54 protein-coding genes and 1 pseudogene (1 of these 55 running past the window's edge) are annotated in these 57,671 nt (G+C 39.4%); 32 read left to right on the forward strand and 23 right to left on the reverse strand.

Translation table 11 applies throughout. The features are described from left to right. Nucleotides 1-87: 87 nt before the first annotated feature. The 7 genes from CW734_RS00005 to xerS all read left to right on the forward strand — a co-directional run bounded on the left by CW734_RS00005 (nucleotide 88) and on the right by xerS (nucleotide 5,393). Entirely contained in the window at nucleotides 88-549 is a 462-nt protein-coding gene (locus CW734_RS00005; RefSeq protein ID WP_157824087.1) for a hypothetical protein, read from the forward strand. 68 nt (nucleotides 550-617) lie between these two features. Then, nucleotides 618-1,139 carry a hypothetical protein gene (locus CW734_RS00010; protein ID WP_101188934.1) on the forward strand — a complete coding sequence of 174 codons (522 nt, stop codon included), beginning with the start codon at nucleotides 618-620 and terminating at the stop codon, nucleotides 1,137-1,139. A 5-nt stretch (nucleotides 1,140-1,144) separates the two neighbouring features. Continuing rightward, nucleotides 1,145-1,396 carry a hypothetical protein gene (locus tag CW734_RS00015; protein WP_101805022.1) on the forward strand — a complete coding sequence of 84 codons (252 nt, stop codon included), beginning with the start codon at nucleotides 1,145-1,147 and terminating at the stop codon, nucleotides 1,394-1,396. A 321-nt stretch (nucleotides 1,397-1,717) separates the two neighbouring features. After that, nucleotides 1,718-2,116 carry a DUF6037 family protein gene (locus CW734_RS00020; protein WP_269801444.1) on the forward strand — a complete coding sequence of 133 codons (399 nt, stop codon included), beginning with the start codon at nucleotides 1,718-1,720 and terminating at the stop codon, nucleotides 2,114-2,116. Nucleotides 2,117-2,129: 13 nt separating this feature from the next. Beyond that, nucleotides 2,130-2,957, forward strand: a complete 828-nt coding sequence (locus tag CW734_RS00025; protein ID WP_101188937.1) for a hypothetical protein — start codon at nucleotides 2,130-2,132, stop codon at nucleotides 2,955-2,957. 957 nt (nucleotides 2,958-3,914) lie between these two features. Then, the gene (locus CW734_RS00035; protein ID WP_101188939.1) at nucleotides 3,915-4,205 is read left to right on the forward strand and encodes a hypothetical protein; all 291 of its coding nucleotides are present in this window, start codon (nucleotides 3,915-3,917) and stop codon (nucleotides 4,203-4,205) included. Nucleotides 4,206-4,274: 69 nt separating this feature from the next. Next, nucleotides 4,275-5,393, forward strand: coding sequence for a tyrosine recombinase XerS (gene xerS, locus CW734_RS00040; RefSeq protein WP_101188940.1), 1,119 nt, complete (start codon nucleotides 4,275-4,277; stop codon nucleotides 5,391-5,393). Nucleotides 5,394-5,428: 35 nt separating this feature from the next. Here xerS and CW734_RS00045 read toward each other — a convergent pair whose 3' ends face one another. Further along, nucleotides 5,429-6,226 (reverse strand): EAL domain-containing protein, encoded by a 798-nt coding sequence (locus CW734_RS00045; RefSeq protein ID WP_145990578.1) that lies wholly within the window; start codon nucleotides 6,224-6,226, stop codon nucleotides 5,429-5,431. 204 nt (nucleotides 6,227-6,430) lie between these two features. Here CW734_RS00045 and CW734_RS00050 point away from each other — a divergent pair, with 204 nt between their 5' ends. Both CW734_RS00050 and CW734_RS00055 read left to right on the forward strand, forming a co-directional pair. Continuing rightward, entirely contained in the window at nucleotides 6,431-7,663 is a 1,233-nt protein-coding gene (locus CW734_RS00050; protein ID WP_101188942.1) for a hypothetical protein, read from the forward strand. Next, nucleotides 7,660-8,250, forward strand: a complete 591-nt coding sequence (locus CW734_RS00055; RefSeq protein ID WP_101188943.1) for a hypothetical protein — start codon at nucleotides 7,660-7,662, stop codon at nucleotides 8,248-8,250. Before CW734_RS00050 ends, CW734_RS00055 begins: the two co-directional genes overlap by 4 nt. 39 nt (nucleotides 8,251-8,289) lie before the next feature. Here the strand turns inward: CW734_RS00055 and CW734_RS00060 are convergent, their stop codons facing one another. The 11 genes from CW734_RS00060 to CW734_RS00110 all read right to left on the reverse strand — a co-directional run bounded on the left by CW734_RS00060 (nucleotide 8,290) and on the right by CW734_RS00110 (nucleotide 19,405). After that, a complete protein-coding gene (locus CW734_RS00060) occupies nucleotides 8,290-8,988 on the reverse strand; it encodes a hypothetical protein (protein ID WP_101188944.1) in 699 nt (232 codons plus the stop codon). A 184-nt stretch (nucleotides 8,989-9,172) separates the two neighbouring features. Further along, the gene (locus CW734_RS00065; RefSeq protein WP_198551084.1) at nucleotides 9,173-10,219 is read right to left on the reverse strand and encodes a peptidoglycan DD-metalloendopeptidase family protein; all 1,047 of its coding nucleotides are present in this window, start codon (nucleotides 10,217-10,219) and stop codon (nucleotides 9,173-9,175) included. Nucleotides 10,220-10,377: 158 nt separating this feature from the next. Beyond that, nucleotides 10,378-11,109: a hypothetical protein gene (locus tag CW734_RS00070; RefSeq protein ID WP_101188946.1), complete on the reverse strand. Its 732-nt coding sequence runs from the start codon at nucleotides 11,107-11,109 to the stop codon at nucleotides 10,378-10,380. A 7-nt stretch (nucleotides 11,110-11,116) separates the two neighbouring features. Continuing rightward, the gene (locus tag CW734_RS00075; protein WP_101188947.1) at nucleotides 11,117-12,886 is read right to left on the reverse strand and encodes a hypothetical protein; all 1,770 of its coding nucleotides are present in this window, start codon (nucleotides 12,884-12,886) and stop codon (nucleotides 11,117-11,119) included. 15 nt (nucleotides 12,887-12,901) lie between these two features. Further along, the gene (locus CW734_RS00080; protein WP_101188948.1) at nucleotides 12,902-14,596 is read right to left on the reverse strand and encodes a hypothetical protein; all 1,695 of its coding nucleotides are present in this window, start codon (nucleotides 14,594-14,596) and stop codon (nucleotides 12,902-12,904) included. Next, nucleotides 14,593-14,853 (reverse strand): hypothetical protein, encoded by a 261-nt coding sequence (locus CW734_RS00085; protein ID WP_157824088.1) that lies wholly within the window; start codon nucleotides 14,851-14,853, stop codon nucleotides 14,593-14,595. The genes CW734_RS00080 and CW734_RS00085 overlap by 4 nt, the downstream gene beginning before the upstream one ends. Before the next feature lie 72 nt (nucleotides 14,854-14,925). Then, nucleotides 14,926-15,612 (reverse strand): TrbL/VirB6 family protein, encoded by a 687-nt coding sequence (locus CW734_RS00090; RefSeq protein ID WP_101188950.1) that lies wholly within the window; start codon nucleotides 15,610-15,612, stop codon nucleotides 14,926-14,928. Between the two features lie 14 nt (nucleotides 15,613-15,626). Continuing rightward, entirely contained in the window at nucleotides 15,627-17,711 is a 2,085-nt protein-coding gene (locus CW734_RS00095) for a VirB4 family type IV secretion system protein (RefSeq protein WP_101188951.1), read from the reverse strand. Between the two features lie 123 nt (nucleotides 17,712-17,834). Further along, nucleotides 17,835-18,632 (reverse strand): hypothetical protein, encoded by a 798-nt coding sequence (locus tag CW734_RS00100; protein WP_232786986.1) that lies wholly within the window; start codon nucleotides 18,630-18,632, stop codon nucleotides 17,835-17,837. Then, a complete protein-coding gene (locus tag CW734_RS00105; RefSeq protein ID WP_101188952.1) occupies nucleotides 18,629-18,958 on the reverse strand; it encodes a PrgI family protein in 330 nt (109 codons plus the stop codon). The genes CW734_RS00100 and CW734_RS00105 overlap by 4 nt, the downstream gene beginning before the upstream one ends. An 84-nt stretch (nucleotides 18,959-19,042) precedes the next feature. Beyond that, on the reverse strand, nucleotides 19,043-19,405 hold the full coding sequence (locus CW734_RS00110; protein ID WP_101188953.1) for a pilin: 363 nt from the start codon (nucleotides 19,403-19,405) through the stop codon (nucleotides 19,043-19,045). Between the two features lie 555 nt (nucleotides 19,406-19,960). Here CW734_RS00110 and CW734_RS19795 point away from each other — a divergent pair. Both CW734_RS19795 and CW734_RS19800 read left to right on the forward strand, forming a co-directional pair. Next, on the forward strand, nucleotides 19,961-20,173 hold the full coding sequence (locus CW734_RS19795) for a hypothetical protein (protein WP_442956937.1): 213 nt from the start codon (nucleotides 19,961-19,963) through the stop codon (nucleotides 20,171-20,173). A 381-nt stretch (nucleotides 20,174-20,554) separates the two neighbouring features. Then, nucleotides 20,555-21,130: pseudogene (locus tag CW734_RS19800) on the forward strand (YobI family P-loop NTPase); the annotation flags it as partial. A 2,622-nt stretch (nucleotides 21,131-23,752) separates the two neighbouring features. Here CW734_RS19800 and CW734_RS00120 read toward each other — a convergent pair. From CW734_RS00120 to CW734_RS00130, 3 genes are all read right to left on the reverse strand, one after another. Beyond that, nucleotides 23,753-24,997 (reverse strand): DUF3854 domain-containing protein, encoded by a 1,245-nt coding sequence (locus CW734_RS00120; protein WP_101188955.1) that lies wholly within the window; start codon nucleotides 24,995-24,997, stop codon nucleotides 23,753-23,755. Between the two features lie 17 nt (nucleotides 24,998-25,014). Beyond that, complete coding sequence (locus CW734_RS00125) at nucleotides 25,015-25,314, reverse strand: hypothetical protein (protein WP_101188956.1); 300 nt, start codon at nucleotides 25,312-25,314, stop codon at nucleotides 25,015-25,017. A 187-nt stretch (nucleotides 25,315-25,501) separates the two neighbouring features. Next, nucleotides 25,502-27,013 carry a hypothetical protein gene (locus tag CW734_RS00130; RefSeq protein ID WP_101188957.1) on the reverse strand — a complete coding sequence of 504 codons (1,512 nt, stop codon included), beginning with the start codon at nucleotides 27,011-27,013 and terminating at the stop codon, nucleotides 25,502-25,504. Nucleotides 27,014-27,371: 358 nt separating this feature from the next. Here CW734_RS00130 and CW734_RS00135 point away from each other — a divergent pair, with 358 nt between their 5' ends. From CW734_RS00135 to CW734_RS00165, 7 genes are all read left to right on the forward strand, one after another. Further along, on the forward strand, nucleotides 27,372-28,373 hold the full coding sequence (locus CW734_RS00135; protein ID WP_101188958.1) for a Rad52/Rad22 family DNA repair protein: 1,002 nt from the start codon (nucleotides 27,372-27,374) through the stop codon (nucleotides 28,371-28,373). A gap of 113 nt (nucleotides 28,374-28,486) precedes the next feature. Then, nucleotides 28,487-29,590 carry a DNA polymerase III subunit beta gene (gene dnaN, locus CW734_RS00140; protein WP_101188959.1) on the forward strand — a complete coding sequence of 368 codons (1,104 nt, stop codon included), beginning with the start codon at nucleotides 28,487-28,489 and terminating at the stop codon, nucleotides 29,588-29,590. A 75-nt stretch (nucleotides 29,591-29,665) separates the two neighbouring features. Further along, a complete protein-coding gene (locus CW734_RS00145) occupies nucleotides 29,666-30,001 on the forward strand; it encodes a hypothetical protein (RefSeq protein WP_101188960.1) in 336 nt (111 codons plus the stop codon). A gap of 9 nt (nucleotides 30,002-30,010) precedes the next feature. After that, nucleotides 30,011-30,520 carry a hypothetical protein gene (locus tag CW734_RS00150; RefSeq protein ID WP_101188961.1) on the forward strand — a complete coding sequence of 170 codons (510 nt, stop codon included), beginning with the start codon at nucleotides 30,011-30,013 and terminating at the stop codon, nucleotides 30,518-30,520. After that, a complete protein-coding gene (locus CW734_RS00155) occupies nucleotides 30,517-31,236 on the forward strand; it encodes a hypothetical protein (protein ID WP_101188962.1) in 720 nt (239 codons plus the stop codon). The genes CW734_RS00150 and CW734_RS00155 overlap by 4 nt, the downstream gene beginning before the upstream one ends. A gap of 296 nt (nucleotides 31,237-31,532) precedes the next feature. Then, a complete protein-coding gene (locus CW734_RS00160) occupies nucleotides 31,533-32,258 on the forward strand; it encodes an MPN domain-containing protein (protein ID WP_101188963.1) in 726 nt (241 codons plus the stop codon). After that, nucleotides 32,255-33,130, forward strand: a complete 876-nt coding sequence (locus tag CW734_RS00165; protein ID WP_101188964.1) for a ThiF family adenylyltransferase — start codon at nucleotides 32,255-32,257, stop codon at nucleotides 33,128-33,130. The genes CW734_RS00160 and CW734_RS00165 overlap by 4 nt, the downstream gene beginning before the upstream one ends. A gap of 21 nt (nucleotides 33,131-33,151) precedes the next feature. On the opposite strand, the gene CW734_RS00170 is transcribed toward CW734_RS00165, so the two are convergent. The 8 genes from CW734_RS00170 to CW734_RS00210 form a co-directional block, all read right to left on the reverse strand. Further along, nucleotides 33,152-33,991, reverse strand: a complete 840-nt coding sequence (locus tag CW734_RS00170; protein ID WP_101188965.1) for a hypothetical protein — start codon at nucleotides 33,989-33,991, stop codon at nucleotides 33,152-33,154. Then, nucleotides 33,992-34,354: a hypothetical protein gene (locus CW734_RS00175; RefSeq protein ID WP_157824089.1), complete on the reverse strand. Its 363-nt coding sequence runs from the start codon at nucleotides 34,352-34,354 to the stop codon at nucleotides 33,992-33,994. It abuts the gene before it with no gap. A gap of 1,074 nt (nucleotides 34,355-35,428) precedes the next feature. Then, nucleotides 35,429-36,301, reverse strand: coding sequence for a phage integrase N-terminal SAM-like domain-containing protein (locus CW734_RS00185; protein WP_101188968.1), 873 nt, complete (start codon nucleotides 36,299-36,301; stop codon nucleotides 35,429-35,431). Nucleotides 36,302-36,817: 516 nt separating this feature from the next. After that, nucleotides 36,818-38,398 (reverse strand): hypothetical protein, encoded by a 1,581-nt coding sequence (locus tag CW734_RS00190; RefSeq protein WP_101188969.1) that lies wholly within the window; start codon nucleotides 38,396-38,398, stop codon nucleotides 36,818-36,820. A gap of 951 nt (nucleotides 38,399-39,349) precedes the next feature. Further along, entirely contained in the window at nucleotides 39,350-39,607 is a 258-nt protein-coding gene (locus CW734_RS00195; RefSeq protein WP_101188970.1) for a hypothetical protein, read from the reverse strand. A 415-nt stretch (nucleotides 39,608-40,022) separates the two neighbouring features. Then, nucleotides 40,023-40,328, reverse strand: coding sequence for a hypothetical protein (locus tag CW734_RS00200; RefSeq protein ID WP_101188971.1), 306 nt, complete (start codon nucleotides 40,326-40,328; stop codon nucleotides 40,023-40,025). 385 nt (nucleotides 40,329-40,713) lie between these two features. Beyond that, a complete protein-coding gene (locus CW734_RS00205; RefSeq protein ID WP_101188972.1) occupies nucleotides 40,714-42,024 on the reverse strand; it encodes an FtsZ/tubulin family protein in 1,311 nt (436 codons plus the stop codon). Nucleotides 42,025-42,041: 17 nt separating this feature from the next. Next, nucleotides 42,042-42,368: a hypothetical protein gene (locus CW734_RS00210; RefSeq protein ID WP_101188973.1), complete on the reverse strand. Its 327-nt coding sequence runs from the start codon at nucleotides 42,366-42,368 to the stop codon at nucleotides 42,042-42,044. A gap of 1,026 nt (nucleotides 42,369-43,394) precedes the next feature. Between CW734_RS00210 and CW734_RS00215 the strand changes: the two genes are divergently transcribed. The 14 genes from CW734_RS00215 to CW734_RS00265 all read left to right on the forward strand — a co-directional run. Further along, complete coding sequence (locus CW734_RS00215; protein ID WP_101188974.1) at nucleotides 43,395-44,738, forward strand: replication-relaxation family protein; 1,344 nt, start codon at nucleotides 43,395-43,397, stop codon at nucleotides 44,736-44,738. Beyond that, nucleotides 44,735-47,560 carry a type IV secretory system conjugative DNA transfer family protein gene (locus CW734_RS00220; protein ID WP_101188975.1) on the forward strand — a complete coding sequence of 942 codons (2,826 nt, stop codon included), beginning with the start codon at nucleotides 44,735-44,737 and terminating at the stop codon, nucleotides 47,558-47,560. Before CW734_RS00215 ends, CW734_RS00220 begins: the two co-directional genes overlap by 4 nt. 297 nt (nucleotides 47,561-47,857) lie before the next feature. Beyond that, entirely contained in the window at nucleotides 47,858-48,748 is an 891-nt protein-coding gene (locus tag CW734_RS00225; RefSeq protein WP_101188976.1) for a S1 RNA-binding domain-containing protein, read from the forward strand. An 8-nt stretch (nucleotides 48,749-48,756) separates the two neighbouring features. Then, the gene (locus tag CW734_RS00230; protein WP_101188977.1) at nucleotides 48,757-49,737 is read left to right on the forward strand and encodes a hypothetical protein; all 981 of its coding nucleotides are present in this window, start codon (nucleotides 48,757-48,759) and stop codon (nucleotides 49,735-49,737) included. 333 nt (nucleotides 49,738-50,070) lie between these two features. Continuing rightward, nucleotides 50,071-51,396 (forward strand): hypothetical protein, encoded by a 1,326-nt coding sequence (locus CW734_RS00235; protein WP_101188978.1) that lies wholly within the window; start codon nucleotides 50,071-50,073, stop codon nucleotides 51,394-51,396. A gap of 115 nt (nucleotides 51,397-51,511) precedes the next feature. Then, complete coding sequence (locus CW734_RS00240; protein WP_101188979.1) at nucleotides 51,512-52,426, forward strand: SAF domain-containing protein; 915 nt, start codon at nucleotides 51,512-51,514, stop codon at nucleotides 52,424-52,426. Further along, nucleotides 52,407-53,219: a P-loop NTPase family protein gene (locus tag CW734_RS00245; protein WP_101188980.1), complete on the forward strand. Its 813-nt coding sequence runs from the start codon at nucleotides 52,407-52,409 to the stop codon at nucleotides 53,217-53,219. The genes CW734_RS00240 and CW734_RS00245 overlap by 20 nt, the downstream gene beginning before the upstream one ends. A 29-nt stretch (nucleotides 53,220-53,248) precedes the next feature. Continuing rightward, nucleotides 53,249-54,760 carry an ATPase, T2SS/T4P/T4SS family gene (locus CW734_RS00250; RefSeq protein WP_101188981.1) on the forward strand — a complete coding sequence of 504 codons (1,512 nt, stop codon included), beginning with the start codon at nucleotides 53,249-53,251 and terminating at the stop codon, nucleotides 54,758-54,760. After that, nucleotides 54,757-55,710, forward strand: coding sequence for a hypothetical protein (locus CW734_RS00255; RefSeq protein ID WP_101188982.1), 954 nt, complete (start codon nucleotides 54,757-54,759; stop codon nucleotides 55,708-55,710). Before CW734_RS00250 ends, CW734_RS00255 begins: the two co-directional genes overlap by 4 nt. Nucleotides 55,711-55,740: 30 nt before the next feature. Continuing rightward, on the forward strand, nucleotides 55,741-56,598 hold the full coding sequence (locus tag CW734_RS00260; protein ID WP_101188983.1) for a hypothetical protein: 858 nt from the start codon (nucleotides 55,741-55,743) through the stop codon (nucleotides 56,596-56,598). 24 nt (nucleotides 56,599-56,622) lie between these two features. Continuing rightward, nucleotides 56,623-56,787, forward strand: a complete 165-nt coding sequence (locus tag CW734_RS18105; protein ID WP_157824090.1) for a hypothetical protein — start codon at nucleotides 56,623-56,625, stop codon at nucleotides 56,785-56,787. Between the two features lie 63 nt (nucleotides 56,788-56,850). Then, nucleotides 56,851-57,015 (forward strand): hypothetical protein, encoded by a 165-nt coding sequence (locus CW734_RS18110; protein ID WP_157824091.1) that lies wholly within the window; start codon nucleotides 56,851-56,853, stop codon nucleotides 57,013-57,015. A 58-nt stretch (nucleotides 57,016-57,073) separates the two neighbouring features. Beyond that, on the forward strand, nucleotides 57,074-57,238 hold the full coding sequence (locus CW734_RS18115) for a hypothetical protein (RefSeq protein ID WP_157824092.1): 165 nt from the start codon (nucleotides 57,074-57,076) through the stop codon (nucleotides 57,236-57,238). Between the two features lie 83 nt (nucleotides 57,239-57,321). After that, on the forward strand, nucleotides 57,322-57,671 hold the 5' portion of the coding sequence (locus tag CW734_RS00265; RefSeq protein ID WP_101188984.1) for a hypothetical protein. Its footprint extends 49 nt past the window's final position; 350 of the gene's 399 nt are visible here — the first part of the coding sequence; its start codon is at nucleotides 57,322-57,324; the stop codon falls past the right edge of the window.

The raw sequence follows: 57,671 nt of genomic DNA on the forward strand, positions 1-57,671 counted from the left end.
TAGATGAAGAAAGTAACGCTTTGCTTTAAACCGGTAAGTATTCAAACGTCTGGAAATTCAACTGAAGCTTTAATCGAGAATGCCAAAATGAAATTTATAGAGCAATTGGCTTCTAAAGATTTGCTTCAAGTAGATTCGTATAGCGTAAGCGTTGCGACACCTTTAAGTTACGACACTGTATCCGTTGGCCAAATTGTAGAAAGTCTTGATGGAACGCCAGGGATAATTTTTCAAGTAAACAAATCCACCATTGAGGTTTCTTTTGCTAGTGGATTGGTAGTTAGCGGATCTCCCGCTTTATTTAAACCTTCTGATTGTGCATTTAGAAAGGCGCGTAAATGCCGAACTTTTGAAGAAAAGCAGAACAATATTTGGGCTGCCGGTGTTACAGGTTATATAATGACGGATTTTGGCCCAGTCTCAGTGATTATCGGCAAGAAATCGCGAGATAAGGTTACTGCTCATATCATTGGTGAGAAGAAGACTGAAAAGCTCAGAGCAGATGAAGCAGAACGGTTCATTAAAGACGAGCCATATCACTTCACTTAAGGCTTAACCTTGCCCATGTCCCCTCTTTTAGAGCGAACCACAATGGCTGACAGTGAGAGGAGAATATTATGCCGATTTATCGAGTTACGATGAACAATACCAAATCCAGTGGAGATAAATACGATCCGAATTTCAAATATGGTATCAGTCACTACCATATAAACAGTGAGACTATGATGGATGCAATTTCACTAGCCGAAAGCCGCTTTGCAGGAAATTGCGAGGCGGTTATCAAGAGAGAGTTAACGGACAATTCTTATAGCGTAGATGATATGGTTTCCCAGGAAAATTATGAACTAATTACTACTGAAGGTAGCCCTAGTGATACAATAATATATAGAAAAGATGGGAATATCCTGCATGTTCTACTTCGAGGAAAAGACTTCAAAGAACGAGGTTCAGCATTTTGGTACGACCTATCTGTAGTCGATTTAATACGCGAGGCTGGCCTACAAGAAGAATCTCCTGTCCTAACGCTTAATGATCTGGAAGAGCTTAGTATTGAAATATATAAAATTGTAAAAGAGACCCAAATTCCCGCTATCTTTGATGGGAAAATGGGACGCAAAAATCCGGAAAGAAAGGAATGAGTATTATGGAAGAACCGGAAGATTATGAGATAAGTAGAGAAAAACTCAATGATTACGAAATAGCAAAGTTAAATGCAACCTTTAAAAAAATTAATCGTGAAAAAATTGCCTTTATTACTGGTGATATTGTTATCACCGAAGATAATAAGTCACATAAATTTGAAGAACCTCTGTCTGAGACAGAGACTTTGGATATAATTCAAAAATGGCGTATTAAATCACTCTATCCGGTTGAAAGTTCTTTCGACTTTAAATGAAATGGACTTTCTACACGCTCCCCCTACTTGTTTCGTAGAGGGAGTTTTTAATATATGTTTGTGGATGGTAATATAACGATAGATAGCTACTAAAAGTTTCTTATTAGCCTTTTACTATGTTGGAGGTAGTTAAATGTGATTTTACCAAATTTGAAATTATTACATTCGAATATGAAAGAACAACAAATTAAAAGCTAAATTTCAACCAAAATTAGCGGTATTGTTTTAATAATATTTTTATTGATTCTATTCCTTACAAACTGGCAATCGGAGTAAGAGACAAAACCTTATTTCGAAGTCCCAGTTAGTTCGGAGTTTACAATTCGTCCTTTTCTTGGAGATAAATATGGAGATATATGCAAAATACTTGGATTGAAATACGATAAGAATAATCCCTATAGTCCAAAAAAGTTCTTTGAGAGTATTAATGTAGGGATACCTTCGAAAGTCAGCCTAAAGGATGTGCCATTGCCTCATGAAATAGCACCGTACCGCAGCCATGTTGACCAACCAGAAAAGATTTATTTTAAAGGATGGTGGGATAACGACTTAAGAGGTGAGAAAGTCCAAGAGTCAAACTTAGAGAAAACACGTGCCCTATTAGATGAAGAAGCATATAAAATGTGTAAGAAGCACAATATGAGTTCTCAATGGTCTGATAAGAGTACCGACGAAAAAATGGTTACCTCATTCTGGAAAAATACTAAAAAGAAAACTTAAGGAGGAAACTTTATTGGACAATTCTTTTCAAAAAAGACACTTTGCCTCCCGATATAACTACATGAGTACATGGCTTACCTATTCTCAATTATTTGATCGCAAGGCTTCTAAGGACGAAATAATAGCTGATATACAGCGTTTCAAATTATCGGAAGCTTTGATTATTTTAGCTAAATTTTCTGTGCTGGATGAAAAAGGAAAAAGAAAATTAATGGAGTATTTAGGTCCTCAAATGAGAAGTCAATTTTTTGTACGCAATACAGAACCAGTCGTCTTAATTACTGTGTTATATAGCTTCAAATGGTTTCTCGCTTATGGAACTGAAAATCCGCATTATGCCTTCACTACTAGTCAATCAAAACTGGATAATCTGTTAACTACAATTTTAAAAATTGCTGATTTAATAGAGGACGAAACCGACAATACTAATGATATCAATATTGAAAATCAAGTTTTGAAAGCCTCTCTATTTAGTCTTCCCGGAGAAATGGATCAAGGAATAATTAGACAACATCTAATGTTCGAGGATATTGCTAGAAAAGCAGATGACTCCGATAGCTACATCGATATCCACTCTATTTTTGAAAGAGAGTATGGTTATTCTATGAAACAATACGTCAGCACTGTCTTTTCATTAGAGCAACTTGTAGTACAGGGAGTAACATTAGAAAACCTTACTAATTTTCGTCCGTGGGGTATAAAGCCTTCGATGTACTTTAATGAATCTCAAATGAAGGATATTGCTTTAAAAATAACAGAAGAACTATCTACAAACATTGATTTACTAAGAAATTGGGCGAAAAGACCCTCAATAATCCATACGATTATGAGCAATTATTGAAAACTCCTTTATTAAAGGTTAATGAATTTATAATTCCTATTTCGGATGCCTTTATCCAACAAGCCTTATTTGATGGACTTTATTTTAAGATAAATACGGCTTGCAAAATGAATCAAAAGGATTTCCCAATTCTTCGGTAAAATTTTCGAGAAATATGTTCAAAAGTTTTACAGTCATCTGTTGAAGAATCCGAAAACTGAACTATCAGTATATAAATGAATTTTACTCAAAGATAAAACAAATAATTGGTCGTCCGATGCTTTTGTTAAACTTGGAAAGGCTTTATTGATAGTAGAGTGCAAAAGCGGGAGAATACTAAAAGAAACAAAAGTATCCGCAGATCGGGAAAAGGAAATGATAAATTCAAAATATACGCTTTAGAAGCAATAAGACAAGCCAATAATGCATATGAAGCCGCACTTCAGCATAACTCAGGGAAGTTTAAGCAAGTAGAACAAGTCGCAATTATTTCAGTTTCGATGCAGTCCTTTCCTAAATTACCAACGTACAATCAAATGCTCGAACAGTTAAAACCTGAATTACACTCTCATGTTAAAATTATAGATTATATAGGTTTGTCGGACTTAGAGATCCTTGCTTCAGTAATAAGTCAGAATGATTCTTCTGTTTTAATTATATTGAGTCAAAAGGCTGATAACGAATACATCTCCTATTACGAATTTCATAACGAATTTCATAACGAATTTCACAAAATGAACTAACAAAATTTCTTAACGAAGTACTTAATACAGCGAACGCAGCTATTACAGAGACATTTTTGGTCCTTCTTAATATGCGCTAAAATTCTATTTAGCGTAATGTTTGACCATTTTGACCATTTCAAAGGGATTTTCATTAATTGCTTGAACATCTCGAAAGAATAATTAACATGCTCTCTCCTCACAGCGAACCACTATCATCAAGATTTTAAGAGTGTCCTGGAAAGGAAGTATTATAATGAACTTTATTTATAAAAAAGTAGAACCTAATATTATGTCGGGAATAGACGATGCCGGTTTACCCTTGTGGATTGCTAAAATTATTGGCAGTAATGACGATAAGGAATATATTCAGCTTGTAACTATAGAAGCTACTGGATGGGCCCTGGACAGAGAAATAATCTTCAATATCTCTTTTCGTTTTCCAGAAATGAAAGAACAACGCGGAATCAATAGGCTTATAGAAGAAGCTTCCTCTAAAATTAAGATAGAAGTGGAAAAATACTTTGATGAGGCATGGAGTAAATAATATGTAAAAGATTTAACCAATTATATTCAAACTTGATTAATACCTTATTAAAAGTTAGGAAGTGATCGCTTGCCCGCTCCAACTAGAAAGACCATCATTGCCGAACAACATATTGAGAAAGCCATCCAGCACATGCCTTTTTATGTCGTTGAGTACATCCGAGCTAAGAAGCGGGCCACCCTCTCCCCTCGCACGCTGAGCGGCTATTTACACGACTACAAGCGATTCTTCGACTGGTTAAGGCAAGAAGGCTTTACGACCGCTGAACGCAATGCTGATATCCCCTATACTGTCCTGGAAACCCTTAAAAAGACAGATGTTGAAATGTTCATCGAAATGCTGATGGAAGAAAAAATCCAAAAGCGAGAAGGTGTTTATGTTCAACGAACACTCGAAAGCACCACCCGTTTTATCCAGTCGTTAAAATCATTGTTTAACTATTTAACTCAAGAAAGCGAAGACGAAGACGGCGAATGTTATTTTTATCGAAACGTGATGTCGAAAATAAAATCTCCTAAAAAAATGGAGTCAGCTGCATCCCGCTCCAAGCGCATTAGTGCGAATATGCTAAATGGAAGTGAACCAGCCGATTTCATGAATTTCTTGCGTTATGACTATGTGAAAACTTTAACTTCTAGACAAGCGGCGCGCTTTGAGCACAATCGCCTTCGAGATATCGCTATTCTTTCCCTATTACTCGGTAGCGGGATTCGCGTAAATGAAGCTGCTGGATTGCTCACTACTGATTTAGATATGCTTCATGCAGATGTAAGAGTGCAGCGTAAAGGTAATAAATTAGATACCGTCAGTATTACGACCACCGCTATGCATGACATTCAAAACTACTTAGCTGTACGGGAACAATTATATAAACCGGATCCGAAGAATTTATACATGTTTCTTACGAAATACCGTGGAAAAGCAAATCCCATAAGCGTGGAATCCATTGAAAAAATTGTTAAAAAGTATACAGTGGCTTTCACAAAGGGAAGAGAAATGAGTCCTCATAAGATGCGTAATTCATTCGCAAAAAGCTTCCTGGATAGCGGCGGCTCACTGATAGCTCTCAGAGATCAGCTTGGCCACAATTCGATTGAAACCACTGCCTTGTATACAAACTTCACTCAAGAGGAACAGCGTGTTGTTCTGCGTGCTATGGATAGCGTTCAAACCACAGATAAAGAATAAAAAAGGAGCGGCTACAATAGCCCTCCTTTTTGCATTTAAGATGGAATGAAGAAAATGGATTCCCTCTCTATAATATCTTTTAAAAACAATGGTCTACTCAAATAGTAACCCTGTATATCGTCAACACCTATTTCCTTCAATAGCTGATATTGTTCTTTTGTCTCTACTCCTTCCGCCACTACGCGGATATGCAATTTACGAGCTAAGTATAGAACGGACTCAACAATTGCAATCTTTCTCGGGTTGTCAGTAAGTTTGCGAATCAACGCAACATCAAGCTTTAGAACGTTGAAGGAAGTTCCGATTAAATAGTCCAGCGAAGAAAAACCGGTACCAAAATCATCAATGGCAATTAGAAATCCTTTTTCATTACAGTCTTCTAAAAATTTGAAAGCACGTTCGTCAAGCATTGATGATTCCGTGATTTCCAAACAAATTTCAGAAAATGAAATATTGTGCTGTTTCAACTCACTCGTTAAATACGATAAAAATGGATCTTCCTCTTGGTAAATAAAGATGAATGGAGATATATTTAGAGAAAAGAACTTCACTTGTCTGAGCTCTCTTTTCAACTTCCAGAAGTCAGCAATTAGCTGATCAATAATTAGTTCCGTAAAGCTTGAAATTAATCTTTCTTTTTCTATTACAGGAATGAACAATACTGGCGAAATCCATTCACCTTTGTGCTGCCACCTTGCCAACATCTCCAAACCTATACCTCTGTTCTTTATGTTCACGATCGGTTGATACATAAATTGAAAATCCCGCTCCCTAATACTTTCTTCCAGCGTATCCTGTAAAGTTGGCGTGTCATCATTAAATATTACGGACAAAATCGCTTCCCCTTTCTCTTCTAAAAAAAAGACCCCGCAAGAAATCACACTCGATATGAGTGTAATCCATGCGGGGTGCTCCCGTTTAGTATTTATTTGTATAGTAAATTTTAACACATTTATTTTCTTTCCGGTGCGTTGACCAAAAAATAATAAGGTGTTACAATATAATTATATAACGTTATTAAATCGGAGGTGAGCGTCATGTTAAATGACCTACTATGGTACTTGGGAGCGAAGCAACAGTATGACGGACAAAAGAGTGCAGGACTTGCAGGGCTTCTTGCTCTTATACTAACTTTTATTACAGTATGGAAATGGCAAGACTGGGTTTATCCCATTGTAAATTGGAGCGGGTTAGTCAGCTTTGCAGATCGATTGGGGCTGATTTCAGAATCCTCTCATGTGACTATGTTCAATATTTCTTCAATGGTAATTCTTCTTATTTTCACATACGCAATTTTATGCTTTGCAACTGTATTTGTCGGTTTGCTGATTTCGTCTTTCATTTCATCCAAAGTAGGCATGGCCATAATCGGTTTCATTCTATTTCCAGTAATCATCGTACCCGCATTGATTTTCGGCTACTTCTGGAAAAAGAAACAAGACGCCCCTCAAAAGGAATCGAAGAGTGAACGTTTTAAACATGAATTGAAAATGCAGGAGAACGAACGCTATTCAAGATGGTTGGAAAGTTACAAGAATGCCCCTGATACAGCTGAAATTACTTCAGCAACAAAAGAAATGATGGGCTTTAGACGCTCTCTTTCCACTGGAACCTTATGTGGTCCGGAGGCTCGTGCTGATGAAGTCACGCACCACTTTCAATGGGGAGATTATGTTCGTAATATCGAACCTCAGTTAGATAAACAGCGCGATAACATCATCGTCTTTAACAGCGAAACAGGTAAGTTCTCTGTGGTTTTGCCAAATCCGCTTCCTGTTATGGTTTCGACATTATTCGACAAACCTTTTGAAGATGAAGAAGTTTTGCTCAATGCGCTGCACCTGTATAAAAGTGAATTTCCGGAAGCGGATTATCACGTCTTCCCTACCTTAGAATTAGAAGTCATTAATACTGTGAATTATTCTTATCTTTCACCAGTTAAACATGCTGTAATCACTCCGTTGGCTTTTGTTGATGGGGACAAGACATATAAAAAATTTCATTTGAAAGATCAATTGAATTTCTACCGCACAATCGAGGCATTAAATGAGCGTGAAGATATACAAGAGCTTTTGAATCGTGTTAACTTAAATGCACTTCTTCTAAATGAGATTGTCGAAGTACAAGGTATCGAGTCAAAATCCACGCAGGATCCATTCGCAAAGCCGTGGGGCAACTTAGCAACTTACAAAGACTTGTTCTCCGGTCAGATGTCTGCTGCTTTTCAGCACTTGAACAATAATGGGTATAAGTGGAGAGTGAGCAAATGAATAACGAAAGCGATAAAAGTACGGAGCAGGGCAAAAGAAGCAATGCCCAGCCAGAATTAACGCATTATATTGAGCTACTTCAAAACCATAAAGAATATTTAACCTCTGCTCGTGAATGGAATGAGTACCGAAAAGAAAACAACTTGCCACATTCACAAACGCTTATAAAAAAATTCGGTTCCTGGAATGCTGTAAAGGAATCTGTTGGAACTGAGCGCGTAAATGAGCGGCATAGGCCAGTCAAATATAATAAAGAAACGGTTATCAATATATTGAACGAACATGGTCGTCATTTAACTACAAAGTTAGATTGGGATAAGTATGCCAAAGAACATAAATTGCCCAATTACACGGTTCTTTTCAAACGGTTGTCTGACGAAGAAATATATGATCTTACGGGATATCGGAGAGTGTTTTCGAAGGAATTGCTCGTACAAATCATTAAAGATTACTATCCAACGACACCGCCTACAATCCGTGAGTGGAGAGAACTAGCCAAGAATGAAAAGTCTGCACCTTCTGCTAGTTTAATCATCGTTCATTTTGGTTCCTGGAAAGGCATGATCGAGTCTATTTACGACAAATGAAAAGACGCCCCTTTTGAGGGCGTCTTTTTTGTATGTTTATCAGTTGCTTCTAAGAGAAACGAATTCGCTTAAATCTATTTGTGTATTCTTTTGATCCCCTTCTCCCATCGTTACAAAGGAAAACGGAACTTCGGTTGTTGATTTATCAGCATACATAAAGATAATTGTTCCATTATCCGTGGTATGGTCGAACTTATCGACATTCAGTTTGTAATCCATAGAAGTTAAAGTCCCCGCTCCATTCAATTCTTTTAAGAAAGCAGCTATTTTTTTTTCACGAATTTCAAAATCCATCTCTTCTCCCCATATCTCCTGGAAGCTTTCGGGTGTTAAAGCTGTCGTTAAATAGGTACTGCTTTCGGTTGTAATCGCTCCATAGAACATTTCAAGAGCGGATAACTGTCGATCTTCCATTGAAACTTGTTCGTGTTCGTGATTGAAGGAATGCTCGAGCTCATTTTCTTCGTGACCCTCATGCCCCTCATCCCCATCTTCACTACTGGATAAATGGAATTTCAAAAACACATCAGAATCTGGTACTTTACTTAACACGAAGTCATTTGCTTTTTGAGTCGCTTCAACCGTGTTTTCGATTTCTTCAAGCGGTTCCTCTATCTTTACCGTTTTAACCTCTGTTTCTTTAGGAGCGGAAGAACCCAAGAACCAAATCACTAAAAGAAAAGTCATGACCACACAGCCTGAAATTATGAACCAATGTTTCATAGAGAGTTTTGTCATATATCACCTTCTTCATTAGCATTCTTCCGAATAGAAGCAAGAATTGTCATTGAAATGATGCCATTGCCAGCATAACTCCCATTCCCCCTATTACGATCGGAAGGGAGATTAGCGCCCATTGATTGATCGAAAGACTTCTCATACTGTCACCTCTTCCGTAGTTAGTTTTCAATACACGTATCTATCAATTCATAGGAATATAAAGAGCTGGATTTAAGACATTGCTATTGCCTGCTCTTGCTGGAGAATGCAATTCGAAGTGTAAGTGCATTCCGGTTGAACTACCGCTATTCCCCATGTTTCCAATCATCTGTCCTTGTTTCACTGTTTGGCCATTACTCACGGCAACTCTGGATAGATGACCATAAACCGCTTCGAAGGATCTACCACCCACATTAAACTTGACCCAAAGGTGATTGCCCCAACCGCCACCACATGTACTTCCTAACCTTCCGTTTGGTGGACAACCGGTGACAGAACGAGTTACTACCCCATCTGCAACTGCTACTACCGGTGGAGCGGTTGTGCTTGCGATGTCTATACCGTAATGGAAGCTTCTTGCTCCCAATGAACGCGGACCAAAGCCAGATGTATTTCTACCGACTGACGGACGCATGAAGGAGCCAGGCACCAATTTTGGAATCGCACCGTCAACAGGTTTTAAGGTCGCCTCTGATTTGAACTTGTTCGCATATTTATTGATTTTGTCGACATAGGCGTGACTCCGGTTGTAATTGAAGATCGCCGCATCTTTCCCTCGCTGCCAACCCATTGCATTCATATAACGAGCGGTTGCAAAGATAGCATCTTTTATTTCCCATGGACTAGCTTTTCCATTTTTATCGGCATCAATTCCGTAGCCACCGTATTTTTGAATGATAATCGGATTATTCATATCTTTCTCCGGTATTTGGAAGGACCCATTTCCTTTACAGCCTGGATATCCCCATCCAACCCACGTACAAGGAAGAAACTGCATATGGCCAACCGCCCCGGCTGACGAAATCATCGTGGGGTGTGTACTAAAAGCCGTCTCTACATAATGAAAAGCGGCTAAATAATACCATTCCACTTTATAAGCCTTTTCCGCAGCAAGATAGACTTCCATGAATTCTGTCGGAATGCTGCTTCCTGGAACGACCGTTCCGCTGAATCCGATAAAGGAATTACCCGACGCCCATTCCGAGTAACGAATATCGCCGCCAGTGGCCATGTAGATGGCTTCAACCATTTGAATGTCCGTTTGGCCATAATTGAAAGGTTCTCCGCGAAGAACCGTATCAAAATAGGAATAGTCCATCGTTTCTGCAGGAGTCGATACAAAGGTTTGTGAACGAACTTTCGTAGTGATCGTATAAGGAATCGGTTTCCACCAATACTCTCCAGGAACTATTTTTCCATCTTCATCTCGAACTGGAGTTTTTCATAATCAGTGCGATGAAGCACTGATTCTTGCCAATCATTAAAGTGAGCTGTATTGTCCATTTGCATCGTCCGGTCCCAAGCCTGTACAGAAGTAAATAAATTCATTTCAAAAGGTGTTTTAGTTTTTACTGTTTTACACTTTCCCTTTTTGCAGGTTTTTTGCTCTGATTCGATGAACCCCTCTTTCATTTCATAGTTAAACGTTGGTTTTAAAACTTCAACGAATAAATCGACAGCTTCTTTTGATGAAGCGCTCTTTTCGCTATTTGCTTCATAGATCTGCATTGCAGAAACAATTAATTCTGGAGGAACTTGATAAGGTCGTTGTTCGGGTTTTGATTGATCCACCGAGTTGTAAGATGCTTGTTGGATATATTCCTTCAATTCATAAGCATCCGATTCAAGATCAGTACTCTCTCCCCATGAAAATAGCATTGCTGTAGCGACAAGTACCAAGACAAGAAATAATAGCACGCCAATGATTGTAAGAATTAACGGAGCTCCTAACCCGATTAAGAAGGAAATGACTGCTTTTACAGCCGCAAGGCCGGCTTTGGCCGCAGCTTTTGCTGCGACTTTGCCGTACTTTTTCAATGCCTTCTTTCCAAGCTTCTTAGCCTGTTTCTTCGCAACGTTTTTGGCGCCTCGTTTCAGGGCGGATTCTTCTTGAGCTTTTTCTTCACCTGCTATTCTCATTCAGTCCTCACCCCAATATGCCTTGTTTTCTTCTTACAGAATCTAAGTTCGAGCGTTTTAGCTGAGTGCGGCGCACCCGCTCCATTTGTTTGTTAGGTATCATCTGTGAAAAATCGTTGTTCGGGAGCATTCCTCCCAGACTATTTGATGTGTAATAGTCTTCGGGAATATCATTTCCGCCTGCATAGGATTCAACTGCTACATTGGAGCCATTGGAAATATTCGGCTTGATTGTGTTATTGGTTATTTGCATAGGAATTGTTCGAGATTCGTTTGTTCCTAATCGACTATCACCTGCATAAACTTGCGACACTCGATAGGTTTTGCCTTCTTTTTGAGCAGTTACAAACTGACGATCCTTCTCTACAACCACTTGCACGTTTTCCATGCCAGCTTGAGCCATATCTTCAACATAGAAGCTTCCGGAATCTACATTTTGATTAAATAACGGAACGCTCTGTTTACTGATTGGTGTATGGCGTGAATTTGGTTGACCCGTTCCTAATAAGCTATTTGGATTTTGCTGAACAGCTACATTAGAAGGTATTTTCCCTCCACCACTATCCAATCGATAGCTACTGGTTTGTGACCCTTTAGGTTTGCTGACAACCAACGTATCATCTTGCATCTGTAGATCCTGATAGACAGTTTCACCTTTGCGTAGTCCAGGATGTCCTGCTCCTTTGCGAGAAACAACCCGATTCTCTCCACTATTAGTCTTAACTTCGATATACGACTCTTCCGGAGTAATGACCTGCCTTACAGCACCTGGAGCAATTTGTGTGTTTCCACGGTCGTCTGTCGTAGTTTGAGCCATTTGCATAACTTCGCTTGGTGAAGAGATAGATTCTTGAACAACCGCTTTATATGGCGACAATTTATTTGCCATACGCTTGCCGGCACGATAGCCGCCAGCACCGGCAATGATTGCAGCACCATATCCCAAATTGTTACTTACCGCTGCTTGGGCGTTTACCGCTCCACCGTTTGCGTCTGCTAAGGTTTGAATTGCTTCTGAATGTCCTGCCTTTAGAGAAGGACCAACTGCTTTGAATCCATTCACTAATTTGTTGCCATCTTCGTTGTAGATATTGCTTACCATATTGGTACCTACAGCCGTTGTTCCATTCACCGTGGCATCTTTTAAGTCGGTTACTCCTTTTGCAAATCCGCTAATTCCAGTTGCAGCCCCTGTAAATGCCACACCTTGCGAAATCTTACGACCTACTGACTGTCCAATGTTGCCCATCGGACCCGCAGCCTGACTTAGTGACTTCACATTACTAATGCCTGATAGGGAATCGTTATAGGTTTCAACTGCCTTTTGATAGGCCGGCATAGCATGATTGTTATCCCAATCGGAAGCGGCAGATGACGGCGTGACGCCTTGAGCAACTTGATCAGCAACATACGAGTTTTTCTGTTTTTTCACAGCTGCATTTGCCATGCCACTTGCAAGGTAAGGTATGTTCGGTTGTCCTTTTTGCGATGTCATTTGCATACCTGAAAGGTTATTTACCGCGTTTGTCATAGCGGCTTGATATTCGTTTCCGACACCCTCTATTTTTTGAATGTTCCCACTCAAATTCTTAGAGAATTCTGCTGGTGCTATGGCATTTTCTAAGTTAGCTTCGCCTCCTGCAGATTGAACAGCTGCGCCATAAAACGCCTTTTGCATAGAAGACTTCTTGGCTGCAAAAGCATTCGCACTTCTCTGTTGAAATGCAACGTTTGATTCGCCTGCTGTTTGAGGATTTTGAGTTGCATAGTCGTTCATGAAAGACTCTTTATTTTACTGTTCCCAATTTCCAGTAAGAGCGGTTGCAGAAGTATTCGCTAGATCCTTAGCGATTACTTTACCTCCATTTGCTCTTCCAGTAGGTATAGCGCCTTTAATCGCATCGGTGTAACTTGATTGTTGAGAAACGCCTTCCACTTTTTGAATATTAGAAGCTAGGCGTTCACTGAATGCTTTTGGCTCGATGCTTGTTTCTAATGCACCTTCACCGCCTGCTGAAGTAACTGCCGCTCCGTAAAATGCCTTTTGCATATCAGCCTTTTTCGAATTAAATGCTGTGTTTTTACGTGTTTGGTAGGCTGAATCACTTTCGTTTTCTTGTTGCGGGTTCGCTTGTTCGTAGTTACTCATAAATGCGCCCTGGTTCTGTTTCGCCCAATTGTTTGTTAAGGCTTCAGAAGATGCATTGGCTAAATCTTTTGCAGGAGCTTTTCCGTTACTCGCTTGCGTGGTTTTAATTGCCCCATTAATTGCATCCGAATAACCTGATTGTTGAGAAACGCCTTCTACTTTTTGAACATTGGAAGCCAGACGATCACTGAAAGCTTTTGGCTCAATTTTAGATTCGAGTGCACTCTCACCACCTGCAGACTCAACTGCCGCTCCGTAAAATGCCTTTTGCATATCAGCTTTTTTATCATTGAAAGCGGTATTCTTGCGTGATTGATAATCCGCTTCAGATTCATTCGATTGCTTTGGATTCGCTTTTTCGAAATCATTCATGAAGTTTTCTTTGTTTTGCTTCGCCCAATTGTTCGTTAAGGCTACAGAGGAAGCATTAGCTAAATCTTTAGCTGCGAACTTACCACTACTTGTTTGAGTATCTTCAATAGCGCCTCTAATTGCATTCGAATAGCCTTCTTGATGAGCAACACCCGCAAGTTCGCTTGCAGCCGGCGCAAGATTCTTCAAGAACGCTTCTTTAGACATTGGTTCATCCAGTCCTCTGCCTTCCAATGCTTTGATGCCCTCATCATGGAACTTCCCACGCATTTCAGCTTTTTTATCATTAAATGCATTCATTCTCCGTGCCTGGTAATTGCCTTTTGACTCTCCAGGCTTTTGAGGTTGCTCTCGGTCGTACTGATCGAAGAAGTCCTGTTGATTGTTCTCTCCCCATTTATCAGCAAGTGCAAGAGCGGAAGAGTTTGCGAGGTCTTTTCCAAGTGCGTCATTTTTTGCATTTGAGTTAGCTTCTTTGAAGTTAGCTTGCGCACCTTGATAGAACCCTGCCCTTTTCTCTTTCTGTATCCCATCAAACTTTTTATCCAGATCCGCAGGGCTTGCATTTGGAAAACGTTCTTTCAAATCTGCCATGATGGAATCCTTATTTTCTTTGGCCCAGTTCGCTGTCTCTGTTTCTGCTACAGCATCTGCAAATTCTTCTGAGCCTTCTTTCGGAACAGCATTGGCCGCTTCTTTCCCTTTGGCTAAACGAGATGCTGCTCCTTGAGCTAGTGCGGCGCCCGCTCGACCTGTAACGCCTCCAAGTGCTCCACCAGCTGCAAAGCCTGCCGTTGCACCAGCCATTGCACCAACTGGCCCTAATCCCATACCAGCAACAGAACCAGCCATACCCATGACGGCTTTTCCACCTTTAGAGAAAATGTCTCCGGTTTTAAGCATTTTTTCTGCTTTTGTATCAGAGCCCACATCACTGCCAGCGCTTGCGCCAAGAGTATTTTTCAAGTTATCTGCGCCACCATCCACATCGTCACCGGTTTTGCTTTTCCTTTCATAGCACCGGAACCGCCTTTGTAGGCTTCTTGAATCGCACCCATAACACTCTTATCTTGTAACGCACCTTTTATGGAACCTGCCATTCCTGCAAGTCCAGCCATCCCGAACATAGCACCAGTTTTCGCTAGTCCGCCCTGGACATCGCCACCAACGCTTAACAAGCGACGAATACTTTCTGTGATCGGGATGAACAGTACATACACCATGACCGTTCCGATAAAACTAGAATCGGCAGCCGATACAGTAGCAATTGTGAAGAAAACAAACGCGTGGACCGCTTAAACGAAAATAGAACCGGTTAATTCACGGAACCAGGCTCCAGTTAAGCTTTTAAATTGCGGCAATAGCCACATGACGACCATGAGTGGTCCAAGTGCCATGAGAATAATCAACGTGATTTTTCTCATTAAATAATATAGGTTTGCCCATAAAGTCAAACCTGTCAAAATCAAGAAGACGAAAATCAGTCCAAGCGTACCCATTCCGGACCCCGCAGCCGATTTCATATCTTCGAATGAGTTTGAGAACCTGGTTACTTCCTCGGTATCATATACAGAAGAAAAGAGATCTACGATATTCATATTTATAGCGAATAATAAATCGTATATCAGTGGAAGGTTCAATAAGACAATACCTACAAACAGTAGATCCTTTAGAAAGTCTGTAAGGACATTACGTGTTTGAGGGTTTCTGCCTGCTGAGCTTACCCTACCGCCATTTACAATGATGAGCGAGAGCAGCACAATCCCTGCTAATCCCATCACCGTATAATACACAGGCCCTAAAGCAAGAGATAATTCGTCCGGTCGAAACGTTCCCCATACCGAACTTAGTTCCTCGTCTCTTCCAAATATCAGAGTCGTGATCAATCGTAAATCAGCAAAAGGGGAAATAAAGCTTTCGAACATCCACAGGAGAGATTCTTCTAAAATCTGTATCAGCTTTTCACTTACCTGCTCGAACATTTAAAAATCCCCCCTCAGCTATAAAATGTTTCTTTACTAAATTCTTTTCGCTTCCGATGCTGCTCCACGTGAGCGGTGTTGCTTTCAATGAAGACAATTTCATCTTTGGAAGGATCAGTTTGAAGCCATACAGAGGAACGACCTGTTCTTAAAATCCCTTCACCTTTATCGGGATTTTGGAACAGTGTATCGAGTTCTCCTTGCGACAAATCAAAGTTTTCTGCAATTAATTTCAAATCAATTCGATTCTGCTTTAAGAAAAGAGTGGTATGAGAGTTTTGAATAACGGCTCGTGCTTTTGGAGATTCTAAGATCCGTTGCACATCCTGGGAAGCGACTCTAAGACCGGCATTACGTTTCCGCGCTCGACGAGCCACCTTTTCAGCAAATGAAACAGTTTGCTCGTTATCAACCATCGTCCAAAATTCATCAGCATAAATGATTTTCTTTTTTTCTTCATTGTCGACATTTTTCACGAAGTATTCCCAAATGTAATTTAGAATTACGTGGTAAGCGATTGGACGAAGAAATCCTTCTTCCATTTGAGAAATGTTAAAGCTGACAAGTCTTGCTCCATGTAAGTCAACGTCCTCTTCCCCCAAATATGTTTGTCCATCGAAAATCGGTTTTGAACCATCACGTAAGAATGGCCGAATTGCTGCTAGTAGGCGTTCGCAGTTTCCTTTATCCCCAAAATTATCAGTAAGGTATTTATAGACATCACTGATAGTCGGTTCTGGTTTTCTTACTTTGGATTGAATGATCATGCCATTTACTTCTTTCGGAACTTCTTCATATAAAGAGGAAGGGTGCGTGGAATAACCAAGCTGGTCATAGATAGATTTCAATGCTTCCTCAATATAGTTTTGTTCAAATACTGTAAGGCCGTCTTTTTCTTGATTCTTCCCTCGGCAAATGATGTCGAAGAAATCTAGACCTTCATTGATTTTTTCGCGGATAGGAACAAAGGAAATGTATTTCTTTCCGTTCTTTTCGATGACTTCTCGCTGATCCGCGTTTTCTAAAAGTTCCAGTTCTTCATCGTCTTGGCTGTCTTCAATCGGAACGTTGGATACGTTCATCGCCAATGGGTTGATGCGGGTCGTGCTTTCTTCTGATAAATTTACAACCGTACCGCCCAGGCGTTTTACAATTTTATTAAACTCACCCTCGACGTCGATTAGTCTTGAATAAACCGCCGCCCCAGTTGTTTCTCGCGACAATAGCAATTTCAGTCCGAGCGATTTACCGGAACCTGATATGCCAAAGATGCACATATTGTAATTTTCAGGACGGTTTTCTGGAGTGCCAAAAGCGTTGTAAAATTCTTTCTGACCGGTAATTCGATTTTTACCAAGCGGAACACCGCCATTAAACTTGCCGCTCCCACTAATGAAAGGCGCAAACGTTGCCAATGCTCTACGATCCAAGTTGCGATTCGCGTCATGAATTTCATTTAGTGCAATCGGTGATACACTCCGAAAGCCCTTTTTCACTCGCCCCCATGCAGAAGCTAACGTAAAGAATTTTGAGCTCATTTCATCTTCAATGTATTCACTGTACTTATTGAGCTCCCGCTCGCTATCTCCATATACTGTTCCTGTGATGGCCACGTTAAAAGCATCATTGTCACTGAACTGAATTTCTTCCATAAGCATTTCTGTATCAGCAATTTTTGTTCGGTTATCCATAACCGAGTCTTGATTTCCTCTCTTTAACTGAAACTGTAAGTTCGCCTTAATGATGGTGTTTTGCTTTTGCAACATTCGAATAGCTTCATTTTTGGCTACCTTATTAACATGAATCATTAAGTCGATTTCGCCGCTTGAGGTAAGAGCATACAGCCAATTGGTTTGCATTTTTCGTGGGAAGCCTTCTCTTGTTACATAGAATGGGCGGAAAAATGTTTGCGTTCCCAGCGACTGTTTAATGATGCCCATATCATCGGAGGTACGTTTAATTGATAATCCTTCAGGAGAAATGACATCCCAAATGTCTGGGACTTGATTGATCGGAAGCTTACTCTCGTCAATAGGTGTTTCTTGCAGCAAATCGGCTTCATTCTGTTTGTTTTTCTGCCGAAACTTTTTTCTTTTCATAACAGGGAACTCCTTCTCAAAATAGATTTAACTAACTTTTTTCTTTCACCAATTCATCAGCCTCTTCAGCCTTCTCTATCTCGCCTTTTACTGCTAAGATTTTAGAGTCGCTTTGAAATTTTGTTACATATAGAGATAATTTCTCTTTCTCTTCGAAGTTTTATACCGATTCTTTAATGCCTTTCTTCTATTGAATTGGTAGTACATCACTTCTGAAATTCCGTCAGTCGTAAGTAGTTGCACTTCAATATTCGCCTTTCTTAATTGCATTTGAGCAGCAGTCACTCGACGATGCAGCTCACTAAAGGCTTTTTCAATAATCTTTTCTTCCAATTCTTCCTGTGTTTCGGCTCTAATATCTTTTTCGTCAATCGTATAATCGAAGATCATGAATCGCTTTGTTTCATAACGCGGAGTAGAAGTCTGCCAATCTTGCAAATCTCGAATTAAGTTTTCTCCATACTCGCGAGCCAACGGATTTAAGTCGTCCTCTTCTTTCATCGTTCTTTGGATTTCTTCTATCGGATCCGTCAGATCAACGAAGCGGTTTTGCAAGTACCAGCGAACGCTATTCACTTGAGCCAACCAAGTTTCAAAAACAGCATCGACGCCTTCTTGCTCTTCCGGATTCATGAGAAAGTAATTTACCGGTTGAACTTCGGCCATAATTGAAAATACATTTCCGTGTTGAACGATCATATGATTTTCAATTCCTACTAAGTTTGGGAAAAAGTCTTTAAACGGATTGGCTTCGACTTCGTCCTCATCCTCGTTTTTCTGTTTTTTCTTATTCACTTTGCCTTTGTATTTTTGATTGCCTTTTTTCGCTTCCTTCCAAGGCAAGATTGGTTCCTTCATTGCTATCTTTGCGATGATGTACATTACAAGCCCTAGGATGACTAAGAATAGAAGATCTCTCATTCCTCTGAACGCCCCTTTCTCCAACTTCCGTATTGAGTTTTTCTTTGCAACACGATCCAGTAATAAGCATCGCGGTTCATATTGTGTTTACCGACTTTTATAAATCCGAGAAATACGATGATGAATCCCACAGGCGCTGCGCTGATTATTGCAGCTGCCGCTCCGACAAACCATGAAATTTTTGCAAACAGTAAATAGACAAATGGAACGTAGGTGTATAAAAGGATGCCCCCAACGACTAAGTAAATTAGCTGTCTTTTTGAAATAACTCCCATGATTTCTTTCTGTTCACTGGACATATCAACCGGTACTTTTGCAACTCTCACTTAATTTGACTCCCTCCGTATAAAAGAATAAAAACACCTTCATCAATTCAAATGAAGGTGTTTTTGCTCATGGCGTTGAACTGGTTAACCTCCAATGCCCGTAGCCCAGCCAGCGATGTCGTATGCTTTGTAAATGACAAAGATACCGGCAATTGCAAAGCCTAGAGCGCCCATACCTGCGGAACGTTTTTGAGGGTTACCTGCGCTACCTGAGAGTAAAATTGCTCCTACGACGATACAAGCAACTCCCCAAAGACCACCAAGACCCATAATCAAGTAAACGACTTTCTGTAGATCATCAAAAAGTCCATCGGTGCTGCCTGTATCACTGATGCCTGCTTGATTCAGTGCTTTAGATACGTTCGCTGATGCTGACGTTGCCATAAAAGCGGTTGTGGCCAGTGCAGCCAATAATGAAACCTTGAGTTTTGAAGCACCTTTCTTCATGTTCCCACCTCCGAGTGATTTGCGGAATTTCTCCAGAAAAAACGAAAAAACCCCACTCTAAACACGATAAACTTGCGCACAGCAGTGCGAAGTCGTGTTTACAGTGGGGTGCTCCCATTGACTTGTCATTTAATTACTCTTATCATACCCAATTCCTAAAATTACCGCAATGGCTTTTTAAAATATTTTCCATAAAAGTTTTGGGTTTGAAATAGCACTAATGAATAATAGTCAAAAGTAAAATATAAATTTGATGTGTTAAAATAACATCTATAATTTGTAAATTTATTCTATACAATATAGCTATTCTCACAATCTGTTAAGGAGGACAATATGAATAAAACTATAAAAGTGGAATCTAAAGTTTCAACTCCTGTTGAATTAAAAATGAAGAACATCCACTGTTAGAGACCAATTACATTAAATTTAAAAATTAACCCCAATAACTAATTCTAAAATACATACTTATGAAGAAGGATTGGACTTTGTCTTCGCTCATGAAGATATTAAAATGTTGCTATAACTGGTCCATATGGAGCGGGTAAAACAAGTTTAATTAATACTTATAAAGAGCTTAACCCAGAAAAATTTTTAAATATATCGCTTGCTCTTTTCAACCAGAAAAATGAGAGTAGTATAAAAGACGAATCAAAACCTCGGAAGAGGAAGAACCAATCAAGGCGAAATCTGAACAACCTCTTGAGGATAACATTTTGGAAGCAAAATTTTAAATCAGCTATTGCATCAAATAGACTCAAAAATTCCTAAAACCAACTTTAAAATAAAAGAAAAATTCCACAGAAAAGGATAGTCTGGAATACTATTTTAGTTCTTATGCTTGGACTGTCTATTCTATTTTTTTTTATTTTTATAACTCTTGGATTACTTTTATTCCTAAGTTGTCTAATAATATGATATTAGGCATTGCAAATGTTAGTACAGTTCCTGAAGTTAAACTCGCAGTCGGTGTTACAAGCATTTTAATTGTATCTAAGTTTTATATGATCTATTTGTAATACAAAATAATAGAAATATTTTCAAGAAGCTAAATTTACAAGGAAATCAAATTGAAATTTTGGAAGAAAGCGATGATTCCTATTTTGATAAATATCTCAATGAAGTTTTTATATTTTCGAAAATTCTGGCGCAGATGCGATAATCTTTGAAGATATCGACCGTTACAATGCAAACCAAATATTTGGGAAGCTGAGAGAAATAAATACATTAATTAATAATAAGAAAAAGAATGATAATAAGAAGCAGAATAATAAATTAGTCAGTTTCTTCTATAAACACAATCCAAAGGTTAGTGCATTCATCGAAAGAAAACAAAATTATTTTTAAAAAGACGAATTCAATAATTTTGATAAGCCTCTGCGATTTATTTATTCTTTAAGAGATGATGTATTTGTTTCGAAAGATCGTACTAAGTTTTCGATTTTATCCTTCCGGTTGTGCCGGTGCTAGATGGATCGAATTCTATGAGCAATTCTTAAGAGTTTGAAGATGAGGTTAAAGAAAAACATTAGATACCCAGTTTCTACAGGGGGTATCTTTATACGTAGACGACATGCGGATATTAAAGAACATCTATAATGAATTTTAGTTTATAAAAAGACTAGATACGATTGAACTCGATTTGAATAAATTGCTAGCTTTAGTTACTTATAAAAACATATTTCGAGAGATTTTGGTGAACTACAATTGAGTGCTGGATTTGTTTACAATCTGTTTAACGAAAACCTAATTTTTGAAGGAAGAAATTGCCACTATCGAAAGGCAAATTTGTGAAAACAAAACCTTCTAACTGAAATTCATAACGAAAATTAAATAGTATTGAAGAGCTTGACGCCATTTATTTTCACATCCCTCATATACTGAAATCAGTAAAAGGACAGTCTATTGAAAAGTATGAGCGTAGGATTGATTTAATTAAAGCCATAAGAGAAAATCCGGCATCAGTTGTGGTCGTAGACGGTAGATATGCTCAAAATATCCGTTCTATGGATGTGAGTCAGTTTCTAAGTGATATGGAATCTAACCCTGAATACTCAGAACGAAAAACTCATTCAAGATAAAACATTTCTAGAAGATGAAAGAATATCTTTAGAACTACAACAACTCAAAAAGAAAAGCAATTATTAAGCAAAAATAAACTACAAAATATTATAAACAAATCTAACATTGATTCGATCTTTAAAAGTAAGCATACCAATGAATTGGGCATCAACAATTACTTTAAAGAGATAAGGAGCAGTCCATACTTCCTTTGATAAAGTATTTAATTAGAAATGGATATATAGATGAGACATACCCTGATTATATGACTTATTTTATGCTACTAGTTTGACTATTGAAGATAAAATATTCCTAAGAAGTATTTCTGATGAAGAAGCTAAGGATCCCAATTACCATTTGAAAACCTTGAATTAATAGTTTCAAGACTTGACGCTGCTGATTTTCAAAGAAGTGAAATATTAAACTATGAATTATTGGAGTATCTTCTCAGTACTTTGATTCGAATCTTGTCTATCTAGAAACTTTTATTAAGCAACTAGAAGAATCCAAGAACTTCACATTTATAGAAGGTTTTTAGGGTTAGAAACCCACACAAAATATTCATTAGTATCTAAAATTGATATGGCCACATTTCTTCCTAGAAGTCATTAGTATAAGTAACTACGATGAACTACTGAAGAAAGAAATTTCGTTAGCCCTTTTAAATTATTCTAGTGTAGATGAATTGAATCATATTAATAAAGACAGCCAACTCGAAACATATATCAAATAACGAAGGCTTCTTAAATCTTGAGAATCCAGATATTAATAAGATAACCGAAAACTAGATTTGTTGAACGTTAGGTTTAAAGATCTTAACTTTGAAATTTCTCATACGGAATTACTTAAAGAAGTATACGAAATGAAATTGTCTGAACTGAACTTCCTATTGATATGTAAATTTTAAAACATATTTATTTAATTGAAAGTGATACATCTCTTACTCATAAGAATTACAGTTTGATTAGGACCAAAAGAATGAAAGTTTATACGATTACGTTAACAATAATATTCAAGAATATTTAGAGGTTGTATTAGAGAATTGCGAAGAAAAATAACTGATGAAGAACCTGCTATTTTAGAGTTATTAAATAACCAAAATGTTGAGTTTGATACGAAAATCAAATATATCAATTTCTTGGTTAACAAGGTTAAAGATCTAAATGAAATTAAGGATATTGGATCATGGCCAACCGCATTAGCACATGGAATTATATTAAACGAACCTTCTAATGTTACATCGTATTTTTCAAGAATGAGAACGGCCTAGATTCTTATTTAGTTGATTTTATTAATGAATTTGAATTAGGTTTATCTTTTGAACCCGATTTCCTTAATGCCAATTTTGGTGAGGATGCAGCAGAATCGTTCTATGATGCAGTTATCCAAGCAAACACTTTAGCTAACAAGCAATACAAGTCTATTTTAAGCTCTTTCGATTGGCACTATGATGAATTTGAAATTGAAGGTGTCGAAAGCGAAAAGTTTCAATATTAATAGACCTAGGATAATCTCAATGTCAGAAGAAAACTTAACGTTTCTTAGAGAGCGATATGATGAGCTGAAAGAACAGTTTATTATTAAAATATAGACGATTATTTAGAGTTGCTAAACCCCGAAATCTATAGACTTGATGAGGCACTGTTCTTACTAGAATCATCCATTAGCATTCCACAAAATTAATAGTATTAAAACATAATGACAGCGAAATAAGCCTAAGAGAGAGAGAGTTAGCTACAGAAATTAAAGGGTATATTATCGAGAATCACTTTGATTTAAAAGACTTTCAGTTCTTACTGGATAATTACAGTAATGAAAAACGTCAGATTCAAGAAAAGATAATAAAATTGATCTCTGAACAATTTAGTTACGTGTTAAAAGAAAAGCTATCAATACCCTTCAACGTTCTGAAGGAAATTTATTTGCATAAGCAGCTGTCAGAACAACAAAATAAGCAATTGTTAGTCTTGAATTTGAAAGACTACGTCCTTAATGAAGCCTACGAATTGTTTGCTACCCTAAACTCAAAAGAGTATTTAAGTTTGTTTGAGGGAGGACGGCCAAAGATCCCGAAAACTGATATCGACAAACAACTATTGGATGTCCTCAAAAGTAAAAATTGGATATCATATAGCGTCGATAAAAACGAACCAACATATTTCAGAGCTATTAGTAAAAAAGCAATTAAAAGACACTAAACTTTATATTTTTCCCAGTTAAGTTGTAATAAAAAAGACGTTCACAAGGTGATTTCTCACTTTGTGAACGTCTTTTACTTTAAAGATTCTTTTAAAACTCTTTTATCTGCGGAAATTTGGAATTCAAAAACATATCATCAATTCCCTTTCCATCTTCTTCGTTCCACATTGCCATGCGCACTTCATAACCCTCTGATTTTAAATGCGTAATGAAATCCTTCAGTGGTCTTAAAACATCCGGATTCGAAAGCATATCCATATCATATGCCAATGTAACAATGCGTGTATTCATTTCTTCCAATACTTCCATAACGTTAAACCAAGTTGAGACACCTGGTAATCCAATGAAAGTCGGTGTTTTTTCTTGATCGATAATTTGTCCGGATTTGTAAAGCCGCGCCATATGTTCTACTGCAATATCTGCTTTTAGAGCACCTTCGGTAATCCAAACAGAATCAGTTTGATGAATCTCCCCTTCTTCCCAATCCTGCAGCTGGCTTACTGGAACAGCTACATGAACTGGCAAGGGATTCCCCGCTCCTGTTCCTTGCTCTTTGTTAGCTGAAGATAACCAAAAATACCGCTGCCCTTTCTTCAAACACACAGAACCATAGTTGCCATTCGTCATAATGGTAATACGTTCGCCTTCAGACAAGTATTCCTCTTTATACACTTCGCCATCAATTTTTACTTGTACCTTGTTTGGTTTTTCAATAATCTCAGCTGTAACGTGATCATTGAATGTCCCTTCAAGGACCGCTTTAAATCCTGGATTATCTACTCGAATTTGAAATCCTGTTAGTTGATTGCGCGTATTGCGGTATGGAATCAAGATACCTGGTGCACCTGCAATCATCCAGCCGTATTTATTCTTAAAGAAACCAGGCACACCTTCAAAGGCTTCTTCACTCACGTGATTGAGCATGGCCTTTGTTGTATCCCATGATTTCGCTGGAAACGTGCGATACTTTCTGTGGTGAATTTCTTTTTCTTGCATCGAACGACTCGGCCCTGTTAAGTGTTCATGATGAACATCTTGAAGATATGTGTTTTCAAGCATTGCGCCATAGACAGCATTCAGCTGCTGAACAGGCGCTTTCTCGCTCTCTAAAATATACTCTTCGAGATTCTTTTCTTTTGATACCGGTTCTTTCAAGAAGTGAAGCCAAGAGGTCATTTTTTTCGAGAAGATAATCTTACTTTCTACTCGAATACAGACCACGCGGTTCCCATCACTGTGCAGCATACAACCCCCGCTTTTTCCGCAAATCGGACAAGTCTCACGAATGATTTCATACCAATCTTTCATTCTTGTGCGTCTCAACGTGCCTCTCATAATATCCTCTCCTTCGATTAGATTATTCTTTTGAATCGTTTATGGATTGGTGGCATCGCCGTAACAATTCTGTACTTTGCAGGCTTCTTGCCTCTCCCAATAATCAAAACCATCGGCAGTCCATCCGTATCACATCCTTCAATCTCAAATGCGATTCGGTTGTTATACATAGTCGTTCGCGTCATTTCTCCCTGCATAATGCAGTTGATCATATCAGAACGCGTATAGCCCCGCTTTTCAATGCGTAAAAACGTGTGCCCTGATATTTGAACCTTTCCTTGCATTAATGCTTTTTTAATCATACGTTGCTCATCCATAGTCCTTCGCCCCTTTCATTCGTCATTTTTCGACAAGAAAAAAAGCCCCTGGACTGATTAATAGACAATAGCAAAAGCTATCTCCAAATCAGCCCAAAGGCTTTTTCTAATCGTCACCGTCGGAGCGGGTTTCGCTCGACATAGTAAATTTAAAAATTTTTAATAAATTTACTATATCACTTCTAATTTAGCCGTTCAAGATTTTCTGAAATCCTTTAGACTTCGTTAGCTGCTCCCACCAGTTCGCTTTTTTCTCTTGTAACTGGAATGATGGCCCGATTAGATGTCTAGCGAGCTGATGATATGGCTTTTGCACTTTTTCTCTTACACCCGCTTGAAAGTAAAGCGGTTGGTTTTGATAATAATTTCTCGCTGTTTCTTCCCACAAGGGAGGCATTTCAGCTAATAAGTTACTGCCTAACCCTTCTGATATAATGCCAGGTTTTGAAGCTGAAATTGATTTGTTGTGAATCAAGTGAACATCTAAGCCGGACGATTCCTTAATTCCTTTAATGTATCCTTTCCAGCTATTCAATTGCTGCACCCGGTCGTCTACCAATATCCATAGTTCATCTAAATACCTTAGCGATTCTTTTGTAAAGGCAGCCATTTCCCCAGTGGGTATATCAATTAACGTCACATCATAGATGCCGGTCATTCGATAAAATGCGTCGAATGAGTCGGGATTCCAATGATGTTTACCATCTTTCGTATTTAAGGGGAAAAACTTCACACCCCGATACACCCACTCGCTATTTCCAATTGCTTGATCCGCATGTAAGTTTTCGGCCAAGCTCACCCATTTATCTGGAACGGAACCATATCGAAGCAGCCAGTCTTTTAATATGTGATTACTTGTTAAGCTCTCTAAAACCGCCGTATGAATTCGGTTCTCTGCAAGAAAGAATGAAAAGTTTAAAATGAACGACGTGACGCCCATCGCCGGGAGCGGGGACCAGACCCCGATCGTTTTAAACTCATCCATTTGCGGACCGGTCAGGCTTTTTTGAATACTACGAAGTCTTTTAGAATAACTGGCATTTTCACTAGCTGATGGTGAATGTTCAACAACCGCTTCTACTTCTTCCGCTTTACTATCTGCAGGAGCATCATCGATCTGCTGAATTTCGTTCAGTTCCTGCTCTTGTGATTCACGCGCAATATCTTCCATTTCCTCTTCTGAGAGTGGCGGTTCTTCTCCAATATAGGGCTCATCATTGAGTTCTTGTGAGTATGAAGGTGCCCCTTCAGTAAACGAATCAAATGCGTCACTTTCGTCTTCTTCCACACCGAGCTCATTTTCGTCCTCTAAAGACATTTCATTTTCATCAATAGGGATAATTGCTTTTATCTCTTCAATTAGCATATCTACATCGAGTTCATTGGTTTTCTTGTCAATAAGGACTGGAGTACCCGACCATTCCTTCCTTCCGGCATTTTGAGCGTCAACAAAGATAAAATCATCTAATTCTGCAAATTCGCCTTTCAATGAATCATACTCGGCAGAATCTACCTCTTCATTGAGCAGGAGACACACTTCAGTCTGATAGTCGCTATACCAATTCTGAAATTCTCCAATCGATTGAAAATCATGAAGTCTATATCCGGCTTCAAATAGTGAACGCTTTATCTGTTCTTTCATCCCTGATGGAAATTCTGTAGTAAATACCGAACACACATGAATTTGGTCCTTTGCCATGAAATCCCCTTCCTTTTTAGAAAATAAAAAAGCGCACATTCCCGCTATCTTATGAGATAGCGGTGAATATGCGCAGTGCTTGCGTTGATTTGAAATTACTTTGACTATAGCACAGCTTTTCCAAAAAAGTAATAACTCTATTTATTTTTATCAGCAGAACGGGTATACTATCAGTATATTCTTTAATTTTTTTAATTTTGTCGAACGTTACACGTTCTGACGGTGATGACACTAACAAGCCTCTGGGCTGATTTTGACACATAGCTATTTTGCTGTGATGACTAATCAACCCAGGGGCTTTTTTGCGTTTTCAATTAAAAATTGAAGAGTAAAAACGTTTGGGAAAGGGTGTATTTTTATGGAGAACACTAAAGTTATGGAGGGATTGAAAGCACCATTTGGTTATGATGATATCGAATGGAAAGTTCAATCAGCTACCGAGAGAAACGGAGAAATATCAGTCCTTGTTGTTCCTTATCTAAACGCTCGCGCCATTATGGATCGTTTAGATGCAACTTGCGGGGCTCTATGGAAATCAGACTTCAAACAAATGATCATCGAGACTGCAAAGGGACAGAAGCAAGGATTCAGTTGTATTTTGTCCATCAAAATCGACGGAGAATGGATCTCACGAGTTGATGGAGCAGAAGTGTCAGATATTGAATCCATTAAAGGCGGCTATTCCAACGCACTTAAACGAGCAGCAGTTCAATGGGGAATCGGCCGATATTTGTATGACCTCCCTAATTTTTGGGTACCGTTACAGCGAAAAGGCAAATGCAACGTGTATGGTTATTTCAAAATTTCGGGAGAGAAAAGACAAATCAGCGGTAAATTTAATCCGCCTACTATCCCTGCTAAGTTCTTGCCTGAAGGACATACGTATTCCAATAGACAAGAACAGCAGCTTGAGAACTTTGATTCCAGCACTTCAACGACACATCATGACCAAACAACTCAGAAGTCCGAAAAACGTACTGGAAAACCATCGGACATGGCATCAACCATGACCGAGAAATCCCCTTTAGAGCACACAATTTCCTTATTCAAGTCGCTATCTATCGGCTCAGAGCTTGTTCCTGGACTCATGAAGAAGATCACCGGTGAGCGGATGCAAATTGGAAAGGCTACTGAAGAACAATTACGAGAAGTTGCTAAAGTTTTAGTTCCTGTCAAAAAATACATCGAGTATTGCCAAAACCAAGGTTTGACGGAGGATGAAATGCTGTACTACGCGCAAATTACTCTACACGAGAAATTGGAAAGCCATTTAAGCCTATTGCTTAAGATGGATAAAACCATTTGTAATGAAACGATACAGCTGATCCATGAAGACCGCGAAGCGGCTCAACCAGCTTAATCGAGAGACTTGAACACATAAAGGAGAAGGCATCCCCTTCTCTTCTATGTGTTTTTTTTATTGCTTGTAAGTCTGCACCTTATAGGGCAGCCAAGTGAAGGGAGAAAATTAAAATGAAATTCACACTAACAAAAGATGTTATCCAACAGGCTATGCAAAAACTTCGTCCGGTACTGAATGCCAAAGGCACAATTCCAATTTTGGCAGGAATCAAGGTAGAAGCTATGGCGGATTGTATTATGCTGACAGCCAGTAACGCCAGCGAAAGCATCATCCATCGTATTCTCCCAAATGGAGAAACTACAACGATTGATAATGAAGGAGCGGCCGTCCTCACAAAAGAAGCCTTTGAAGTAACATCTAAACTTAGCGGAGAAATCACATTTGAACTTGTGGAGAAAAACCTTCAGGTGACTCAAGGAAAGAAAACCTCTTTGAGCTTTACGACAATGGCACCCGAGGAATTCCCGAAAATCGGAGCAAATCCTACGTCAGCGCCAATCGTTCTAACGGGCCAAAAGTTTTCCGAACTTATCTCCCGAACAGTCTTTGCAGTAGCCAAAACCGAGACGCGCCCTGTTCTAACAGGCGTGAATCTACAGGTTGGTGAATCGCTGCAGGCGATTTCGACTGATAGCCACCGGTTAGCAAAAGTAACTATTCCTTTGGAAGAAAAGTTGGATGAAGTATCCATTACAATCCCAGGTAAAATGCTGGACCATGCATTGAAAGCATTTGACCTTTCCAAAGGTATTCTCTTATCTATTGATACCTCGCAAATCGCGATGGCCAACGGGAATACGATCTATTACTCTCGCTTGCTGGAAGGTAACTATCCTGACACGCAGCGTTTGATCCCGACAACTTTTGATGGCGAATTGACACTAGACGCTAAAGAATTCACTGAATCTCTTCAGCTGCTATCGACTCTTTCTTCAGAAGGTGTGATCAAGCTAGAAGTAGATGGGCTTTTTGTAAAGCTGGATTCAAAAAACGAAACCGCTAAAGGACACCGTGAGCTTTCGTTTATTGAATACACGGGTGAAGCCGGATTCACAGTTTCTTTCTCTTCTGGCTTTTTGCTTGAAGCTCTGAAACGAATCGATTCAGACGCCATCAAGCTGAACTTTTGTGGAGCCCAGCGCCCATTTACGGTAGAAGGAATTAATGAAAAAACAAAGCAAGTACAATTGATCTTGCCTGTGAGAACTTATTAAAAATACATGGAGAGTGAAAGAACATGACGGCCGCCAAGCCATCGTGTTCTTTTTATTTTCTAAAGGAGAATTCACATGAAATATGATTTTGAACAGATAAATGTTGCTTTCGAAGCGCAGCCTGTAAACGAGAGAAACGAATCTACTGAAATAGAGAAAGAGATGTACGCGCTTTATTGCATGTTGAATCGCATGGATGTTAGTCAAATTGACTTTTCGAGATTGGATTCTCATGCAGTTGCAGAAGCCTATGACTTATTCGAGCAATCCGTAAGAAGCGAAGACCAGGATGGAACGATCTACTTTTTGCAAGATTCCCCATGGTCTTCCCTTCTTTGCACGCTCGAGCTTATGTGGAATTTTGCTAAAACTGAAACGAAAAAGCCCATCCCGGCTTTTCCGTTGATATGAGGTGATTCCATGAGCATGGAGCATGAACAATTTTATATGTGCCAAGAGTATTTACGATCTTTGAAACTGGTCACTATCGCAGTTGAGTCAGGAATAGAGCCCAAGAAGTTAAAGGGTCTTTCGATCGTTCCTACCTACTATGGCAGTTTAGAAATAGCCGAGGTGTTCACGGGCATTCTAGCTCAATTTTTCGAGTTAACTGTTTACGATGCATATTGTGATGACTTCGACAAAGACTACGAGAGATTCCTTGCGAATAGTCAATTCACAAACAGCGGAAAAAAGAAAATCGAAGAAGCCTATAAAAATCAAGAGGTGGCGATTTTTGAAATTGATTTTCCTGCTGCCGCTAATTTTCCAATTGATTGTTTAGATTACGAAGAGTCATTGGCGTTTGGAAGACAAAGAAGTAAATTGTTCTTCTGCAAAATAGCCGATTTCGGGTTACCAGCATATGATGACGCGCTGAGAGAAATACTGCTTCATAGCAAAAACACTAAAAAGGAAGTGACTTCATGAATTGGACATTGCAATTCACTGATGTACCCAAAAATCCCGATTTTCCAATCATCGGATTTCAAGAGATAGCCCCTAGATTAAAAGGGCCAGAACAATACTTCTCGTTAGATCAAGTCATTGGAATATTGTCTAACATTACCGAAATGCCTAACGATGATTCTAATTTGAGAGAAGAAATGATCGTTTTCCCTATTCTTCCGGAAGGCACATTACTTTATTCCAGCCATCCAAATGGAAATTTAGAGCAAATCGTTTTTGAGATTCCGCAAAAGTCTTTCGATATTCGATACAAGGATGAAGATGAATTCTTTTCACTCGCCTTCCCTCGAATGATCTTTATGTGTGAACTCAAAGGCATGGGAAATCAAAAACTAATTGATACGATGCGGATTTATGCGGTAGAGAACAATAAGGAGCCTATTACGCCTGAAACGCCCTTATACGACTTCCCCTATCCAAATGTCATGAAAGGCTCCGGAACGGTTTGCTGGGGTATTAACGAACGACTCCTGGTCGATTCTCTGATAGAAGCGAAAAAAGCGCTATTGCTGTTCTTTTCCGCTCCTTTTAACGAGGACCACGGTGTGCGGACTACCTTAGGAATCAACACTTTCCGGAAGTTGCTCAATGAATTGGACGAGCAGCCATATAGCGATGATTGGCTTGTTCCTGCATGTAAAACACTCGGACAGGTTTTGAGAGAAACAGATTATTAATTGGACTTGAATAAGCCTATACCCTAGAGGATAGCTTCAAGAGAGGAGAACTTACTATGACTAACATTTTCGAGCTTTTCAATATGGTGGATTCTAACGAAAAAGAGAGACAAGATAAAGAAAATCAGAAAAAATAGGCTGAAGCCGAGAAGAAAGCCAAACAGCAAGAAGAACTGCAGAAGAAAGTTGATGCTGCTAATGCTGTATATGGACCAAAAGAAGCCCCGAAAGCTCCCGCTCCTAAAAAAGAAGCCGTAGACGCTTTTAAACCGGACGAAGAGACCGTTATTCGCTTCATGGGCGATTCGCTACCGGTAGTTGATTTCTTTTCACCTGAAGAGCTTGCTGAAGGCTTGCTTGTGAAGAAAAAAGACCAAGATCCTGTACGCCAGCCGTTAACCGGAGAAATGCTTCGTGCGCGGATGGAGAAAGAGTATCCGGAATTGGTTAAAAATCATACCGACGTAGTCTTTTTGAAGAAAAAGAACATTATTGTGATCGTCATGAAAGCGAAACCGAAAGGCGCACCAAACCAAGACCGGAATCACTTCCGGTCTTCTCTTTACCCTCTTCCATTTACTTTGCTTCAGCAATTTATTGCGATAGCTAAAGAGTATGGAAAGCATAGTCTTGAAGTTCATGGCGACATTTACTATATGACGAATACCCAGCAATATGTGTTGGATATTCCTTCGCAGCGAGTTGAAGAATATCAGGTCGAAGTGATCGAGACAATATTTGATTTAGCTGACCGCTTTTCGGATGGTATGAAACTTCTAGAGATTCATTCGCACCATACTATGCCACCCGCCCCCTCTTCACTTGATAATCAATCTGAGCGATCTCCAGGAATGTGCTATGCCATTGTCGGCCATACACAGAAATTCTTTCCTGATATGACCGCTCGAATGTTTGTGAATGAAGAGATTGGTCACAAATCTTTAAATCTTACTGATTTATTTGAAACACCGTTTTCTGAACTCCCAGAGTATGATCTCCACAAGATTGAGGTGGTCAAATGATTAACCTTCTGGATTCAGCAAAAACGGATTACTCTACCAAAAAAGGCATTTATCCATTTATCGTTCAAATCGGAACAGGCGGTACGGGTGGTTACCTCGTTCAGCATATTGCACAATTGCTTGGAACGAGTAAACGCGCCGCTACTTATGTTATTGCCGATCCTGATGTGATTGAAGAGAAGAATTTGGGGAATCAATTGTTTTTAGCTTCAGAAGTGGGATTAAAAAAAGCTGAAGTTCTTGCATCCCGCTATTCTTATGCTTATAACATTGATATTCGCAGCAAAACCACGGGCTATATTGAATCAGTAGAAGATGTATTAGAACTATTTAACACGGACTACCTAACAGACATTTCCTACTCGGACATATTGATGCCAATTGTCATCGGTTGTGTCGATAACAACTATACCCGCAAAGTGATTCATGATTTTATTAAGGAAAATGCAGGCGTATATATTGATGCTGGCAATGAATCTACTGTGGTCCCTGCTGACTGGCAAACACGCCCGAAAGCTCAATGGACCGAAGATGAATTAAAAGCGTTCAATGAGAGCGGCTGGAGCGGTCAAATTGTCACTGGCTTGAATCTGAATCTTGCTAAGCTACCTACTGTAGCAGATGCATTTCCAGATATTCTTGAGACAGAGGACAAAGAGCGGCCCAGTTCAATATCTTGCACAGAATTAACGGCAAGTGAGCCGCAGCGACTAATCGTCAATAAGTTCTCCACGTTGGCCATTTTGAGCGTTTTGACAGAGATTGTAGAAGATATGACTCTAAGTAGCCATATCACTTTCTTTCAAGCTAAGAAAGGCTACATGCGCTCTACAGAGGCGACTAAACAAACAAAAGAACCGCATTCCTTATAGGAGCGGTTCTTTTTTCATTTATTATAATTGGTATGTTTTCTGATCAGTCACTAAGTAATAATCTATGACTGTTCTTGAATGATCTTGCTGTGGAATCTTTTCAATCATTTGATTAATGATGTCGGTTATCTCATTTTGACTAATCAATTGAGAGATTAGTATTTCCAAATGGATTTCAGATTCCCCCGTATTCCGCTCCTTTTCGATCAGCTGGATGGTCCCCACTTTTTGAGCACCCTTGATGGATTCTGTTTGAAACAAAGTCCATTTCTTCATGTTTTCTATAACCGCTTCCCCTTGCATATATACTTGCGGATTTAAAAAAGTAAGGTCGTATGGGGTTGCTAATTTCAATGTATGCGGCTTTTCCGGTGGTTCCTGATAACGGGAAGATTCGGTAAAAGCATAGTAGGCTCCTAAAGCGAGTACATCCTTACGCAGTTGAACTGTGACCTCATAGGCATCATAGAATGACGCTAGAACACGTTTTGTAAATTGTTTCTCTATATCGCTTTGCTGCCATTCAACTTCACTGTCTTGCATAACTGTTTCTAAAAGAGAGTACATTGTGTTTCGCACGTAGCCTTTCCTTAAATTCCATGCTGCTTGTTCCAACTGAAACTCCGGATCCTCTAACAACTCACTCATGATGAAATAGCCTAATAAAAATTGTTCGCTGACTACTTCTAATGTGCGTTCTTCAATGAATTTTTTATCTTCCGGCTCAGTAGCAAAAGCCATAATTTTTTTGCCATAAAATGTTGTGACTGACTGGATAGTAGCTTTAAATTCATAATCTTTATTGAAACGTTTCATCAACTTTTCTGGTACTAGCTCTTTTTGTTCTTTTATACTTACCATTTACTCTTCGCCTCCTGGAGATTCAAATGAACTTTCTAAAGATGGATCGATTTCGTATGGTGGAGCGGGGCTGTCATAGGTTACAAACCATTGACTGCCTTCTTTCTTCATTCTCAATACATAGTAAATAAATTGAGAATCATCCGTTACATATTTGCGATAACTTTCTCCTTCATCTCCACGAATATTTGTAGTTGCTTCGGTGAGCTCGTATGACTCGATTGGAGCGGGCAAATACTGTAGAAATGTGTATTGTAAAACTTCAAATGTTTCTTTTCGATCAGCTTCACTTGCCGGCAATAATTCTAAGAAATCGTCATGTAAATGCGGTCTTAACATTTCATAAAATTCATCCGTATCCAAATCGCCTTTATGGTATAAGTAGAATAAATTCGAGACATATTGCGATAATTCTTGATGGGACGTGAATTCATTTTTTTTCTTTGGCAAATCAATTTCTATACTCTCTTGTTCTTCAGTAAGTTCAGCAACCGCTTCTTCTTCAGAGACATGATCATGACTTTCAAGTTCTTCCTTTTGTTCTTCCGATACTTCTATATCTTCCGGCGCGACTTCCTCATCCCCTTGCCCTGACTGCTTCTCAGCGTTCTCATTCTCCGTTTTTTCAATTTCTTCTTGACTTTATCGGGGACGCAACCAGTAGAAAATAACAATAAACCACTTAAAGGTAATACTAGCCACCCTGTACGCATTCTGAACTCACTCTCCTTATGCTTTTCTTTAGCAATGATTTTCTCAACTTTCGTTTTCCGTTGATGACAACATTTCGTTAAGTTCCCTGTTTCCAAATAGGGACGATAAGAATTAGAGAGTAAGTATAATTCAAAATGATTTAAAGTGAAAACGATTATCCATATTGATAATCTCGCAATCCTTTATCGTTCTTGAAAAGAAATAGCACAGAGTTTTTGAAGAGGAATCGAGAGGTTTGTCTCTACAACAACCGAGTATTCTGTTTTGTAAGCAAACAACGTAATCCAAAATAAAAGTGTATTAATGTGAAGATCGGATGGATTTATAGCTGTAACTTCGCCGTTGGTGGTCCAATCTTTTAAAATATAATCCAACATTATGGATGGACAAATAATAAAAAACGGCTCGTCCTTATGAATCTGAACAAATTTGGAGATTAGATGATGTTCTATATAATCTTCTAAGATATATTTTTTGCTTTGGCTAATTTCGACTCTAAGATAGTTTTGGCCCTCGTGTTTTTTTAACTCATATTTAGTTAATAGAGAACTGACAATAAGATCGTTCAGAGCTTTTGTGGAACCCAAATGATTTTTCAATTACTTCTTACAACGCTTCATAGCGGTGTAAGTCCCCCCTTTCTAAACTACAAATAAAAAGAGCACCCCATAAAAAACAAGAATCGTGTTCTTGTAATTATGGGGTGCTCCCGTTGGTTTAAATTTAGTTAGTAGCTTTATTATAGTCCATGTGTTTATAACGTTCAAGGACAACTTTAAGAGTATTTGTGATTGAAGTGACTGATGTACCAAGCATTTCTGCCATTTCTTCCAGCGATTTTCTTTCGACTTTGTAGAGAAAGTGAATATATGAGGATCGAATTTCTTCTCCTCGGAAATGAGCGTTTATTACTTTGTACAATCGGTCATTAATTTCTTTTAGATTATGTCGTAGGTAGTTAGCTTCTTTTCTATTTGTGGAGGCAACAAGCAGCGAATGGTCTCTAAATGTGGCTCTCTCAATTGCTTGGATGAATATAGCTATATCGGATTCGTCGTAAAAATTACACTTAACAAAATACCCTTGATTGTTTTCAAAACGAACAACAATTTTATTCCCCGCATCAACGACATTTTCTGTAGTTAGGCGTTCAATGTCCTGGAGTTTTATGCCTTTTAGTGTAAGGAGAAAATAGAGTTTATCATTTAATAACAGCTTAGAATTAGAGAGAATTTGCTTTTTCTTTGCAAGTAACTCTTGGTAGTTTGTAGAACCAGTCTTTTCAGGAATATTGTATTCGTATTTTACTTTCGGCATAAAGTCATTAGGAACTTTACCCATTTCCCATAAAAAATTAAAGTATTGCCTTATCGTAGATAGCTTTCTTTTTATCGTAGTATCTGTCACCTGTTTAATTTCTTTCTCATGATCTAAGTATTTCTTAACGTGGAGGGGCTTTATCTCGAACGGTTCGAGTTTCCGGCCAGCGAAATTTGTAACAAAAGCTAGAAAGATATGCAGCTGTTCAATTTCGTATTTCAAGGTTTGTTCCTTGATGTTATTACTGCGTCGATATTCGGCATATTCTTTAAGCATGTTTGTCCCCTCCTTTAAATAGATCTTCCAATTAATTATAGCAAATTTTTCATCAACGCCGCGCGTTATTACATTCAAGGTTATCTTCTAGGAGTAATTCAAGTTTAAATACAAGGATATATACATAATCGTTTCTCATTCTAATAATTATCCAATAAACCTTTTAGAAAACAGTCGTATCAAGGGATTACTAAAAGTGTAGGTACTGAAGATTTTGAAGTGATGATTTTCTATAAATGACCTAACGCATATATAAACAAATAGCAGATTATATAATTTATATTCAATCTCTATAATTCAGTTTTTTAGGCATAATATTCCAGTCTTAGACATAAAAAAGGCAAAACAACTATGGTTTTGCGTAAATTGATAGAATAAAGTCGTGGCCAGTGCCATAGAATCAATAGCAGTACAAATGCTAAATCAGATAGGCCATTAAATCACACGACAAATAGACCTCTCATTTTAGAATAAGAAGCCAGAATTTCTGTATTGCTGCAGTTTGAAGAATCACCTCTACTGTTCGAGAATCTCGCGGAACATATTGAAGTGATGTTGTTTATCGTAGTTCACTCTATTGCTAGAACCTTTAGTCGTTTCAACGTAAGGCAATTGATTTACGACCTTCACTGGAGCGGAACGTGTGGAGGCAAGATCTTTCAAATACTGTTCGTATTTCTCTTTTTGAACCAGGAGAGTTCTTTCTGCTAACTCAAATGCAATTTCGCGCAATTCTGGGCGCGTCAGCCCTTGCTCAAAGTGAGAAAGAATTGACAAATGTACATGCGAAGTTTCCTCAAAAATCGGACTCCATCCCGTTTCTTCTGATGGCAAATCGTTTTGATTAATACCTAAATCTAGTAATTCCTTTTCGAAAACTACTTTATGGTTTATTGAGGACTTAGTGTTGTAGTATGCGAGTAATTTGTTCACCTCGATGAATGTAAGCGATCCAAAAGCAGTTTTAAAAGTATTTGGTAGGTCCATTCCGGCCTTGCTTGCAGCACTAATGTCTTCAGCTGCCTTCAACAATATTCTTCGAATAGAAACTAAAACATAGTAATTCATCAAGTGGTCCTGCAAAGCAAATTCTTCGGTGTCGTGCACGTCGATAAGGGGCATCTTCTCTTTGCAGTAATCAATTAAGGATTTTTTATATATAGCTAACCCAACTAGACTGGCCGCTTTAAAGAGATCGTTTTTGATTCCAATAATGCCATTTATGGTATTGGATTTAAGAAAAGATGATTCGTATGCGTTTTCTTTTAAGATATTATCGATTTCTGTATGTGATGCTTTCACATTCATTGTTTTTGCCGTCACAGATTTAGCTAAATAGATATACAAAATGTGTGTGTCATTTTCAACCTTACGCTTAGAAGTTCTTACTTTCTTTTTAGAAAGGTTATCGCCTTCCGGTGATGAAGAATTCATGATTTCCACATGTTCCTCAAGGAGCGTTATATGTTCCTGGATATTTTGTTGGTTTATAAGTATAAGTCGCTTATTATCGTCGCGAGACGGTATCTTAAGTTCAATCACGTCTGCTTTTAGACATTCAATAAGCGTAGCCACGACATTCTTTGCTGACTTCATATAAACTAAGCCATTTTCTGCTGTATGTAGAGTATTATCGTAAAGGTTTTCGATATTAACACGTAGTGGTGCATTTTCGATTCTCGAAGATAAGACATAGGAAAACAAACGTGTAGCCCAACGCCCAAGTTTAGGAAAGTTCCCATCAACTAATCTTTCATAGTTAGGGACAAATGAAAGCCTATTAGACTTTTCAAAAGTATGGACGTTGCTAAAGAGTTTGCCACTCTTCTCTTCGATAATGCCGGCATTTATTGCTACCTGCAATGCGTGTTTAAAAGAGCTTAATGTAAGATGGAGACGCTGCTTAATCTGAAACTTATACAATTTGATTTCGCGATCTACATCAACGTACGGACTTACTGTAAACATCATTCTGAAAACAGTCGGAGTTATATCTATCAGATTTTTAGAAAACGATGAAACGAAAGAACGGGATATTCGCGCGTAACGGATATCGGAAATGTCGGTTTCATAAGTTGAAGTTTTGAGTGCGACCATCTTAAATCCTCCTAAGTAATATGGGCATTTTCACATTTTGTAAGCGTGTTTGCTTTGATCTTCTTTCCCTTAAACATTTAAAGGTTTAAGGGAATCCCTGAAAACAAAAGCAATATACGCATTTAAAATGAGAAAAGCACCAGCAAATTATATAAAAAGTCTAGAATTTGCTTTCTTAGAGGTATAGAGTCTTGCACAGCCCTTATCTATTTGCTAAGATAAAGGAAGTGTTAGATACTAAAAAGACAATAAGAAAGCGGGCCTGGTTGCTCTCATTTTAAGAAGAGTCCAAGCAGAGTTCGATTTTGAAATAAGCTTGTTGGCGCAAACTTATTTCTATAGTGGTTTCTATAGTGATTTATTTCTGATGTTAAACCGATCCAGTGGGGACTGGATCATGAGAACTTGCAGCTTGCAGGTTCTTTTTCGGCTGAATGAACAAAAAGTTCATGACCTTGTACTATTAAGGCAGAAATATCCACCTTAATAAACCCATCCTCACCCTAAATTCTAGTTTAAAACCAGAAAATTCAGAATAAGATAGATTGGTTGCCGAAGAGTCATATAAAGCATAGCATTTGAAAAAGATGTCCACATTTTGTTTGATAATGTAAGAAAGTGGGCATATTAATTGCTTTGATGATCAGCTTATATTTCGCACCTTTGTAATTATCTTCGACTACTTATAGCTAATCGTTAGTTTTTAAAAGAAAACCTTTATTTTATTTACGATATAGGAAAATGGGTATCTTTTAATAAATTCTTTTAGACTATTAGAATCATATTGATAAATTATTTCATTTTGGACTCTCCAACGCTTGCTACCCAGAGCCCTGAATGCTATTATGAGATTAATTAAATATGGCTTCGTTATCATGTGTTCATGATCTTGTAGCCGAAAAGTCAAGAAAACCCGAAGTTCTTAGGAACTTGGGGTTTTCTTTGGTATTTTTAAAGTGCAAGTGAATATGCGATAGGAAGTAGTAAAGCTAAAGCTCCTGCAATTGTATATTCAACTGTAGCAAACCCTCTCAGAATCTTCATAGATCGCTCTCCCTTCTCAAATAGCTCCTCTTGTGCTTCTATCAGTAATTTCTCTTTGGCCTTTATAAGCGGCTGTGAGTAGTCTGATTCGATATCTTTCGAAAGAACACTAATCTGTTTTTCTTTATCTTCAATTTCTCTTAATACGTGCCATTTCTGTTTCAAGATGATCCTGTTGTTCATCTAGTTTAGAAAGCTTATCCGATTGCTCAGTGGTAACCTCGGGTTTTATTTCTTCTTCTTGATCAGAGTCAGGGCCACTAAACAATTTTGCAAAGAATCCCTTATTTTTAGTTCTTCCCACATTTTCACTTTTTGTTTTAGTGAAAGAATCTCTAAATACTCTTTCCGTAAATCTATGTTTTCGAGTTTATTCTCTAATCGAGTTAAATCAATTTGTAAGTCCTTTTTCTAAGCTGCAAGTTTTGAAGCTCAGTTAATTTGGTACTTCTTTTGTTATTCAATTCAAGGTAATTTAAAATTCCTACATTTTGATTTTATTTCTTTCCCCATTTGATTGAGGTTCTGATATAAATATTCGAATAAAACCCTTCTCGATAAGGCTTAGTTTCTTCTTCTGTCATAACTCGAGGTTCTTGTGATCTAACATCAAATTTACTAGAATAATTTTAAATATTGCGTCTAGCTGCCAATTTTCTTTTCTCATTTCCATAATAAACAAGGCTATCTGAAGATCCAGTTCATCGAATTGACGAATATCCTCAATTTTAGGAACGTAATGAATATTTTGGGATTCGAGTGAATTAAACCAGTTTGTGACTGTATTATAGTGGACCTTTTCTTCATTGCCGGTTATTAAACTGAGTCGAGTGCGGAGTTCCTTAGTGAACTCACTCAATAACCATTTCTTCGTATACTTTTCCATAGCTGCCCTCCGAACTTTTACTGCTGTACTCATATTATAACTTAAAATGTTGATTATAAAGCATTTATGATGCACTTATGGTGCACAATATGTGCATCACAAAGGATTCACAGATCACTTGTGGAGCACAATTTAAAACCGAATTATTGAAATCAGTGGTTTTATAGCCACATATTATAAAAAATTAAAACAAATAACTTCGTTAAATTGTGAAGCATCACAAGAACATCACAGCTCACATGTGAAGCACAATTACTGAGTTGTGAAGCGTCACAAGAGCGTCACAGTCCACATGTGGGGCACAAATTGAGGCGTGGCGCGGGTTGAGAAAAAGAGGATTTTAAAAAAGGGCCTACATGAAGTCAATCTCCATGTAGGCGTAGCTTTAATCTTTGAATAGGATATCAAAAGCATCTTCTGTTTCATTTTCTTTTTTAGAGCTTTCTTCTTCATTGGTGGAGTTACCAAAGATATCTTCGAATTCGAGTTCAGCATCGGTAGTAGCAACTTTAACTTCCTCAAAATCTGCAAATATATCATCATTACTTGGAAGGGCAGCTTGTTTTTCGGCTTCTTGCAATCGGTTGCTTTCTTGGATCATTGCTTTGACTCTTTCAGGTAATTGCAGTCCAGCAAATACCGAATAGAAGTAAGTATCTTTAATGTTCTTGTAATTGTAATTATAAAAGGCAATCGGTTTCTCGTTTGCGATAGGGGCAATATGATTGATTTCCGATTCAATTGCATTTGTGAATCCAAAGTTAAAGACTCGATTGCTAGTGGCTTCATCTGCAAGTATACTCACGGCCAATCGTTTAGTACGACCCAAGTCATATCCGTCTGACAAAATTCCTTCTACGATGTTTTCCTTGAAATCATTAACTTGATCTTCAGCCTTAGAAGTGGAAATATCAGACGTTGGTTTAGAGAACTTAGAGAAGTGAAGTACGCCAGGCGTCTTAACCAGGTTTTCAAACTCTGAACTGTCAAAGTGGTTTTCACCTACGGGCTTATAACTTGCTGTAACAACATTTAATTCGTGTAGGGATTCAGCAATGAATTGATTAGTAAAAGATAGATAATCAGAAATGAGTGCTGAATTAGATTTGGTTTCAGTAAAGTGATCAAATAGTTTTTGATTGTCGACAATAATCATTGAGCCGAGTGCTTGCATGGCTTGATTGATTTTTTTCAGTCGTTTAATTGCATTTGATATTACAGTCAAACCTTCATTTTTTCGCGGCAAAGTTAAAATTAACCCGAACTTACCTTTGAAGCCTGACTTCATTACTGAACCAATTGCTTGAATAATAGAACCTGTGCCAGTACCGCCGCCAAGACCTGCTACGATCCAAATGAAGTCTGAATCCTTGAACTGATTTTTAATGTGCTCTTGAACTTCTCCTTCGCTTTCAAGATACATTTGTTCGCCTAAATCAATATTGCGTCCCGCACCTCGGCCGCTCCCAATCAGTAACTTATTGATAGCAGGGTTCTGCACTTCGATTTTATCAAGATCGATTTGATTGGTATTAATAAGCAATGCGGAGTAAGGATATTTTTTGTTTGGTATATTAGTAGAAATTTCTGCACACGCTGCAGCAATTGAATTACCGCCCATACCTAATCCGATAAATCCGAAATTGAGGCTTGTATTAATCTTTGTACTACTAAAAACTGCATTTTTAAAACTCATAATAAACACTCGCTTTCTTAATTAGTTTTTTTCAAATACTCGTAAAATTCGCGTCCTAACGAAGAGATAGTATAGGTTCGTATTCTCCCGTATGATTTAACATCTAACAAGCCCGCACCTTCAAGCCTGGCTATACTTATGTCTAGCGTGTATCTGGAATTAATGTAATCTTTCTCTTGATCAGTGTCAGGTCTAATTTTCTTCTTCTGTAGATTAGCAGCTTTCCATAGCTGTTCTTTGGCCATGGCTTCTTTATTATTCCAAAGAGTGGTGAAAAGTAATTTGCTTTCATCTGACATTCGAACTTTAAACGTTTCAAATATGTTCTCTTTAGTAAGTGTCAATTCATCACCCCCGGTCATCCAATTAAATTGCGTTTATGAATTCGAATTCGATAATTCAAAAACGTTGTACGGTAATCATTACATAACTATGCGGTAGTGTCAATTTATTTATTGCGGTAGTTATTGCGGTAATACAATATAAACGCATTTATCAAGTGTGATTTAGAATCAAAGACACTTTTTAAAATACTCGTAAACCCTTTTAAATAAGGGTTTTTTATTACTTTAGTTATTACGGTAATAATTAATGTAACTATTACATTAAACATTACATAAATATCTAATGTAGCGTTGATAATGGGAGTGATTGATTTTGTTTTTGATAGCAATTCGGTATTTATTTCCTTGTTTTATTGATTGATCCAAAATAAGCAGTGCAAAATCTTCTAACAAAAGTAGTGGTCCTTTCTCTGGCTGTCCTTTTCTTAGTGCTGAACCGACATTAGTATGTGTTAGAAATTCTTGCGAATCTCAATGAGGTTTAGTAAATATGGTTTTTAGAATGAGTACACTTTCGTAAAAAAATGGAATGGAACGGCAGCTTATGTAACTCCAATTTTTCGTTGAACACAGAAGAATTAATTTGTTTTCCATAGAGTTTTAATACCGATTTTTTTAGGTTGTTTACACACCCCTAAATAAATCCCTAGTAACACAACCCTAAACTATTGTAGAAAAGGGGTGTGATACTAGGGGGTGTGTAACCCAAATTCCTTTAAATGACTGGCAAATCTCATTTTTTTAACTAAATACAATGCCTACTACTCCCCCCATGAATAACCCTTTAATTACTGGAGAAAGTATTTTAGGGAATCCCGTGTTTCTCGGCATTTAGAGGACTTCCTTTTTGCGGTTTCTCTCCAGTCAATCAAGGCTTTATTTGAATATTTTATAGCCACCTTTTAGAAGCTATGCTATACTTTTTTTCAAAATGAATGACAACAAACCAGGAGCACCCTGCCAGAAGAAAAGAGCGACCAGTCTCTTTCTTTTTGGCGGGGTTTTTTTGTTGAAAGGAGATTGGATATGAGAACCGACGTTTTAAAGTTAAAAGAGGATGGGCGGTTTAACGGGGTTCACTTAACGCCCGAAGAGTTGGAATTGTTGCAGCATCTTCATGAGTTTAAGTCCATTCACGCTAGAAACGTTCATAAGTATTATGAGATCACTTCTAATGGCAGACGGAAGGGGAACATGGTTACGAATAGACTAGCAAAATTGGTGGCTAGTGGCATATTGTTTCAAGTGAATGATAAAGAACCAAAGAGAGAGATTTTCCGGCCTGTCAATTATGCTTATCGTTTAGGCGTAAGAGGAATTGAAGTATTAGCAAACCGAGGTGTGTTTTCACATGACGATATAGAATCCAAAAAGAAATACTCCTATTTGGTGAATATACCTACGCTTCACAATATGGCAATAAATTCCTTGTTCATGGAAGTGTACAGACTGATGTGGGAGCGGGGAGAATCTTTTGCTTTGCTTAATGTAAGAAGTAATAGAGGTGAGAATCATGAGTTAATAGATTCCATATCTAAAGGCAGAGAATTACAACCAATAATCCCAGACTGGATATATGAAACTGAGCAACGCATTATTTGCTTAGAAGTAGATAGTGGTTCTCAAACTTTAGGAACAATCGAAAACAAAATCGCTCGTTATAACTTATTAGCAAACAAGTCCAGTAAGCCTATTACTGTATTTTTTTCCGTTGGCTTATTAAACGGAGCGGACGGGGAATCAAGAAGCAGAGATAGAAGGGTAGCTTCAATCAAGGAGACATTGAAAGAGAGCATCGAATGGGCTGACGGCCTAGAGATAATTGCTACTCCCTCCAATAGAGCTCCAAAAATCCTCCATAAACTCATTAGTCGGCAGTCTGCTATAGGGCGCTTACAGATGAAAAATAAAGCAAATCAATGGATTATGCACGCCAACAAGAATAGTCCAGCTGAATTCACATTTTCAATAAGCCAAAACGACTTGGTATCACAGAAGCTAACTATCGAAGATCAATATGACTTAGACCTCCTGGCTGAAATACGATCTCCTGAAAATATGAAGATTGGTGTCTTGCTGTTTATGGAAGAGGGGTCTTTATTCTCTTATCAGCGGGCAAGAGCAAACGTGAAACGAATTGTTACGCGAATATATGAAACAACCAATGCTAGTTTAAAGACTTCACTATTTTTGATTTACGAAAATGCGGAAGCGGCTGCAAACGATGTAGTGGCGTTGAATCCTAAATGCGAAATTATAATTTCTAGCCTAGATGAAGTGAAAGCTCCAACTAGAGAAGACGGTGTTTATCGACCGCTTGCAACAAAAGTGGCCACGCCTTTTACAAGAAGCGAAGGTAACATTCTATGAAAAAGGTGAACTGGCAAAAATGGAAAGCTCGTGTCCCGCTCCTGGTCGTTTTAATCAGTATGGCCGTTTCATTTTATTTCGCGATTTTTTATTCGGTGAGAGCTGCTAGATTGTTGCAATCACAATACACTGGCGAGGAAGTTACATACTTGTCCTGGCTGATTGGCTCAAATGACCATGTAACGTTATTAGGCGTAATTTGCGTAAGTGCCATCGGTTATTTTGGATTCTTAATCAGTACAAGAGTTAAACTCTTCAAGAAAAAATGGTTAAGGCTTATTAATTTTCTTGTCATGCACGTAGCAAGATGGAGCGGGTTAATCGCTTATGGAATGGGTGGGATAGACTCTTATGTAATTCCATTCTTTGAAAATAGGTTGGAAAACGTTATTACAACAGATGCCTTCATAGAATCCATTCTTTTTGAACATACTTCCGGATTTTATCTAATGCTGATTGCGCTACCGATTCTATTTGTTGGCTTCGTTCTTCTTTTCTTAATGGCTGAGCTTGGACTTAATGTTCAAGAGTTGAAGAAGGCATTCTTTAACTTCGAATATAAAGGGAAATGGCTCCAGAAGTTTAGCAAGCTGGAAGAGGTAGATGTATGGCCGGATGTCGAACTGGGACTATCCATCAAGAATCAGGAAATGGTAACCATTCCTGGCTTTGACCGCTCCTTGAACTCTTTAATCGTAGGGGGGATTGGGACAGGTAAGACAGCAGCACTTGCTCTACCGATGCTTAACCAAGATTTACATCACATGACACGATTTATTAATGCTTTCCCAACGTTGAGGGAGCGTGAGGATTATTTATCGAAAGATGTAGCGGGACGCCATCTGAATGGAATCACCGTAATTGAGCCTTCGAATGATTTGTGTCAGAAAACGCTTCAACTTGTTAAGGCACATGGCATTCCCGATGAAGCGATTACTTACATCAATCCGCTAGATCCAAATACTCCAAGTATTAATCCGATGCGTGGGCCGGTTGATAAAGTCGCAGAAGTATTCGCCCAAATTATTGCTGGTTTAAACGATTCCGGATCCAGTGGTAACTTCTTCTTCGAACAAGCGCAGCGAAATCACTTGAAGCAGCATATCTATTTGTTAAAGTTGCATGACCCCGATTTGCAACCAACGTTCGGTGCGTTAATTGATATGTATAACAACCCGACCTTAGTACACAAAATGCATGAGCAATTGAAAAAAACACTTCCGAAAAATATTGATGACATTGAAGAAAGGCAAGAGCGGAATTACTGGAAAATCATTCAAGGTATCGATGAATGGTTCGACTTGACCATCCTGCCTAAGAAAGAGCGGGGAGCAGGCGGGGAGAATTGGGTAACTGATGACTTGGGAAATGTTCAATACTATGATGCGAAGTCAGAACATGTTCAAGGCTTGCGAAACATTCTGAACGATATCGGTTCCAATCCATATATCCGCAATGTTCTATTTGGAGAAAGTGAATTTGATTTTGACGAACACTTCGCCAAAGGGGGCGTGCTCCTTGTGAATACAGCCAAAGGACAATTGGTCGATCTGGCAAGAGTATTAGGAAAGCTTGTATTGATGAATCTTCAAAACGCAACGTTCCGTCGTCCAAATGATGTTTCTCCATTTCACCACATTATGGTTGATGAAGCTCCCGACTATTTTTATGATTCGTTTAGCGAATTCCCTGTCCAGTCGCGTAAATACAAGGTCATCATCACCACCATCATGCAAACGATCGCGCAGCTTGCGGACACCTATGGCGAAAACTACATGACCACCATAATTGCGGGCATGCGGAATCGGATGGTTTATGGTGATGTTCCGGCAATGGATGCCGAATACTTCAGTAATCTATTCGGGGAGAAAATCGTATTCGATGAAGGACAAACTGAAATGTCTGTTTCACCGCTCCAAGATAATCCGCAAACACGAGGCGGCAGTTCTTATGCTAAGAAGCGGGAACAATCCATGACCCCTGGAGAGATTATGTTCCAAGACGCATTCAACTGTGCCGTGAAGATTGTAGTCAATAACCAGCCGATTCCTGTACAGCGAATTAAAGCCAACTTCCTTCCCCCAGAAGCTTTTCAATCTGCAGAAGTCCGAGTAGGGGAGTTGCCGCTCCAAGAATGGTTGAGCTACCGTCGTGGGGAGATTGATGTGATTAAGGATTCCGAAGAGGTAAAGGTTATTGAAGAAGTGGATTCTGAACTGGTAGAAGTAGAAGAGAGTGTAGCGATTGAAAAGGAGAAGGTCCGAGAAGATACGAAGCTCGATTTGGAATTGGAGCGGGAACAAGCGATTGCTGACAAAGTTGCGCGCATGTCACATGACACTCGTCCAACCGATAAGCTACCTGCTTCACTCATACGTAGTATAAGCTTTGATCAGAACGGAATGCATGCTGAGATTGAACCTGCAGCAGATGTAAGTAATGATGTTCAAAACGAAATAGAGCAACCACAGTCTGCACAAAAGGCAGCCGCTAGTCCTGTTAAAGAGCCGATTGCTCCTATGGCCGCTGAAAGCTCACCAGAAGCCGCTCCACCTGTACAAAAAGAAGTAAGGGTATTCGATATGGGCTTTGGACAGCAGCAACCTAATGAGCCAGCTGAAATAGATGAGGAAGAAGAGGTGGTCTCTATATTTGGTGTGCCTGAAGCTAAAAACGAAACTCCTTCTGAGCAGGAGGAAATCGCTTATAAAGAAAGCGTGATATCGAAAAAACATGACAGCTTCTATCATCAATTGCAAAATGGTGTAGAAATGAATATTAAGCACAATAGCCCATCGGAAAAGGGAAAAGACGGTAAATAATACTATTTAAACAAAAAAATCCCTTGCTATCTGATTTATGCACGGCTACAATTAAGTCAATTCGGAAAACCCGAAATCAGTTTAATAATCAAAGGGAGCACCCCTATTCAAGAGTAGTCTACGGACTAGTCTCGGATAGGGGTGCTTTTTTGTTTTCAGAAGGGAGCGGGGTAACACAATAATGGAAATCTAATTATGTGAACCTATCACAGCAGCCATTGGAGAGAGCAACCTAATAACCGTCTGAAATGACAGAGAGTCGAATTACTATCACTAAAACAGAAGGAGAGATTACAAATGGTCTTACAATCATGGTCCAATGAACAAACACTCGAGGATTTGACAAAATCCAGCAGAAACCAAGAAATCGTTTATGGAGTCATCCGTAGCCTTAAAGAAATGAACATGCCGACAAAGTTAGAAAATGGAACAACTGTTATCCGTGAAGTTCCCACGTTGATCGTAGCATTGCCAGGAGGCGTTAATGGGTACTGCATGGGCCCCGACTTCCGTGACTTCGAAATTAAATCTTTTAATCGGTTTGTCGGCACAAAAGATGCGTTTGTTATTACAAAACTGGATTTGGAAAACAAGGTAGCTTTCCTTTCTGGAACAATCGCGAACCAAATGCTTGCGAATGAGCTATGGGACGAACTGAACGAAATGGAAAGCCAAGATAAGTTGGGAGAGAAAGAGTATAAAGCAACCGTAACCGGTATTAATACTCAGAAGGGCGTTGTTCACCTTAGAATTCAAGGTCAGGATGCTTTCATGTTCCGCTCCGAGTGGTCTTGGAATATTCGAGAAGGCATTGATGCTCAAGTGGGGGAAACGGTCACCGTAAAAGTTCTCGCGATTGAACCGACTGTGAAGATGATTCGTGTCTCCAGAAAGCAAACGCTTGCGGATCCAATGGACTTCTTAAATCAGATTAAAAAGGGCGATGTAATTGCTGGGAAGATTGTGCAAGTATCTCCGCTCCACGGTATTTTTGTTGAAGTCGAAACAGGCGTTGTTTTGAAAGGGACGAAGCCACGCTCACTGGAAGAGCCGGACGTGGGAGATCGCGTTACTTGCCGGGTTGATCGGGTTGACCCTGTGAAGCGAAGAGGCAGAGTCATTATTACCAACTATCCGCAAGGAAAGCGGAAGAAAAAAGATCTAGGTTCATTCTTATTTGAGGATTAATCAAATAGATGACTGAAGTACAAAATCCCGAAGAAATTCACAGCGCCATTCAAGTGTTTCCTCGAGAGGATGGAAAAGTACCGATATGGGACAATCCCAATTTCCGAGCAGTTCTGAGACTTCCTAAAGAACACAAACCTTTCGCACGTTATGAACAGGCGCTTGAAGAAGAAATACAACATACGCTTTTAGAAGAAGACATTGTCCTTTTATCCGTAATCGGCGCAGCAGTTTGTGCGAACGAAGCTCAATTACGGAAATACATGCAATCTGTCCAGTCCGCTTCTCGCACGAGTGATCGGTTGAAGCGACTACAATATCGTGGCTATGTGCATCGCTATACAGCGAGTGTCCGTTTTGAAGAGTTCCAAGAAGGTGAACGAAAACCTCCTGGCATATTCGTATTAGGAGCTGTCGGATATAAACTGATGAAGTATTACTATAATGATCAGCATTTTGTGCATCCGGACAAATGGATGGATAATCCTTATGCCATACAGCGATACGTTGCAATGAATGAGATCCGCATGATTGGTACCACGAACCGCCATCTTTCGAAATGGACGTGGCTGCCGGCTATTGGGGACCATGTTCGAAACCCAAAGCCTTTGGCAGTTATGTCCACGAGAAGGATAAACAACCAGGCGCCTGTTCATTTTATTATTGAACGTGTGCAAATGGCCCAAACGTTTCTAGACTACTTGAGAAAGCGTCTGAAGACATACAGCTATTTGAAGGAGCGGGACGGTGTGATTAAGATCGAGAGAATTAAGCCGCCCATCGTGCAAGCTGTTGTCATATCCGTTTCTACAGTCTCTCTTGCAGAATTTGTACAAAAGCAACTGAATCTGCATCTCTACTCCTATGACATTCTCTTTCTAATTGATGAGTGGCTGGACGATACCGAAGAATTGGCATCTGCCTTCGCCCAGGGAACAGAAGAGGGAATCGTTCAGGTGAAAGTTCCTTTCCTGCAAAACAGTAAATAGCTCGATTCTTACATGAAATAGGAGCGGAATGTTTGTTCGTGGAAATTCCAGAATTTTTCAAGTTTCGCCTTGACCGTCATTTTTTATTATGGTAATTTAGGTTTACACCTTTTCCTAAGGGTTTTTACCTTTAGGAATAATGTGAGGCGCGGTGCGGAAAACATCGCGCTCGCATTTTTAACCTAATACAAGCAACACTTCAACTCACAATTACATACACAGAAAATAGGAGCACCCTAATCTGACCGAGAAATGTAACGCTATTTAGCGTTCTTTTTCCGCCAGATTAGGGTGTTTTTTTTGTTGCTGTAAGCGAAAGGATGCGATGTACAAATGAAGGTTTTGTTGGCCATTGGTGAAAAGAACCTTTCTCAAATTCTAAAAGGAAATTTAGAAGACGCTGGTTTCGAAATTGCAAAAGAAGAAGTTCTGCACCGAGATTACCTAAACGAGAAGATAGACTTTGAACGGCCAAATCTTCTCATCATTCACGATCGCCAGTTACCAAGCCAGTTTAGTGACAAGGAAGACAACGAGGAAGAGCTCTTGCAACTAATTGAAAGTTGGAGAAGAGTCTACGATGCGCAAATGCGCGTGGTCATCATGTGTGAGCGGGAAAGAAAAGACCCGTTCCTAAGCCAACTGGTTGCCCGCAACGTGCTTGATATCTTTAACGAGCGGCAAATACCTACCGCTTCCCTTATCAGGCAGTTAAAAGAGCCTGCACGCTACATGAATGTCTCTCGGTACGGATTGGAAGACGCAGCAATCGATTCGTTAATGGAAAGTGCGGAAACGAAAGGTAATGGGGCAGCGGATAGCGAGAAAGCGGAAATAAAAACCTCATTCCTCTCCAAGAAGAAATTACCGAAGCTTCCGAAAGTGCCAAAACCACAACGGCCAAACATCTCCATTAATTTCCCTAAGGCTTCGGAGATTCAAGAAGAAATAGCATTACAAGAACGAAAAATTATTTTGGTTGTCAGTCCCTTTGAAAGATCCGGTTCAACGTTTATCGCGCACCAATTAGCATATGCGATCGCCAAGAACGGAATAGGTGTTAAATATTTCGAAAATCCTTTTAAAAACCCTTATACCTATGACCGCTTAGCGGGCGGTAATGAAATTCCTAATTACTATAGCCCCTACAGCGAAATACCTGAAGACGACCACAACGCTTACATTCGAGAGTGGAAAAAAGACGGAATTGAGCTCCAAGTCTTAAATCCGAAATACGAGCAGCGGTTAGAAGAAGATCAGTTCCCGATTACCAAGTTCTTGAGGCAGTTGCTTTCTGTCCATAATGCTCCTTACTTGATTGTTGATATCGGGGCAGACGAAAACAAGCAAACTTACGATGAGCTAGTAGAGGTCGCCAGTCACGTTCTGGTCGTAGTCGATAATGATTTACCCAATTTAGAGCTATTTGAACAATATCAAATGGCAGAAAAATTTGGTTGGGTTCATAACCTGCTGTTGAAGAAGAAAACGCACCTGATTGCTAACCGGTACGTGAAGGGTTTGAAACTGCTTTACCTTGATCACTACACGCCCGTTCCACCGTTCCAGGACGAATCAACATACAAAGCGCAGTTCGATGGTGTCTTTGCATTTAGGATGCTGCAGACGAACAACAAAAAGGCTTTCAGAAACTCATGAAGCTTATTGTCGATTCGCAAGACTTGAAACGAAAAAAGAATGGTGTGAAAAAAGTGAAGAATTGGATGCCGAGCTTCGAATTTTTAAAAGATAAAGAAAAAATGGAGGAAAGCACATGAAAACCACGTTAAATGTTGTACTCTCGGTTCTCTTTGTGGCAGCCGGCGTTGGTTTCGTCTTTTTCTTTGAGTTTTATGTCTCAGAAAAGATTGACACTGTAGAAGTAGTTGTAGCCAAAGAGACGATTGACTTTAAAACAGTCATCACCGAAGAGAATATCCAAATCGCAAATGTTAAAAGAGGACACGAAGTAGAGAACGCCATCCCGATTACTGCTTATGAAAGTCTTATCGGAAAACACGCCTCGATCAAAATTGAAAAAGGCACACAAATTTACACGGACCTTATAGATACCTACAATCTGGTTCCGGACACGTCCAAAGGCGAATTTGTCGCGCCGATTCCGAAAGAGTGGTTGTTCGCAGTTCCTGGGAGTCTTCGCAGAACTTACGTAGCGGATGTATACGCAATTAGCGACTCTGAACAAAAGATGAAAGCACAGTTGGAAAAAGCAGCGGTTGAACAGGGAGATCTGAAAGAATCAGACATTCAAGAGATCGCCCCAGGCACTGAGCCTATTTTAGAAAGTATTCGTGTTTCTTCTGTAAAAGACAGCGGAAATAAAGAAGTTCGAGAATCAGCTGAGACAAGTGAAGCGACTGGCCAAGTTGCCGCTCTTGAAATCATTGCAACAGATGAAATGTTGAAAACACTGACAGACAATCTCAACGATGGTTACAAGCTTTACGTGGTTTATAAGTTCGAACGTTCAAACGAAGTTGAAGAAGCTGACACTGATACAGCTGAAGCTACAAGCACCTCTGACACAGAAGTAGTCGAAGCTGAAGAAGAAACAGCAGCAGAAACTGAAGAAGAAGTAGAAGAAGAAAAAGATGAAGATGCAAAAGAGCAGCCTGATAAGGACGAAAAGTCCGGAAAGGATGATAGTGATGAATCCAAAGACGAATAATCGAATCGCTACCTTTTTCTCGGCAGGAGGGAATGTCGGGGTTACCAATACAGTTTATTCTGTAGCACTCGCCTTATCGAAACTATCCGATGCCAAAATCGGCGTCCTTTCTTTAAACGCTTGGGACGACGGATCAGATTACTTGCCGGAAGCCAAAGATTTTCTAGACTCTCTCAAACCGCGATTGGCCGGCAAGCAGCTGGACAATAACGAAGAGTTTCTAAAACGCTTTGTGAAAGTGGAAGAGAATAACCTCTACATTTTGCCAGGTAATCGAAACGGGCGATTGGTCCGAAGCTTTAAAGTTGAAGAGGTAAGCTATCTCATTGACCGCTCCCAGCAAGTATTCGATGTCGTGCTGATCGATGCGGGAGGGCATTTAGATAATGCGCTTAGTGCAGAAGCTGTATATGAAGCAGGTCACCGCTACGCAATTCTGACGCAGCAGCCCAAAGTCTTGAAACGCTTCAATCAGTTGGAAGAGGACATTCTTACTCCGCTATCCATTGAAAAGAGACATATTCGTTTTATTTTGAACAAATACCAGGAGAAATCATATCTGCTGGATTCAAAGAAAATTGCAAAAGAAAAAGACCTGCAGGACGTTCACACAATCCCCTATACAGAGGATGGGATTATTTCCGAGTTGGAAAACCGCTTCCTCTACACGTATCCAAATCAGAAGTACCAAGCAAGTATCGAACAGTTGGCCAAAGATATCGGAAAAGATATGGCATTCCCTCTAAAAGAGGTTGCTCCTGTTAAAAAAGGGTTTTTCCGGCTAAATAAATAACCGCCTGCTGACTGAAGGGAGGAAGACAAATGGTTGTTCAATCGAAAGAAGAGAAATACGAAGGCTTGCCAAGTGAAATCACCGAAAGCTGGAACGACGGGTTCGACATTAACACTTTCTTAATTGAGAAGGGTGGAGAACAAAACCGCCTAAAATTAAAAACCGCCGCTCCTAGCCAAACGGTCCGCCATGATTTCCAGGCTGCCAAAAGAGCCGTACAAAAGTTCTTCCACGATAAAGTGGAAGACAAAATGATCAAAGAAAATGAACGAGCTGAACGCCAGCGCATCGAGCACCAAGCGACGCTCGGAAATAAAGAATCCATGGATATGCTAATCGACGAGATAAATTCTTTTTTGAGAGATTCCCCTTATCAAAACATTAGCTATGATCCAATGTTCGATTCACTATCTCACGCCATCTTTGAACATATCTATCGTTTCAAGAACTTCTACAAATGGCAACGCCATCCAAACTCACCATCAGCAAAAATCTTAGGCAAAGAAATTTGGTTCAAGATTGATGGGAAGTTTGTGAAACAGGACGAAGAGTTTTCATCGATTGAAGAAGTAGAGGAAATTATTCGTTTGCTACAACAAAACAATCCAAACTTCACGGTAAATGAAAAGCAGCCGCAAGGTGAACTGGATCTACCTGACGGCACTCGGATTACTTTGACTATCCCTCCAAGAACGCTTTACCCAACCATTGTTTTCCGCCGCTTCATCGTCAACAACTTCAGTTTTGAAGAACAAGTGCGGTATGGAACGATCGCGAGAGAAGATATCCCCATCTTCCAAACGCTTGCTCGTGTTCGGGCAAATATGGTCGTAGCAGGTGGTGTAGAGTCTGGAAAATCAACCATGCTAAAAACCTTCTATGCGGAGCGGCCGGCAGATTTGGTTGCTTTGATGATCGAGACGCACCCTGAAACATTCCTAAAACGTGACTTTCCCGAACGCTTGGTTCATGAATTTTCTATCTCGGATGCTGACATTCGGAGTGTTCTAAAAACCATCTTACGATTTGACCATGATTACGTCATCATGCAGGAAGTACGAGGTGTGGAGGCTGACGCAGCGATTGATGGAGCTTCGCGTGGGGCCACTGGCTTGCTCATGACTTATCACGTAACAGAGCCTTCCAAAGTTTGCGAGCAGCTGGCACAGCATATCCTGGATGTGTATCCTTCCAGACGCTATGTAAACGAAGTACGAAGAGTTTCTCAAACTCTCAATCTTGGTGTAACAATGAAGACATTCCCTGGCAATAAAAAGCGCGTTACTAGTGTTTTTGAAGTCAACTATGACTACAACACGGACAAGGCTTGGATCTCTTACTTAATGAAATATGACAGCATTAATCACCAATGGGAATATAACGACCAACTTTCAGATTCCTTAGTGCAGCTGCTCAATGAGGAAGGGGATACAACCTTAGCGAATTTCCGAACCCTTATGGCAGAACGGAAAGCAGTCTCTCCAATGCAGGAAGGCATCATTCAGCCAATTTTATTTAAAGATGCAGGTGAGATGGAATGATCCAACTGATTGAAGTCATCGCAAAAGGATTAGGCTATCTGATTATGTTCTTCGGTATATGGAAGCTTATCTGGCCGCTCCTGATGAATGCAAGGAGATTTCAAATCCGGAAGCATCGTTTGCGTAAGCATCAAAGAATGGAACAAGAGCGGTTCCAAAAGGCGATTAAGCACCCGTTTTTCAAACATATCCAACGCCTGGTCTTCACGGTTGCTCCAGACACCCACGAAAAGCACCTTTGGAACTTCTATGGATTAACAGTAAGTTTGTTCGCGACGGTTACACTCTCATTGACCTTAATGACGGGCCGTATCGACTTTGCGCTCTTAATGGGTCTGTTGATCGGCGCTGTACCGTACATTCTTCTTCGCTATCGCATGACGAGCATTCGGCTCGATGGGTCTTTTGCCTTCATGAAGGAATTTCATTTGTACATTCAAGCGTATCAGAAGAACAAGGACGCTTATCATTCTATTTTCGAAATGACACATCTAGTTCACGATAAACGCCTTCGCCTTAATTTCCAAAAGCTCTTATCCAGTATGCAAAAAGAGCGGACAGAAGAATCGTTCCTCGAAGCGGTCCAGCTATTTGCCTTCTCGCTTCGTTCAACATATGCCAGCCGCTTCACGAACCTTCTCGTTAAATCCTACCGAGATAACGCAGACATTAGTGAAGGACTCTTAGACATTCACCGTGACTTGCGGAAGCGGGAGCGGGACATGGAAGCTTTGAAGACGAAGCGAATGGAAACAGTCATTCTTGGTTTTATGCCGATCGTCTTCATCCCCATCTTCCTTGTCATGGCATATCGAGTCACCATGATGTATCAAACCAGTACCTTAATGGAACAAACCAGCAGCTTGATCGGTTTGATTGCTGCTACGGCACTTGCGATATCAAGTGCGATGGGCTCAATTATCATGAGCAAGCCGCGAGCCGACTTATAAAAAACTAATTCATTGAAAGGGGTGATGTCTATGACTGCGTATGTACTAACCGCGATTCAATATAGCGTTTTTATTCTTTTCGTGGTGCTTGCGATGATGCGGACATATGCAGCACTGTACTCAAAAGAAGAAAGACGATTTATGCGGCATCGAATGAAACGACATTTGAGAAAGCAAAATGAAATCACGAAAAAACGGACATCTGAATCCGAGATTACTCAACTGTTTAAAGAGGCACACCTTCCCTGGATGACGAATTACCGCTTCGCAGTCGTTCGGGTAGTCGGATTGTTATCGGGAATGCTCTATCTCTCTTTAACTACAACGTCTACCAATACTATCCTCTTCTTAGTGGCATGGGCGGTGTTGACCGAACCGGTTTTCAAGTTTTCCCTCATTCGCCTTTACCTGGCGCGCCGAGTTAAGAAGATAACAGAAATGAAGGAAGGGGAACTGTTTTCCCTGTTTGCCATGCTGAAGACAGATTTAATCGGTAATACTCGTGAAGAGATCAACGTTTATCATCTTTTGAAAGATACTTTGCCATATGTTCATTACATTAAGCCGATGCTCAATCAGTTTATGCGTCAATGGCGCGAATCACCTCAATTAGCAGGTCAAAATTTCGAAGCTGCATTGGGTGGAGAAACAGCACAGTTTTTAGGAGATTTCCTAGCTGGTCTACATAGGATGGACCGTGATAATGCGTTGCAAGTATTGGAAGAACAGAACGAAGTGTTTGGACATCGCCGCTCAGAGATGCTTCTGCAAAAAGCGGAAGTCCAAAGAAACTCATTCTATACATTTTTCTTCCTTTCAGCGTTTGCAGTAATCGGTTGGTTTATGTGGTTTATGTTCCAAATGACAAGTCAAGCAATGAATATGTAAAAAACAAAATTGGAGGAACTATAAATGGATAAAATGGTAGCACTTTTAATTACGATCATCGCAGTTGTCGGAATCGGGTTTGTCGTTATCTTCGGCAGCGATGGACTGAACAACTCGATCTCGACAACAAACGCAAGTGTAACGGGCAACTTGGAAAGCTTGGACTCCACAATCATTACCGCTCCGTAATTTAAAACCCAAATAGGGAACAAGGAAACACAAAATATAACAATCATTTAGGAGGAACTTGGAATGGATAAAATGGTAGCACTTTTAATCACAATCATCGCAGTTGTAGGAATCGGATTTGTGGTCATCTTCGGCAGCGATGGACTAAACAACTCTATCTCAACAACAAATGCTGAGGTAACGGGCAACTTGGAAAGCCTGGATTCGACGATCATCACAGCGCCTTAAATAATATTTGGTTTTATTCGCAAGGAAAATATAGAGAAAACATTAGGAGGAATTTGGAATGGATAAAATGGTAGCACTTTTAATCACGATCATCGCAGTTGTAGGAATCGGATTTGTGGTCATCTTCGGCAGCGATGGACTGAACAACTCTATCTCGACAACAAACGCAAGTGTAACAAGCAACTTGGAAAGCCTAGATTCAACGATCATCACAGCACCATAAGATTACTTTAAAAATAGAAGCAGAGCGGTTTCAATGTCGTTCTGCTTTCTCTTCATTTTTTGACATGGAAGGTGGATTGAATAATGGCCCACATTTTAGGCACTGTACTGACACTTGGTTTACTTTTGTTTTCTGTATTTCAACCAATCCTATATCACAATGCAGCCACAACCCAGGAATCAATCAAAATATCGCTTTATGAGGTTCAAAAAGAAGCTGCAATAAATGGTCAATTCAGCGAAGAATTGTACGGCAAATTTAAAGACATTCTTGTTGAAAATCATGGCTATAATCCAGCCTGTATTCAAATTGAAGGAACAGATCAGCCCGTTTCCAGAGGTGGAGACATAACGGTTTCAGTTACGATTCCTCGTCCGATGATGAACATTTGGGAAGCTTTTGACTTTGCGAGTTGTGATCGTCCGGAGAGTTA

The sequence above is a fragment of the Planococcus sp. MB-3u-03 genome (genome assembly GCF_002833405.1).
In the GTDB taxonomy this organism is placed as follows: domain Bacteria; phylum Bacillota; class Bacilli; order Bacillales_A; family Planococcaceae; genus Planococcus.

What these genes read in the sequence shown, in the direction of transcription:
- CW734_RS00240 (WP_101188979.1), top strand. Translation starts at nt 51,512, where the DNA reads ATGAAAACCACGTTAAATGTTGTACTCTCGGTTCTCTTTGTGGCAGCC.
- dnaN (WP_101188959.1), top strand. Translation starts at nt 28,487, where the DNA reads ATGAAATTCACACTAACAAAAGATGTTATCCAACAGGCTATGCAAAAA.
- CW734_RS00005 (WP_157824087.1), top strand. Translation starts at nt 88, where the DNA reads ATGAAATTTATAGAGCAATTGGCTTCTAAAGATTTGCTTCAAGTAGAT.
- CW734_RS00095 (WP_101188951.1), bottom strand. Translation starts at nt 17,711, where the DNA reads ATGAAAAGAAAAAAGTTTCGGCAGAAAAACAAACAGAATGAAGCCGAT.
- CW734_RS00230 (WP_101188977.1), top strand. Translation starts at nt 48,757, where the DNA reads ATGACTGAAGTACAAAATCCCGAAGAAATTCACAGCGCCATTCAAGTG.
- CW734_RS00110 (WP_101188953.1), bottom strand. Translation starts at nt 19,405, where the DNA reads ATGAAGAAAGGTGCTTCAAAACTCAAGGTTTCATTATTGGCTGCACTG.
- CW734_RS00225 (WP_101188976.1), top strand. Translation starts at nt 47,858, where the DNA reads ATGGTCTTACAATCATGGTCCAATGAACAAACACTCGAGGATTTGACA.
- CW734_RS00205 (WP_101188972.1), bottom strand. Translation starts at nt 42,024, where the DNA reads ATGAGTTTTAAAAATGCAGTTTTTAGTAGTACAAAGATTAATACAAGC.
- CW734_RS00065 (WP_198551084.1), bottom strand. Translation starts at nt 10,219, where the DNA reads ATGGTTGAAGCCATCTACATGGCCACTGGCGGCGATATTCGTTACTCG.
- CW734_RS00090 (WP_101188950.1), bottom strand. Translation starts at nt 15,612, where the DNA reads ATGTTCGAGCAGGTAAGTGAAAAGCTGATACAGATTTTAGAAGAATCT.
- CW734_RS00200 (WP_101188971.1), bottom strand. Translation starts at nt 40,328, where the DNA reads ATGGAAAAGTATACGAAGAAATGGTTATTGAGTGAGTTCACTAAGGAA.
- CW734_RS00190 (WP_101188969.1), bottom strand. Translation starts at nt 38,398, where the DNA reads ATGGTCGCACTCAAAACTTCAACTTATGAAACCGACATTTCCGATATC.
- CW734_RS00260 (WP_101188983.1), top strand. Translation starts at nt 55,741, where the DNA reads ATGACTGCGTATGTACTAACCGCGATTCAATATAGCGTTTTTATTCTT.
- CW734_RS00220 (WP_101188975.1), top strand. Translation starts at nt 44,735, where the DNA reads ATGAAAAAGGTGAACTGGCAAAAATGGAAAGCTCGTGTCCCGCTCCTG.
- CW734_RS00035 (WP_101188939.1), top strand. Translation starts at nt 3,915, where the DNA reads ATGAACTTTATTTATAAAAAAGTAGAACCTAATATTATGTCGGGAATA.
- CW734_RS00010 (WP_101188934.1), top strand. Translation starts at nt 618, where the DNA reads ATGCCGATTTATCGAGTTACGATGAACAATACCAAATCCAGTGGAGAT.
- CW734_RS18105 (WP_157824090.1), top strand. Translation starts at nt 56,623, where the DNA reads ATGGATAAAATGGTAGCACTTTTAATTACGATCATCGCAGTTGTCGGA.
- CW734_RS00130 (WP_101188957.1), bottom strand. Translation starts at nt 27,013, where the DNA reads ATGGCAAAGGACCAAATTCATGTGTGTTCGGTATTTACTACAGAATTT.
- CW734_RS00100 (WP_232786986.1), bottom strand. Translation starts at nt 18,632, where the DNA reads ATGAGAGATCTTCTATTCTTAGTCATCCTAGGGCTTGTAATGTACATC.
- CW734_RS00185 (WP_101188968.1), bottom strand. Translation starts at nt 36,301, where the DNA reads ATGCTTAAAGAATATGCCGAATATCGACGCAGTAATAACATCAAGGAA.
- CW734_RS00250 (WP_101188981.1), top strand. Translation starts at nt 53,249, where the DNA reads ATGGTTGTTCAATCGAAAGAAGAGAAATACGAAGGCTTGCCAAGTGAA.
- CW734_RS00215 (WP_101188974.1), top strand. Translation starts at nt 43,395, where the DNA reads ATGAGAACCGACGTTTTAAAGTTAAAAGAGGATGGGCGGTTTAACGGG.
- CW734_RS00145 (WP_101188960.1), top strand. Translation starts at nt 29,666, where the DNA reads ATGAAATATGATTTTGAACAGATAAATGTTGCTTTCGAAGCGCAGCCT.
- CW734_RS18115 (WP_157824092.1), top strand. Translation starts at nt 57,074, where the DNA reads ATGGATAAAATGGTAGCACTTTTAATCACGATCATCGCAGTTGTAGGA.
- CW734_RS00060 (WP_101188944.1), bottom strand. Translation starts at nt 8,988, where the DNA reads ATGACAAAACTCTCTATGAAACATTGGTTCATAATTTCAGGCTGTGTG.
- CW734_RS00050 (WP_101188942.1), top strand. Translation starts at nt 6,431, where the DNA reads ATGTTAAATGACCTACTATGGTACTTGGGAGCGAAGCAACAGTATGAC.
- CW734_RS00150 (WP_101188961.1), top strand. Translation starts at nt 30,011, where the DNA reads ATGAGCATGGAGCATGAACAATTTTATATGTGCCAAGAGTATTTACGA.
- CW734_RS00160 (WP_101188963.1), top strand. Translation starts at nt 31,533, where the DNA reads ATGGGCGATTCGCTACCGGTAGTTGATTTCTTTTCACCTGAAGAGCTT.
- CW734_RS00235 (WP_101188978.1), top strand. Translation starts at nt 50,071, where the DNA reads ATGAAGGTTTTGTTGGCCATTGGTGAAAAGAACCTTTCTCAAATTCTA.
- CW734_RS00165 (WP_101188964.1), top strand. Translation starts at nt 32,255, where the DNA reads ATGATTAACCTTCTGGATTCAGCAAAAACGGATTACTCTACCAAAAAA.
- CW734_RS00125 (WP_101188956.1), bottom strand. Translation starts at nt 25,314, where the DNA reads ATGGATGAGCAACGTATGATTAAAAAAGCATTAATGCAAGGAAAGGTT.
- CW734_RS18110 (WP_157824091.1), top strand. Translation starts at nt 56,851, where the DNA reads ATGGATAAAATGGTAGCACTTTTAATCACAATCATCGCAGTTGTAGGA.
- CW734_RS00055 (WP_101188943.1), top strand. Translation starts at nt 7,660, where the DNA reads ATGAATAACGAAAGCGATAAAAGTACGGAGCAGGGCAAAAGAAGCAAT.
- CW734_RS00135 (WP_101188958.1), top strand. Translation starts at nt 27,372, where the DNA reads ATGGAGAACACTAAAGTTATGGAGGGATTGAAAGCACCATTTGGTTAT.
- CW734_RS00155 (WP_101188962.1), top strand. Translation starts at nt 30,517, where the DNA reads ATGAATTGGACATTGCAATTCACTGATGTACCCAAAAATCCCGATTTT.
- CW734_RS00255 (WP_101188982.1), top strand. Translation starts at nt 54,757, where the DNA reads ATGATCCAACTGATTGAAGTCATCGCAAAAGGATTAGGCTATCTGATT.
- CW734_RS00075 (WP_101188947.1), bottom strand. Translation starts at nt 12,886, where the DNA reads ATGAACGACTATGCAACTCAAAATCCTCAAACAGCAGGCGAATCAAAC.
- CW734_RS00245 (WP_101188980.1), top strand. Translation starts at nt 52,407, where the DNA reads ATGAATCCAAAGACGAATAATCGAATCGCTACCTTTTTCTCGGCAGGA.
- CW734_RS00085 (WP_157824088.1), bottom strand. Translation starts at nt 14,853, where the DNA reads ATGGTGTATGTACTGTTCATCCCGATCACAGAAAGTATTCGTCGCTTG.
- CW734_RS00015 (WP_101805022.1), top strand. Translation starts at nt 1,145, where the DNA reads ATGGAAGAACCGGAAGATTATGAGATAAGTAGAGAAAAACTCAATGAT.
- CW734_RS00170 (WP_101188965.1), bottom strand. Translation starts at nt 33,991, where the DNA reads ATGGTAAGTATAAAAGAACAAAAAGAGCTAGTACCAGAAAAGTTGATG.
- CW734_RS00120 (WP_101188955.1), bottom strand. Translation starts at nt 24,997, where the DNA reads ATGAGAGGCACGTTGAGACGCACAAGAATGAAAGATTGGTATGAAATC.
- CW734_RS00070 (WP_101188946.1), bottom strand. Translation starts at nt 11,109, where the DNA reads ATGAGAATAGCAGGTGAAGAAAAAGCTCAAGAAGAATCCGCCCTGAAA.